This is a genomic window from Mucilaginibacter flavus (assembly GCF_030409315.1).
Lineage (GTDB): Bacteria > Bacteroidota > Bacteroidia > Sphingobacteriales > Sphingobacteriaceae > Mucilaginibacter > Mucilaginibacter flavus.
On the sequence record NZ_JAUFPS010000001.1, the window covers coordinates 1 to 57,671 of the forward strand.

Here is a 57,671-nt window from a genome sequence, read left to right on the forward strand (position 1 = left end):
AAGCTAATTCAGGACACAAATCAACCTGTAAACTCATTACAGGATTAATCTAAAAACTGTAAACTTTTTTTAGGACGAGACAGGCATAATGGTGCGAAGTCTCTGACTTCGCACAGCGTTGGGCTTTTCACGAGTTATACAAATCATACATCAGGCTTAAAAGAACTCAAAAAACTATATAGAATCTGTTTTCCGTAATATGCCTTCGTCTACACATTGGTCAATCAGTTTTTTGGCGTAGTTCCACAAGAATTGTGATCCCCTGCTGATGATGCTTTTTTTCTCAATAACTTTCTCATAAGGCACGTTAAACTCTTTCCATGTACCGCCTTTGTTTGATCTGTTTTGCAGCAGCGGTTCAAACCTATCCATAGCGCGGGCAAATTTTGATTCAGCGGTTTCGCCGGCTTCAAATTCTTCCCAAATGCTGATGAGTTCCTCGGCCTGCGCTTGTGGTAACAGGCCAAATATCCGTTTTGCTGCCGCTAATTCCGCATCTGTATTTTGGTGACTGGTAACGGTATCGTATAAAAAAATATCCCCGGCATCAATCTCCACCACATCATGTATCAGCAGCATTTTTATCACCTTTAAAAGGTCAATGTTCTCATTACTGTGTTCGGCCAATACCACAGCCATTAATGCAAGGTGCCAGCTATGTTCGGCATCATTTTCCGTACGGTTACTGTTAAAAAGGCGTGTTTTACGTTGGATGTATTTTACCTTATCAATTTCGTGAATGAAATCTACCTGTTTTTGGAGTTGCTCAAAGTTCATATGTTATGTTTAAGCATTGCAAATATGCCTCTTTATCGCCAAATAAAAAATCGGTTAAACACCAAACATCACAATAGGGCAGCACCTACATGAAAGCCGCCCACCGTTTTGCCCTGCCAAATCCCCAGTCTCCCAGTCCCATAATCCCAAAGTCCTACAGTCCCCCAAAATCACTTATTCAATTCATAGCCCGCTTTAATCACAGCCTGGTTAACCGCTTTTACCCGGTCGGTTTCCATTTTTTCAACGGCGCGGTCGTAGGTTAGTACGCCGTTAACTTCGTGTTCCACATCGGTAGTTTGGGTGTAAATGGCTACGCTGAGGCCCTTGTACTTCATGAGTTGTTCTACCTCATCTAACAAAAACACATACCTATCGGTAAGGCGTGCTTTGGTTGGTTCGTAATCATAGGCGTTGTTTTCTACGGGCCACATATGATCTCGCACAAAAAGGCCAACGCCGCCAAATTCACCTAAGGATGCCGCGCGATGCTCATCGGGCACCGAAGCGCCGTACGGACCTACGTAAATATGCGTATCCACATAATCGCCGTTACCAGGGTCGCCGTAAGCTTTTTGGTAGCCAGGGTTATTGTTAAAACCAGAGTTACCGTTAACCAGTCTTGAAGGATCATACTGCTTAACCCAATTGGTGATGTTTTTAACATCAAAGGCGCCCCAGTTTTCATTAAAAGGTACCCAGGTGATGATGGATGGCGAATTGTAGTGATCATCCATCACGGCTTTTAATTCCTTTCTGAATTCCTTACGGGTTTTAAGGGTGTCTTCATTTTGATACCAGATGGCCGGCATATCCTGCCAAACAAACAGGCCCATTTTATCGGCCCAGTAATAAAAACGCTGCGGTTCGGTTTTCATATGTTTGCGGATAAGATTATAACCCGCGTTTTTAGCAAAGCTGATATCAAACTTTAATGCTTCTTCGGTAGGCGCGGTTAATACACCATCGGGCCAGTAGCCCTGGTCCAGCAAACCAAGCTGCATGATAAACTTACCGTTAACCAGCGGCCGGGTAACACCATTCAGTTTGCCTAATTTAATATCCCGCATGCCAAAATAACTTTTTACTTCATCGGCTATGCTACCATCGGCATTTTTAAGGCTGATCTTTAAATCATACAAAAAAGGATCATCCGGCGACCAGAGTTTGGCGTCTTTAATAGGAAGATAAAAGTAGGTGCCATTGGCCGATTCTGCTTGCGATACCACTTTGCCGGCATCAAGCGCCACAGCGGTTACTTTGCCCGCGCCCTGGGTATTCACCAGCACTTTTAAACGGCTGTTGACCAAATCGGGCAGTAAACGGATGTTTTCGATATAGGTTTTATTAACCGGCTCCAGCCAAACACTTTGCCAAATGCCCGAGCAAAAAGTATAATCGCCCCGCGGGCCGCTTTTGCCCGATGGCACTCGCCCGTCATTCAAATCATATGCTGCTACCACCAAAGTATTTTTTCCCGCCTTTAAAAATGGGGTAATATTAAAGCTAAAGGCATCATAACTGCCGGCATGTGTACCCGCTTTATGCCCGTTTACAAATAAGCTGGTTTGATGCGCCACAGCATCGAAATGAATAATTACCTGTTTGTTTTTCCAGCCGGAAGGCACCTCGAAACCGCGACGATACCACATATTGATTTCCTGTTTACGCTGTATGCCGGATAGTACCGATTCGGGGCAGTAGGGTACCCTGATTTTATTTACTTCGCCGGTAAAAGCTGCCGGTTTTTGAGGATCGAGGGTGCTTTCTATGTTTTTGCCACCCTGGTAATCCCATTGGCCATTGAGGCAAAGCCAGTCGGTACGTTGCAATTGCGGGCGCGGATATTCGGGGAATGGGATGGGAGCTTCCATAGCCTCTTTGGTCCATTTGGTTGGTAATACAGCCACCTGGGCAAATAAAGCAGAACAACAATTAATGGTAAAAAACAAGGATAGCAAAAGCTGCTTAATCGATTTTTTAATCATGGTTTACAGGTTTACTTTGATGTTAAGCCAAACATAAAATAATTTATCTGATTAGCTGTCTTGATCTGTTATGGGTGTGGTTTTTCTCGCTGTTTCGTAAAGAGGCGTCGTCAGGATAGAAACGGCACATGGATTTTGCTCCTGATTGTTAGTTTTTATTGTTTGCTTTGACACTCTTAGTAAAGAAAATGGGTTAAGTATTTGAATTTTAGATTTTTAAATGCCTACATTTATAATCGTTAAACCCAACCTTAATCATGGCTAAAAAACTTAAACCAGAAGATTATTACAATCATCCGGATGTAACAGGTTCACTCAAAAAGTTGCAGGAAAAATTTGGCGCAAACTACAATAGCTTAATCGTATCAGATACCCTGGATGATGATGGGCATCAATATGTAAACCTTGTTCAAAAAGGCGGTGGTGTTCTCGGCATAGCCCTGGTGGGGTATACCTATATCCTTGAGATGGCCGGTATTCGTTTTCTCAGGCTTGCCGGTACCAGCGCGGGGGCTATTAATACCGCGCTTATGACGGTTATAGGCGATAAAAAAGCCATGAAATCAAACACCATACTTGATTATTTATGTAGTATGGATTTCTTTAGTTTTGTTGATGGGCATCCATTCGCGCGGTGGCTCATCAAAAACTTTATATCAAACAAATCATTCAAAACCACTATGATGGTTGGGTTTGGCGGCATATTTGGTTTCCTGGTATTGATAAGTATATTGGATATTTTGTTTCTTGGCTTTGGTAATAAATATCCCTGTTTGGCGGGGTTTGGGTTGTGGTCGTTTGTATTAACAGGTGCCGATTTGCTGCTTGTTTTGCTGATAGTATCCTATGCCGTTTATCTTTTTGACCGGCTCAAGGCATGCGGTTTTGGCATTAATCCCGGCATCACATTTTACGAATGGATAAAAGAGAAAATGGAGGCCAACGATGTACACAATGTAACCGATTTAAAACAGAAGGCCGAAACATTGCCCCCGCTGCATTTAAGACCCAGTAACAGCGGAACAGTAGATTCACTAACAGGCGACGTTACGTTTATTACGTCTGAACTGGTGACCGAGAACAAAATAGAATTACCCTTGATGTGCGATTTGTTCAGGGAGGATATCAACGAAATTCATCCGGCGGCTTTTGTTCGTTCCTCAATGTCAATTCCGGTGTTTTTTGAATCGTACATCATTAACCAGATTCCTGTAAACAGCAAAGCGGTACAGGATGCATGGAACACGCACCTCAAAATACCGGCAGAATCGATACCCGAAACTGTTCGTTTTGTTGATGGCGGCATGTTATCAAATTTCCCCATCAATATCTTTTATAACCCCAAAGTGATTGAACCACGGTTACCGGCTTTCGGTATTGATCTTGATGATGCCGATCCTAAGAAAAACGATGGGAACAACGCCGCGCAATGGGATTTAGGCAGCTATATATGGCGCCTGTTTAACACCGTGCGGTACTATTATGACAAGGATTTTCTTGAAAAAAATGCCGTGTTTCAAAAAGGGGTAGGGAGCATAAAGCTTTTTGGCATTAACTGGCTTAACTTTTTTTTGAAAGATGATGAAAAACTCGAAATGTTTAGAAAGGGCGCTTTGGCTGCAACAGCGTTCCTTATTGATTTTGACTGGCCCGAATACCAAAAAGAACGGATTGCCATGCAGGTAAAACTCAATGATAAAATGAAACCAGAAAATTAAATAGTTACCCTTAAAAATATTTGTTATGATACTGTTTATTGCCGACACCTGGTGTTACTTTTTAATTTGTTTGGCTGTACTGTTAAGTGCAACTATTGTGATGAGCATACAAAGTCGCGGCTTTGTAACTATGGGGCAGGGGAAGAAGAGCTTTTCTATATTCGACCTTGAATTTCCTGTATCCGGTAAAGCGCTCATCAACCTGATTACAGGCATCGATAAACTGCCCCCGGCAGAAAGTGCCCGATCAAAAAGAGCATTGAAAGGACAGTTATACGTAGATTTTATTTATATGCCCGGTGTTTACCTGGGCATTTTTTTGCTTTGCATGAAAACCGCTACAAAGATTCCAAACGTAGGAGGGTACATATTCGCGGTGCTGGCCTGGTTTCAGTTAATTGCCTGGCTGGGAGATATTATTGAGAACCTCTTTTTACTCGCAAAAATTCGTAACCCCGAGGAAATATCGCCGGGAACATTTAAGGCCTATCAGGTTTTGGAATTAATTAAATGGGGATCGGCCCTGAAAGGCTTTTTTTTCAGCTGCTTCGCGTTATTGTTTTTTTTCGTAACCGGGAAATATGCATCTAATCCATTAAGCTATTTTTATTGCCTGCTTGGCGAATTGTTTCTTTTCGGCTTAATTACTTATCTAACCAGGAAAGTAAAGTAATCGCGCAAGATGCTTATCTGTTTTGTGCAACCGTTTGAAACCGCCGACTTCGGGTAGCGAACTATTTTTATGTAATGTTGATATAAAATCGCCAAGAAACTTATCAATGCATTTTTAAATTATAGCTGCTAACAACAGGGGCAACCACACAAAACCTAAAGCATTTGCAACAAATTCAGAAATGCTTCCTACATAAATAGCTTAGTTTCCGGATACTCCCCGGTAAAATAGTATTATTGTAATAATCGTGTTACAATTAGTAGGGTGTGATATTAGCAACCGGGAGAGGAATTCCTTCGGGGAATTTAATCCCCTTATGCGGAGAGCTTTCCCTGCGAGAACGTTTTCTGATAACTATACCAACGGATTACCTCGGCAATACCGGGATTCTCGGGCGTATATTCGCCTACCATTTTAAAGGCAAGCTCTTTTCCCCGAATGTTTGCATAAGCCAACACATCACCCGTGTTTTGCGCGATATCGCCCTTTCGCGGATCGATTACATAAACCCCGCAATCCAGTTCGGGGATGATAATCATTTCAACACCTTCGTTTACAACAAGCTGGTAAGTTATATCCATGCTTAAACAGCGGCAAATTACATACCATTTATTTACCATGGTAAAGCATATATTCTTGCGCGTAAATAATTTGCTGTTAGCATTAATATATTAATATAACATTGCCGGGCATCCGGTAGTCAGAGACTACCGGCATATTAGTTCGAAGTTGGAGGCTTCGAACAGCGATCTTTTTTTGCACTAAACGAAAACGGCCGGCGAAATCATCCGCCGACCGTTAAGTCCTTTATCTTTTGTCCCAAAGTCCCACCGTCTCAAAGTCCAAAAGTCTGCCAGTCCAATAAGTCCTATAAACTTAGCTCCGCAAAATACTTGTGGAACAACGGGATAGTTTCAATGCCTTTGTAGTAATTGAAAATATCATATTTCTCATTTGGCGAGTGCAGGGCATCGCTATCTAAACCGAAACCCATCAACACGGTTTTAAGGCCTAATTCGGCTTCAAACAGGGCTACAATAGGTATGCTACCACCGCCGCGGGTTGGGATAGGATCTTTACCGAAAGATTCGGCAATGGCTTTTTGAGCCGCCTTGTAGGCAATGCTATCAGTTGGGGTTACAGCCGGTTCGCCGCCATGGTGCGGGGTTACTTTTACTTTAACATTGGCCGGGGCTATGCTCAGGAAATGTTTGGTGAATAGCTCGGTAATTTCTTCAAAGGTTTGGTTAGGCACCAGGCGCATCGAAATTTTGGCATGTGCTTTTGATGGTAGTACCGTTTTAGCGCCTTCGCCAATATAACCGCCCCAAATGCCGTTTACCTCCAGGGTAGGGCGTGTGCCGGTGCGCTCAAAGGTGGTATAACCTTTTTCGCCCCAAAGCTCATCAACTTCCAGGTCTTTTTTGTACTCGGCCTCATCATATGGGGCATTGTTAAGCGCTGTACGTTCTTCGGGTGTTAAATCAACCACCGCGCCGTAAAAACCGGGGATGGTGATGTGGTTATCCTCATCATGCAGCGAAGCTATCATTTTAGCCAGAATGGTGATAGGGTTAGCCACCGCGCCGCCGTAAACGCCAGAATGCAAATCGCGGTTAGGGCCGGTAATTTCAACTTCAACATATGATAAACCACGCAAGCCAGTTTCTAATGATGGGTGCTCCATGCTGATCATCGAGGTATCAGAGATCAAAACCACATCGGCTTTTAGCTTTTCCTTATTGTCTTTTACAAATATCGATAGGTTTGATGAGCCTACCTCTTCCTCGCCCTCAATCATAAATTTAATGTTGCAGGGCAGGGTGTTGGTTTGCATCATTAGCTCAAATGCTTTCACATGCATATAAAACTGACCTTTATCATCACAAGCGCCACGGGCATAAATTTTACCATCGCGCACAGTTGGCTCAAAAGGAGGGGTTTTCCATAACTCCAGCGGATCTGCAGGTTGGACATCGTAATGGCCATAAACCAGCACGGTTGGTTTGCTGCTGTCAATTATCTTTTCGCCATAAACAATAGGGTAGCCGGCCGTTTGGCAAATCTCTACATTATCGGCACCAGCATCGCGCAGGCTTTGTGCTACATAGTCGGCAGTATTTAAAACGTCGGCTTTATATTTAGGGTCGGCACTAACCGAAGGGAAACGCAAAAGGGCAAATAATTCGTCGAGCAAACGTTGCCTGTTATCATCTACATATTGTTTGATGTGCTGCATAATATCAAGTTTGGTGGCAAATATATTGATGTTTGTTGAAGTATGGCGGATTGGGCAGAAAGTTATCATAGCTACTGACGTAGTGCTGCAATTTTCGACGAGGTGCCAAACGGAAAACCTTGTTACGGAGAAAAATTAGGCGGCCTCCGATAGCGGAAATGACGCAGATCGTATGGCGTAGAAGACTCACCCGCCAGCCCGCCTTCGGCGGACGGCACCCTCTCTCCGGCTTCGCCGCATAGAGGGGTTTGAACGATTGACAGTATTTTTATTATATATTATTACACATCAGCCGCCTTCAAACCCCTCTTTCCGCGAAGCGAAGAGAGGGTGGCGGGCGAAGCCTCGTCGGGTGAGTCTTCGTCGGCGTTCAAAACGTTATGCTTTATTTAACCGGTTCATTCTTCTTCCCCACATATTTCTTCAATTCATCCCCAAATGCCGCCCCGCCCAAAAGCAACACCAGCAAAACAGATCCCGCCATGGAGATATCCTCACCCACATAATAAGATGCCGGGTGAAATATAAACTCTACTTTGTGGTTACCCGCAGGTATTGCGGCGGCCCGTAGCAGGTAGTTGGCACGGAAGTAAGGTTTCTCTGCACCGTCAATTAACATCTTCCAGCCCTTATCATAATAAATCTCGGAGAAAACTGCCACGCGCGGAGCAGTCGTAGCCGATTGGTAAACCATATGATCGGGGTTGTAATTAACCAGTTTGATGCTTGCAGTACTATCGGTACAGGCCTGCGTGGTACCTGCGGTGGCCTGGTATTGCTTATCAACCAGAGCTACATCTTTTGGCGAAAAGCCGTTGAGGGCCTGCATTTCTGCATCGGCATTATCAACGTATTTAATACTTTTTACAAACCAGGCGTTGCCGCATGCTTCGGGGTTGGCGTGCAGTACCTGGGCTTGTTGACTTGAGTCGGGCGTAATGATGTATTTAGCGTTCAGCATGTTTAATACCGCAGGGTTTACGTGCTGGCCAAACTGGTTGTCAATCAATTCATCATAACGCTTCATGCGCGCTGCCGAGTAACCGCCTAATGTTTTATGGAAAAATGGGTTTTGCACATCTACCTTAATGCCTGCCGTAGCATCGTAAACCCTAAAATCGGGGTCAGGGTCTTTGGCTATTTGCTGGTCTACCGGTCTTGGGGGTACAGCGGCTTCCTGTTTATCGGTAAAGTTGGCATCCTTTAAATAGCGTTTATCTACCTGCCAAAGATCAACCAATACCAGGGCTAATATTATCAGCGACATAGCTGTAGCTCCTAATTTTTGTTTTATAAACGCCCAGATAATTAAAAAGGTAAGCCCCACAAATACCAGCGACCGGATGGCATCGGCACGTTCAAAAGCCTCCCTGTCTTTTACCAGCGCGTTAACTATCTGGTTGGCCATAGCGCTATCTCCTTTTAAGGCCTGGGTTAAATAACCAACGCCGGTAAGCTGATTGCTTGGTTTAAAACTCAGGAAAATGCCGGGCAGTACAATTAAAACAACAGTTAAACCGCCGGTAATATATAGTGCCAATAACAGTTTTTTAATAAGTGCTTTTTTATCAGCTGTGTTAATAATTTCCTGTATGGCCAAAAATGCCAGTATAGGTACGCACAGGCAGGTAACGGCTAAAATAGACTCTACCACCCTGAATTTATTATAAAGCGGGAAGAATTTTAAAAACACATCTGACAGGTATGGCCAGTTGCCGCCGAATGACAGCAGCATGGTAAGTATTACCGTGCCCAGCAGCCACCACTTAATGCGGTCTTTAACGATGATGAGCCCTAAAACAAACAAAAAGCAGATGCCCGCGCCAAAGTAAAACGGACCGCTGGTGCCACGCAGTTTTTCGCCCCAATATGGCGACAGACCGGGCATAGATGCTATTTGCTGCACATTGCCCAGGGCTTGTTCTTCGGGGATGCCTTTATCTGTAAGTACTTTTATGGTTTCGGAGTTTTGATCTAACAATTCGGGGCCCGAGGCGCCGCCCGACGCGTTGGGCACTAAAAATGTTAAGCTTTCGGCAATGCCCTGGCTGTATTCGTAAATGTAATCTCTTGATAAGCCGTTTTGAGGCTCTTTGGCATTTTGGGTAAGGTTTGATTTACCACGATAGCTGTCTTTACCGTACTCGTAAGTACTCCACAAAACCGAGGCATTTACCGCGAAGGCCAACAGCGAGGCGGCCAACAAATAACCCAATGATTTCAGGTAGGTTGCAACAGCTTTGTTTTTAATGGCGTGGAAAAGCTCGACCCCTAACAGGATGAGTATGGCCATCATTAAATAATACGTCATTTGCAGGTGATTGGCCTTAATCTCCAAAGTAAGTGCCAGCGCCAGCAAAGCCGAGCCAGTTAAATACTTTCCCCGAAAAATTAAAATGATACCCGCCAAAATAGGAGCGAAGAAAGCGATGGCGAAAACCTGGTTGGTATGCCCCGCCGCCAGCAATATCATATTGTATGATGTAAATGTAAATGCTATGGCCCCCGCCGCGGCCAGCCATGGGTTAAGTTTTAATACGATGAACAGCATATACGTGCCCAACAGTAAAACCAACACCATCCCAACCGGACTTGGCAGCGTATAATTAATATAATAAACCAAGTGCGACGCGATATTGGCCGAATAAGGTGCCCAGATTTGGTAAGCGGGCATGCCGCCAAAGATCTGGTTGGTCCACAGGATAGTGGTATCCTTGGCGCGGTAATCCATAATTTCTTTTTGAGTTGATTGCGCGCCCAAAACATCGCCCTGCCCTAAAGTTTTACCCTGAAATGCCGGCGAGAAGTAAATAAAGCAGATTACCAAAAAAACACCTGCAACAGTAAAATGGGTTCCATTGCGCTTAAACCAATTGATCATAGATGGAGTAATTATATATTTTTTAAAAATACAATTATGAGTTAGATAATGGATTTTTGGATTAAAGATTTTTGGACAAAGGAGTAAGGACTTTTGGATTAAAGATTTCTGGATAAAGGAGCAAGGATTTTTTTGGGAGCGACATTTTAAGATAAGGGGATAAAAGCGTTTCAATGATAGGCTTGGGAGGCTCATTAATACCAATTAAAGGTTAGGGGTAACTTAAAAATCAAAAAATCAGAAATCCAACATCCGAAATTCAAATTGTTAACACAGTTGAAAACTTGTAGCGGTTAAAAAATCCGAAATCCAAACAAATTCCTTTAATTTCGCCATTTCAAGAAAAGAGGAAAAGATTTTGGATTATTTACAGGGTTTAAACCCCGAACAAAGGGCAGCAGTTGAACAAACAGACGGACCGGTAATGATTATTGCCGGTGCCGGATCGGGCAAAACAAGGGTGATCACCTATCGGGTGGCGCACTTGATCCGTAAAGGTGTTGATTCATTTAACATACTGGTTTTAACCTTTACCAATAAGGCTGCCCGCGAAATGCGCGAGCGTATTACACATGTTGTTGGCACCGAAGCCAAAAATATCTGGATGGGTACTTTTCACTCGGTATTTGCCAAAATTTTACGTGTGGAGGCCGAAAAAATTGGCTACCCAAGCAACTTTACCATTTACGATACCGACGACAGCAAAAGCGTTTTAAGGGCCATTATAAAAGAAATGAACCTTGATGATAAACTGTACAATGTAAACTTTGTACTTAACCGCATTTCGGCATCAAAAAATAACCTGATATCTTTCCAGGAATATAACAAAAACGAGCAGATCCAGGCCGACGATATGTCGAGCGGTCGCGGTCAGCTCGGCAAAATATACCAGCAATACGCAACACGCTGTTACCGCGCCGGTGCAATGGATTTTGACGATTTGCTGTACAAAACCAACGAGTTGCTCAAACTGCACCCCGATGTACTCAACAAATACCAGCACAAGTTTAAATACCTGATGGTGGATGAGTATCAGGATACTAACTTTTCGCAATACCTGATAGTGAAGAAATTAGCCGCTGTAAATGAAAATTTATGTGTGGTGGGCGATGATGCCCAAAGTATTTATGCTTTCCGCGGTGCCAATATTCAAAACATCCTCAATTTTGAAAAGGATTACCCCGATTTGAAGGTGTTTAAGCTGGAGCAAAATTATCGCTCAACCCAAAATATTGTGAATGTTGCCAACAGCATCATCAGCAATAATAAAGAGCAGTTAAAGAAAAACGTTTTCAGCGAGAAAGAGGCGGGCGATAAAATAAAGATCATGCGTGCCTTTAGTGATAACGAGGAAGGCAAGATGGTGGCCGAAGCCATTATGGAGGATCGCAGCCGCCTGGGTAAAAACTGGGCGCAGTTTGCTATTCTGTACCGTACCAATGCACAGTCGCGATCTATGGAGGAGGCCTTGCGCAAGTTGGGCATCCCATATAAAATTTATGGAGGCCTGTCCTTCTATCAACGTAAAGAGATTAAGGACCTGATAGCATACTTCCGTTTAACGTTTAACCCAAATGACGAGGAAGCGCTTAAACGTGTTATTAACTACCCTAAGCGCGGCATTGGCGATACCAGTGTTGACAAGATCATTGTAAGTGCCGATGCGCACCAGGTTACCCCCTGGGAGGTAATTACCGATCCCGGTAAGTATTTTGATGGTAAGGCCCCGGCTACCCTGGTTGCCTTTGCTACCATGATTCAAAGTTTCCAGGTGCTCGTAAAAAGTAAATCGGCCTATGAGTCGGCCTTGTATATCGCCCAGCATTCGGGCTTGTTGAAGGATTTGTACGAAGATAAATCTGTAGAAGGCTTAAACCGTTACGAAAACATACAGGAGCTTTTAAACGGTATTAAGGAGTTTAGCGAGCGCGAGGATATTGAAGAAAAAGGCCTGGATATTTTTATGCAGGATGTGGCGCTGTTAACCAACGATGATAAGGATAAAAACAAAGATGCGGATACAGTATCTTTGATGACCATACACTCGTCAAAAGGGCTGGAATTTTCGCAGGTAAACGTGGTAGGGCTCGAAGAAAATCTTTTCCCGTCCCAGATGTCGCTCAATTCCCGTAGCGACCTGGAAGAGGAGCGACGCCTGTTTTACGTAGCCGTTACCCGTGCCGAAAGCAAACTTACCATTAGCTACGCTACATCGCGCTTTAAGTTTGGTACGCTCATTAGCTGCGAACCCAGCCGTTTTTTGGATGAGATAGACGCTAAATATCTTGAGCTTGATTATAGTGCCAAGCCATCAAGCAGCAATAATCCGTTTTTTGGTGATGAACGCAAGGCCTGGACAGGCGGCGGCAAACAAGCCGACGCATTTTCAAAGCCTAAGCCGGCAACATCCGCTCCCGTTAAAACTACAGCCATGCTGGCCAAGGCTCACGTGCCTACGGCAGGTTTTACACCTTCAGATACATCAAACCTGCAGGTAGGCATGGAGGTAGAGCATGAGCGTTTTGGCTTTGGCAAGGTAATAAGCCTGGAGGGTGCCAAGCCGGATGTAAAAGCAACCATATTTTTTAAAGAAATAGGGCAAAAGCAGCTGCTGCTTAAATTTGCTAAACTGAGTATTGTTAACAATATAAACTAACAGTTAATCCCCGTTTTTTGTGGAATTGTTTCCCCGGTTTGCGTGTGATTGTGTTTGATTGACACGTGATTTAAAGGTAATTTAACGATGGCATAACGTTTGGATATGTTCTATTAATTAACTTACTATTGATATCCGAAATGAGCGATCACACAAAAAAGAAGACAAATAAGTTTGTCGGCAAAAACATCCGTACACTACGTCACCAGCATGGGTGGAGTCAGGAAGACGTAGCAAACCGTTTAGGTATTTCTATACCGGCGTTTTCGAAAATTGAAACAGGGGTAACCGATATCAATTTATCGAGGCTGGAGCAAATTGCAAATATATTTGAGCTTAATGTTGTGAATCTGCTTGCACTTGATGCCGAAGAGATAGACTTAACACCATCAAACCTAAGCGTAGCCCAGAAAAAACTGGTTGACCGCGAAGCCGAGATAGCTAACCTGCAGCGTAAGGTTATTTTACTGTACGAAGAATTACGTAACAAAGCCGCTGTAGCTGTATAGTTTTGCAAACGTGTGTTGTAAAACTTACATTTAATAGTTCATAATGCACTAAAAACTACACTTTTACGGTATCATAATAGCTTGTTTTATTAAATATTGATTAATAATATTTAACAGTAGGAAACTTTTGTAAAATTTTAATGCCCGTGTAAACATAATAGTTTTATACGGGCGTTTTGTTTTGGTTTTGGAGTAAAAATTGCACGGTGGGTGTATAACTGCAACACACCTATGTCTAACTACCTGATATCTATTTCAAAAAACGAGGCCGTAAAGGATGGAACTATTCATGATCCGCACAGTAAACTTAAGGTAAAAGCTTTTGATATGCTGCGATCAAGATTTACACCCCGTAAAGGCGAAGTACGTTTTTTTGTTACCGCAGGTGAAGAGACAATCGCCTTTGAAACCCAGGGCTACAAAAAGCACCGCCAGCTGCTTATACTACAAATGATATCCTGGTACTGCATTTACCTGGGCCTCATAGAAGCCCAGATACATAGTACACTGCCCTTTAATTAGATTTTTTTAGACAAAGGATTTTTGGACAAAGGACAAAAGACTTTAAGTAATACGGCTAAGAACGCAGGTTTGTAGCTGTATTACTTAAAGTCTTTTAATTTGATCCATATGTTATCTCACCACTCACCCTTTTTTAAATTTCAGCGCTAATTGCGCCAGCATATCGTCATTAACGGGCTGCGCTGGCTCCTCTTTCTTTTTAAAAGGTTTTGGCGGATATTGAGTTTTGGTATGATCGGGTTTGTGAAAATCTTTTTTAGGGTAATCTGCTTTAGGAGCGTCAGTACGTAGAGCCTGGTCTGCCGGTTTTGGCTGGGCAGCTGCTTTAGCATGGCGCTCAGCGGCTTTTTTTGCATTCCAACGGGCGTGAATCTCCTCCAGTTTACGCTTGGTATACAACGGAAAATCGCCCTGCATCATCCATGAATAATAACTTGGCTCGGCATTCAATACATCCTCTACGCGTTTGCCTTTGTGTTTGCCAAAGTTAATGGTTTCTTCGCCCTGCTCATTGTAAACCATGCGGCCTGCAAAATCAACTGGTTTGCTTAGGTTGGTAAACTGATGCAAAGCTTCAACATCGCCTACAACAGGCACGGTAATGTTTCCTTTTTTATCTTCCCATTGTACGTTTTCATAACGCTCAATCTGCGCCAGTAAAACTTCCATGGTAGCGCGGGTATCAGCCTCGGCCGAGTGGGCGTTTTCTATCTTCTTATCGCAATAAAACTGGTAAGCCGCTTTCAGTGTGCGCTGCTCCATTTGGTGGAAAATGTTTTGCACATCTACAAAGTGGCGGCTATCTAAACTAAAATCAATACCGGCGCGCAAAAACTCTTCCATCAGCATCGGGATATCAAACTTATTTGAGTTGTATCCGGCTAAATCACTATCAGCAATAAAATCGGCTACCGACTGGCCAAGGGCTTTAAATTGCGGCTGGTCTTTCACATCCTCGTCATAAATACCGTGTACCAATGATGATTCCAAAGGAATAGGCATACCAGGATTTACACGATAGGTTAAAGCCTCGTCGCTGCCATCGGGCCGCAGTTTTATAACAGATATTTCAACTATACGATCGGCCCCTATATTGGTACCCGTGGTTTCAAGATCAAAAAAGGCCAGCGGGCGTTTTAGTTTTAATTTCATTGTAACTGAATCTGTGATGCTGTAAAGGTCGCAAATGTCATAAAAAGAATCAGCAGAATAAATTTTTTAATTTAAATTAAGATTTAACTTTTATGTTTAAATTAATCCCTTCCTAATTATCGCAATTACAATATGCAAAAACTATTACTTGTTACTTTATTATTCATTGGCATACAACAACTTGCAAACGCTCAGGATTTTGAAAAAAGTGTAACCAGCGAAGACCTTAACCTAAAAAACTACGCGAAAGATACATCAGTACATGCTTTGTTTTTAAATGAATTTGGCAGCAGCCGTATTGACGTGGTTGGCGACGACAATGTACGCCTGATATTTAACTACCACGCACGGGTAAAAATATTTGATGCCAGGGGGCTAACCCAGGGTACAATTGAAATTCCGATACACCATAACGATGAGGTTACCGAGGAGGTTGACGATATTGTTGGCACCACGTACTATAAAGATGATGACGGCCTTATGCGCAGTGCCCCCCTGGATGTAAAAAAGGTTTATACCGTAAAAGATTATAAGTACCGCAGCACCGTTAAATTTGCTTTACCTGGTTTACGCCCCGGCTGCGTTATTGATTTTAGCTATAAAATTACCTCTCCGTACATATCAGAGTTCAGGAACTGGGATTTTCAGGATGAAATACCCAAACTGCACTCTAAATATGAAGTGCATATTCCCGCGTTTTGGGTTTTCAATGCATCAATGCGTGGGCCACTTAAACTATCAGATAGCAAATCTGAACTTGAGCGCGAGTGTTTTACCTCGCATGGTGCTAAATGCGATTGCTCGCACATTACCTACGAGATGAAGGATATCCCGGCTTTTGTATCGGAGGATTACATGACATCGCCCAAAAACTTTGTATCGGCCATTTATTTTGACGAGGTGGAGTGGACCAACCCCTACACCGGTGTAAAAACAGTGGTATCAAAAACATGGAAAGACATTGAATATCAACTTAAAAACGACGAATTTTTCGGCTCGCAATTTAAGCGCAAAGAGTTGATGAAAGACAGAATCACCACGGTGATAGCCGGCAAAACCGATTCGCTTGAAAAAGCCAAAGCAGTTTTCGTTTATTTACAAAAGTGGTTTAAGTGGAATGATATCACCACCATTTATAGTCCAGAGGGCATTAAAAAGGCCTATGAGGCTCATACTGGCACCATTGGCGACATCAACCTTGCACTGGCTGCAGCATTAAGGGCTGCCGATATTAATACCGAGTTGGTTGTACTATCAACCCGTAACAATGGTGCCATTAATATGCTTTATCCTGTAATAAATGATTTTGACTATGTGATAGTTAAGGTAAATATTGGCGGCAAAAGCTACCTGCTTGATGCCACCGACCCGCTATTATCATTCGGATTATTGCCGCTTAAATGTTTGAATGATAAAGGCAGGGTGATTAGCCTCGATAAACCATCTTACTGGATTGAGCTTAGCGGCCTGCAAAAAGAAGCTGTTACCCGTACCCTTGATTTAACGCTGCTTGAAAACGGTAAATTGAAAGGCAACATTGTTAATTATTATACGGGTTACGATGCTTACGAAAAACGCAAAGCCATCAAAAAATTCAATTCGGTTGATGAATATGTAGAAAATTTGGATGAGAAGTTGCCTAAGGTAAAAATCTTGAAATCGAACATCAGCAATGTGGATAGTCTGGACCTGCCTATTGGCGAAAGTTTTGAGGTAGAGGTTGACGCTTTTGATAACCTTAACCACAATAAACTTGTTTTCAACCCGTTTTTTTGGGGTAAGGTAACCACTAATCCTTTTAAACTTGCCGAACGTGATTACCCGGTTGACTGGGGCATGCCATCTGACGAACGACTTGTTTTAACCATGCACCTCCCTAATGGTTACGTTGTTGAAAATCCGCCGCAGGTAGCCGCGTTTAAAATGCCTAACGGAGGCGGTATGTATGCGGCCACGTTTGATAATGTTGAAAATACCTTTACCTTTTCAAACATCATAAGATTTGCCAAGCCCATTTATACTTCAGAAGAATATCCTTATCTTAAGGAGCTTTACAACAAAATTATACTTACCGAAAAAGCCGACATGGTTTTTGTGAAAAAATAAATGAAAGTACTTACTAATTTATTATTGTTGCTTGCGCTAAGTACCCGCGCTGTTGCACAGGAAAACTACGATACATCTTTAATACCTAAAGAACTTTTGCCCTACGCCAGCGCCGTTGTGCGCAATAATGAAATAAGCATTGAGGTAAAAGATTTGGATAACACCTATTACCGCATTAAAACCGCGGTAACTGTATTAAATAAAAATGGCGACGACGAAGCCGACGTGGTGGTTTTTCATGATAAGGCAAACCTGATTAAAAATATAAAAGGAGTGGTTTACAACCAGTTTGGCAAACCCATTGGCAAGTTTTCTGAAAGTGATTTTCAGGACGATGGCGCGGTAAGTCAGTCGTCGTTATTTGAAGATACCAAGGTTAAACATTACCAGCCGGCTGTAACAGATTATCCTTATACCGTGGTGTATGAATATGAGTTTAAATCAAAACAGACCTTAAGTTTTGCGGATTGGGAACCCAAGCCATCGCCCGATGTATCTGTTGAAAAAAGCTCCTATACCTTTAGCTGCAAGCCCGATTTTAAAATACGCTATAAAGAACTTAATATACTCACCCCGGTAGTAAAAGGTACTAATAAACAGGGCGAGGATACTTACACCTGGCAGGTTAGCAACATTAAAGCATCAAAATATGAACCTTATAGCCCGGTGTATGAAAAAATGAATGCCCGCGTCAAAGTTTCGCCACAGGCGGGGTTTAACTACCTGGGGGTATCGGGCTCTTTTAATGATTGGAACGGCATGGGCAAATGGATTTATGATAAGTTGCTGTCATCGCGCAAAGCATTGCCCCAAAGCACCATCAGCAAAATGCAGGAAATTACTGCCGGCATTGCCGATCCTAAAGAAAAAGCTAAAAAGATTTACGAATATATGCAGGGCAAAACCCATTACATTAGCGTACAGGTGGGTATAGGCGGATATCAGCCGTTTTTGGCCAGCGACGTAGATCAGCAAAATTATGGCGATTGCAAAGCGCTGGTAAACTACACGCAGTCGTTACTAAAAGCGGTTGATATTGATTCTTATTACTGCATTGTTAAATCGGGATCGTTAAAAAGTAGTCCGCTTGCTGATTTTGCGAGCATGAACCAGTTTGATCACGTAATCCTTTGCCTGCCTTTTAAAAGCGATACCACCTTTTTAGAGTGTACCAGTCAGCAAATTCCATTTGGCTTTTTAGGCGACTTTACCGACGATAGGGACGTATTGGCGTGCACGCCAAACGGCGGCCGGCTTATTCATACGCCTAAGTATACCGCCCAAAACAACCTGCAGCAATGCAAGGCCAGTTTTACCTTGGATGCTACCGGACAACTTACCGGCGATATGACTACCACATTTAGGGGTACACAATATGAAAACCGTGAAGGTATTATACACGAAGCCCCTAAAGAACAGGTTAAAAGCCTTCAGCGTGAGTATCCTATCAATAACCTTGATATTGAAAAATTCGGCTATAAACAGGATAAAAAGATTCAGCCGGTAACTACCGAAACCATTAAACTTATCGCACCGGACTATGGATCTGTGGCTAATGGCAAAATAGATTTTATAGCCAACGCCATAAATAGGGTTGGCAGCGTACCCAAGGAAGTACGCAACCGCCATACCGATCTTTATATAAACCGGGGTTATACCGACGAAGATGAGATTACCTATAAATTACCTAAAGGCTACCATGTAGATATCCGCCCGGCACCGCTCAACATCGAAAAACCATTTGGTAAATTTTCGGCGCAGATTACTGTAGTGGGTGACGAACTGGTGTACAAACGTAAAATACAAGTAAATGAAGGCACTTATAACAAAGATTTATACCAGGAATTTGTAGATTTTTACCAAGCCGCCACTGAAAGCGACAACAGCAACGTAACGCTGGTTAAAGATAACTGAAGATAATAATACCTAAAACGATACCAACAACCATGATCACGTAAAGAGCGATCTCGGTACCGGCAAACTTTTTATACTTTGTCCAAAAGGAGTATTGTTCTTTTTCTTTCGACATATTTTGGGAGCAAAGATAAAGGATTTTTGGATGAAGGACGGAAGGACAAAAGACTTTTGATTTAGAGTGTTCGATCTCCGTTTTTTTTCTGAACCGGAATTAAACAGATTTGTTGGGTTATCAGGGTTTTAATTGTTCCGGGCCGGAAGTTATTGAATTAAAGAATTTACCCCACAATCAAACTCACCGCGCCATACTGCCGGCTTCGGGGGCAGGGGCAGGTTTATTTGCCTTTTTGAGACTGCTGCATGCCGTAAGTATCATGGTGGCAACCAGTAAAAAAATCACCAACGCGTTTTTATAGCTGTCAAACGTACTCATTTTCAAAGCGATCATAATACTACTTCACTATTTGACATAAATTTAAAGAAAAAATAGATTCATGAATTGCGATAGTTTTAAAAAAATGACTCAATGATGCGCAGGCAATGACTCAATGACCTAATGACCAATGACGCGCAGCAAATGACTATCGACTATTGACCAACCTGCCCAATTGCATCATTAACAGAACCACCGCGGGAGAAGTATTTGTATAGTGATGGGTCGCGTAGTTTTACGATGATTACACCACGGCGGGAGCTGGCATGTACTACATAACCGTTTTGCAGGTAAATACCTACGTGGCTAAATTGTTTGCCGTCGAAATCGAAGAATACCAGATCGCCTTCTTTGAGGTCTTCCTCATATTTGCGTTTAATAACGGTGATCTGTTTGCTGGTCATGCGGGGAATGGTGATGCCGTACACCTGCTGCTCCAACAAAAAAGCCAGGCCAGAACAGTCAATGCCGTCTTTATCAAGTCCGCCAAATTTGTAGGGAGTGCCCATCCATTGCTCAATAAAGGCGTACAACCTGCCGTTTTCAATATCGCTTTTATTTACGCCCATGATATCTGAATATTTGGAAGCCAGGTCGCCATTGGGTTTCACTACTTCGCCCGGTTCGCCGCGCATAACAGCTTTACGGCTATGGCAGGAGGTTAATACTATCGGCACAAAAAACAAAACGAAGCAATATAAAAGGAGGCGATGTTTAGTCATACAGTAAAAGTAGGGGTTAACAAGATTTTGAAGGGAAGGATGTTTTTAACATATCCACATAGATGCGTAGATGTGTGGATTTCAGATGTGCAGATGATTTTTCTGAACCGGGATTAAGCAGATTATTGAGATTATACAAGATTTTTTATTTGCATGTTGTGGACAAAACAACACTCAAATAAAAAAAATCCAGTACAAGACGCAAGTCAAAATCCAAAAAATCCGATTAATCAGCTTAATTCCGGTTCAGAAATCCGCACATCTGAAATCTAAAATCTGCAGATCTACTACGATTTTATCACCCGCTGTATCTCATCCAGCTTCATCAGTGCTTCAACCGGGGTTAGGGTGTTTACATCGAGGTTGTTTAGCGTATCGCGGATTTTTACCAGTACCGGGTCATCTATCGAAAACATTTGCATTTGTACGGCTTGCTTCTGCACTTTGCGGATGCTCTCTTTAATATGCTCGCCACCGGTACGTTCGTTCTCTAACTTCTTCAGTATCTCGTTGGCCCTACTCAACACTTTCGGCGGCATACCAGCCAGTTTGGCCACGTGAATACCAAAGCTGTGTTCGCTGCCGCCAGGTACCAGCTTACGCAAAAAGATAATTTGCTGCCCTACCTCCTTAACCGATACGTTGAAGTTTTTAATACGGTTAAAGCTGTTGCTTAGCTCGTTCAATTCGTGATAGTGCGTTGCAAACAGCGTTTTGGCTTTCGCAGCCGGGTGGTTGTGCAGATACTCGGCTATAGACCATGCGATGGAGATACCATCGTAGGTTGATGTACCCCGGCCGATCTCGTCCAGCAGAATCAAACTCCTGTCAGATATGTTGTTGAGGATACTTGCCGTCTCGTTCATCTCCACCATAAAGGTTGATTCGCCCGACGAAAGGTTATCAGATGCCCCTACTCTTGTAAATATCTTATCTACCAAACCAATGGAAGCAGCTTTGGCGGGCACGTAACACCCCATTTGCGCCATCAATACAATTAAACCGGTTTGCCTTAACAAGGCCGATTTACCCGCCATGTTGGGGCCGGTAATGATGATGATCTGTTGCGTCTCTGAATCAAGATAAACATCATTGGTGATATAGCTTTCGCCCAGGGGCAAATTCTTTTCAATAACCGGGTGGCGGCCACCTTTAATATCCAACACCCTGCTATCGCTCATTTGCGGCTTCACGTAATAGTTTTTGATAGATATGGTTGCAAAGTTAAGCAGCACATCTAAACGGGCTATCAGTTGGGCGTTCAGTTGAATAGGTTTAATATACTCGGCAAGCGAGTACATCAAATCGTTATATAGGCGGGTTTCCAGCACAAAGATTTTCTCTTCGGCACCCAGTATCTGCTCTTCGTACTCTTTAAGTTCGGGGGTTATGTAGCGCTCGGCATTCACCAAGGTTTGCTTGCGTATCCACTCTGTGGGTACTTTATCACGGTGACTGTGTGTTACCTCCAGGTAGTAGCCAAACACGTTATTAAAAGATACTTTTAAGGATGGGATGCCGGTGGCTTCGGCCTCGCGTTTCTGAATTTCAAGCAGGTAACCTTTACCGCCGAAAGCGATTTTGCGCAGCCTATCCAGTTCCTCATTAATCCCTTCATTCATTACCGAGCCTTTGGCAACCATAACGGGAGGTTCGGCACTTAGTTCGCGCTCAATTCTTTCGCAAATGGTTACACAAGGATTTAGCTGTTCGCCAATGGCACGCAGCGGGGTACTTTCCGAAGCTTCAGCAACTTTTTTAATGGAGCCAATAGCCATCAACGCTTTTTTAAGCTGGCAAACCTCGCGTGGGTTGGCCTTTTGTAAACCAATTTTCGAGATTAACCGCTCAAGGTCGCCAATCTGGCGAATGCTGTTCTGTAATTCTTCGCGCAACTGCTCCTGGGCTATCATGTATTCTACAACGCCAAGCCGGTCGTTAATAGGTTTAATTTCCTTTAGCGGCATCACTATCCAGCGGCGCAGCAAACGCGCGCCCATTGGTGAGCAGGTTTGATCGAGCACGTTAACGAGGGTAAGAGCGTTCTCATTGGTTGATCCTACCAGCTCCAGGTTGCGCACACTAAACCTATCCAGCCATAAATAACGATCTTCTTCTATACGAGCGATCGAGCTGATGTGCTGCAGGTTACGGTGTTCGGTTTCATTTAAGTAATGAATAGCCACACCCGCGGCAATAATGCCCAGGTTAAGCTTATCAATACCAAAGCCTTTTAATGATTTTACGCCGAAGTGTTTTAACAGCGTTTCAGTGGCGTAGTCGCCGCTGTAGGGCCATTCGTCAAGCGCGTAGGTATAAAAGCGGTCGCCGTAATCATCTTTAAAATCGCGACTGCGGCTTTTGGGGTAAATCACCTCACTGGGCGAAAAACTTTGCAGCAGTTTATCTATATAATCACTGTTACCCTGCGCGGTTAAAAACTCGCCGGTTGATATATCGATCAAAGCAATACCAATGCTGTTTTTTTCAAAATGCAGCGATGCCAGGTAGTTGTTACTTTTTTGATTAAGGATATTATCATTAGTGGCCACCCCGGGGGTTACCAGTTCGGTAACGCCGCGCTTAACAATGGTTTTGGTAGTTTTAGGATCTTCCAGCTGATCGCAAATAGCAACGCGCTGCCCGGCCCTCACCAACTTGGGTAAATAGGTATCTAATGAATGGTGCGGAAACCCGGCAAGTTCGGTATGCGTACCCGGTCCGTTGCCACGGCGGGTAAGCACAATGCCCAATATACCGGCGGCCTTAACGGCATCCTCGCCAAACGTTTCATAAAAATCACCCACGCGAAAAAGCAGCAAAGCACCAGGGTACTTTGCCTTTATGGCGTTATATTGCTGCATTAAGGGGGTTTCTTTGGTAGTATCTTTAGCCAAGCGGTTTACTCCTTTTGTTAATCGGGTAAAGTTAATGCATTGGGTGCGCTTTTAAGGCATTGTGGAAAAGTTGGGCTTTTGTGGAATATGGGAGGTAGGGAGAGGTACCGCAATCCTACTTTGACCTTGATACTGTATCTTAATATTTACTAACTTAACAACATCGCAAAAAAGGCTATCCTCATGAAACCAAAGGAATATATTTATTAAAGGCGTAAAAACTACCCCATCAGTTGATTGCGTAAATAACCAACAATCGAATAATCTTCCTCGCCTAAGGCCTTCACCTTTAAATTAATTAAAAATTCTTCAACCAGGTTATAGTCTTTAAAATCGCGGTCGGTTAACAGTATCTTTTTTCCGTTTGTTAAATAGATAAAGATGCCGTACGAAGCACCGTTCTTCTGTTTAATAGTGGTTGTACTGTAAGCCTGCATACCAAAAAAGCCCAGGTTTTTTGATGATCGCATTAAATATTTTACTTCTAAAGTCTTCAACTCGTCGTCAATAAGTACCGCCGATGGTGTGAAAAAAAGATTAAGGAATAAAGAAACGCCAATAAACATAAATCCGCAAGGCGCAACCCAGGCAGTGGCGCGATTTCTGCCTAAGTAATGGCCGCTGTGATTAATAAGACCGTAAGCATAATATAAAGCTGCTAAAACCAAAGCAATCAGAATAACGATTCTTAAAACGAGAATACCTTTTGGAGGGCCTATTTGTGTTACCATTAATTTGAAAAGATTTGGTTAGCGAAAAATACAATTATTTAACGGCAATCGGCAACTTATGGCAGTATAGTAAATTTCCGATACTTAACTCAGCGTGCCTTTTGCAATCAGTATCAACATATTTTTGCATCTTCAACCCACGTAACAATAACTCCTCATTTGAGACTTTAAAAAACTACCATGAAAATAAAATGTAGCCTTATTTTATTACTAACACTTAGCTTAAAAAGCTTTGCCCAGGATCATAAAACCATAACAGCCACTTACCGCCAGCAATACATGGCCGATTTTTTATCAGATGCGCATTCGCCGTTAAAAAAGGACGACCTGCAATTTTTGCGCTTTTATGATGATGACAGCACTTACAGCGTTACAGCCACGGTGAAAATGCTGGGTAATGAGTCGCCATTTGTGATGCCAGTATTTAGTGGTACGGGCAGGGATTATGAGCGTTATGCCCAGCTAAGCTTTACGTTAAAGGGTAAACCGATGCAACTTACCTTATATAAAAGCCTTGCGCTGGCACAAAACCCGCTTTATGCCGATTATTTGTTTTTACCCTTTACCGACGATACCAATGGCCAAACCACCTACGGTGGTGGGCGATATATAGATATGCGTACCGGCGATATTAAGGATGGCAAACTGGTGATAGATTTCAACAAGGCTTATAACCCTTATTGCGCCTTCAGCGCAGGTTACTCTTGCCCCAAACCACCGGATGAAAACAGGTTAGCCACCGCGATTGAAGCCGGCGAAAAATTATTTGGTAAAGCGCATTAAGTACCAGGTAGTGTTAAATTTATTTCAACATTCCATAAGCTGACTCTATTCAATAACATAGACCTGTTGGTACCCTAAGAAAGTTGAGGATGATGCTTCGATAAGAAAGGGGGCTATAAAACCTATAGATGTTTTACTTAGCCTGTTACGTTGCAGCCGGGAAAAAACTGCAGAATCTTAAAGGCTTGCCCGGAGGGAAGGTTGAAACATTTATCCAACCTGCGGCGTGGATGAGATTTTAATTAGTCGGCAGTAGCAAGGTCTGATTTTGGACCATGCCCGGCCTGGGTGGAGAAAGAAGCCTTTTCTACTTTAACTTTCTCTGCAATAGCTTCGGTGTTCTTTTTGTTATTTAATGAATATGCGGTGATGCCTGATGCTAATACAATGGCGGCGGCAACGATAATCTTTTTCATGTTTTACCAGGTTAAAACATTGATAATTTATTGGATAACCACGATAAGGATTAAGCTATGAAATCAGCCTGACCTAAGTCTCTTTTTGGACCACCTTTTGCAAAATCAGCTTGACCAAGATCTCTTTTCGGACCGCCCATTGCAGCGTAATCAGCCTGACCTAAATCTCTTTTCGGACCACCTTTAGCAAAATCCGCTTGACCAAGATCTCTTTTCGGACCGCCCATTGCAGCGTAATCAGCCTGACCTAAATCTCTTTTTGGACCACCTTTTGCAAAATCAGCTTGACCAAGATCTCTTTTCGGACCACCCATTGCAGCGTAATCAGCCTGACCTAAATCTCTTTTTGGACCACCTTTTGCAAAATCAGCTTGACCAAGATCTCTTTTCGGACCACCCATTGCAGCGTAATCAGCCTGACCTAAATCTCTTTTTGGACCACCTTTAGCGAAATCAGCTTGACCAAGATCTCTTTTCGGACCACCCATTGCAGCGTAATCAGCCTGACCTAAATCTCTTTTTGGACCACCTTTAGCGAAATCAGCTTGACCAAGATCTCTTTTCGGGCCACCCATTGCTGCGTAATCTGCCTGACCTAAGTCTCTTTTCGGACCACCTTTAGCAAAATCAGCTTGACCAAGATCTCTTTTCGGGCCACCCATTGCTGCGTAATCTGCCTGACCTAAGTCTCTTTTCGGACCACCTTTAGCAAAATCTGCTTGACCAAGATCTCTTTTCGGGCCGCCCATTGCAGCGTAATCAGCCTGACCTAAATCTCTTTTCGGACCACCTTTTGCAAAATCAGCTTGACCAAGATCTCTTTTCGGGCCACCCATTGCTGCGTAATCTGCCTGACCTAAGTCTCTTTTCGGACCACCNTAATCTGCCTGACCTAAGTCTCTTTTCGGACCACCCATTGCAGCGTAATCAGCCTGGCCTAAATCTCTTTTCGGGCCACCCATTGCTGCGTAATCTGCCTGACCTAAGTCTCTTTTCGGACCGCCTATTGCTGCGCTTGAAGTGTTAGAAAATGAAGTTAAAAAAGTACCTAATGCTAATGCTGCTATGATTGATGATTTTTTCATGATTGTGTTGTGTAATGGGGGTATAAATATTTTTTGTTATGAATGATTGTTGTTATGGTATAATTAATCGGCTTGTCCTAAATCTTTTCTGAAATCAATAGTTGATGGTGCAATGGTTGCAGATTGAGGTGCCGCGCTTTGTTTAGCCGGGGTTTGTGATGATAATATGCCGGTAGCTGATGTTAAGCTTACAATGGTTATGATGATAATCTTTTTCATGTCTGTGTTGAATTTTTTGGATGTTTTTAACTGATCGTGTTATTTAATTAATCGGCCGTTCCAAGATCCCTGCGATCGTTGGTAGCAAAGGAATGCAGCGACGCGGTTTCAGTAACTACCTGCTCTTTTTTGCAGGAAGTAATGATACCAGAGAATAAAACTGCTAAGGAAATGGTGATTAACTTTTTCATGATCGTTATATAATATTTTGAAAATGGTACTGTAGTAATTTTTTATGGTTTCAAAAACTCAATCGGCAACTGCCAAATCTCTTTTAAAGCCATTGTTGCCTTTTATAAAAGTGGTAGCCAGGGGCTGCTCAACCTTTTTTGGCGATAATAAAACCGCTGATGATAAAACTCCGGTGCCCGATACAAGCAAGGCCAGAATGACGATTTTTTTCATATTTATCAATATTTTATATTAGTATTCTATATTATTAGTTAATAGTTAACTAAGTATTTACAATTATCCGTCTCGATATTTTTATCGATGTATAAAACAACCTGTAACTATTATCTATCCCTTTTTTTTGGATAAAACCGACTTAAATATTTCTTAATATCATGCCGTTTTATTCATTCATTTTTGTTTTTATTTAATAAATAAATTGTTAATTTTAAACACTATACCAAAAGTTTAGGAAAAAGAATTTCATAATTTTTAACTCTGTTTTCATTACCAGGTAGCGTATTTGTAAATATCATCCACTTAAGTATTTTTTCACTACATAATCAGTAGTTTGAAACAGCTATTTTATGCTTAAAAATATCATAAAATACGCTAAAATACTTAAATTAATCAACTGTATATCAATCAATTAACACCACAAATATAGATATGTTTTTTAATTACCAAGCAAATTTTAATTAAATAATTTTCAACAATCTTTTTCCGCATGTTTTTCGCTATATGAAGTATAATTTATAACTTTCCAATTCAATATCCGTAACAGTGCTTTAATGAAAAGAACCATTACCTTTCTTTTACTATTTTTTACTGGCTTCTCTGTATTAGCGAAAGATTTGGATAGTGCTATTGGAAACGATACAACAGAAGTTATCCGGATAAATAAGCAGGCATTAGATAACCGATTAACCGATCCGGAGCAATCGGCAGTGGATGCTGCACGGGCAATGGCAATGGCGCGTAAAATTGGTTACAACAATGGCATTGCAGAGGCTTACCGCGTTGCCGGTATTGCCAATTACTATCGAGACAATGCCGAAAAATCATTTGAAAATTACTTAAGCGCTGTAGTATACTTTACCAAAGCAGGCAACCTCAGCGGCGAAGCCGCGGTGTACAACAACATGGGCAACCTTTTCAGGGATCATGATGCCAGCCGCGCGCTCGAATACTTTTTTCAATCGCTGGCCATAGCTACCAAGATTAAAGATATTGGCTTAATTGCTAAACTTAAAATTAACTTAGGTAACGTTTACAATCGCAAAAACAGCCTTCACCAGGCGCTTAAATACTACGAAGAAAGCAAGGCCAGCTTTGTAACCTTAAAAGATTCCATCAACATTATTCAGTGTTTACAAAACTTAGGCGTTATACAATACAAGCTCAATAACTATGATACCGCGCTGTCTTTATTGTTAGAGGCCAATTCGGCCGCCAAACGCTATGATTTAAGCGAAACCATAGCCAGCGTTGATCTTACACTGGCCTCATTGTATATTAACCAGAAAAGATTTGATGAGGCCGAAAAAATTGTAAAAGAAGGGGTTATTTACACCGCGCTGGTGAAAGACCCCAAAATGGATTACGATTACAAGCACACCACTTACGAGCTGGAGTATAACCGCAAGGATTACGCTAAAGCTCTTTTTTATTTAAGAGAAATTTATAAAGTTGATAGTACCACTTATAAAACCAATACATCGGTACAAATGAAACTGATTGAGGCTACCCGTAAGCAGGAAGAACAACGTAAGGAAAGCGAACGCGCCGCCGAAAGACAAGCCTATGACCGCACCAAGTTTTGGGCAGTAACCATTGTTGCAGGCCTTTTATTAGTTGTAATTGGGTTACTTTTTGGCAATGTAAAACGCAAAGCCAAAACAAATGCTCAGCTTACTCTGCTTAACGGCGAAGTATCCCGACAGAAGGACAACCTTGACCGTATTAACCACCACCTGGAAGAGATCATTGACGAGCGCACCAAAGACCTCCAGATCAAGAACCGAAAACTCTCAGAGCATTCCTCCTACCTCTCGCACCAAATCCGGGGGCCTATCGCTACCCTTCGCGGCCTTATTAACCTTGAGCGGGAAGGCCTTGTTGACGAAAAAGAATGTATTGCCATGATGGATAAATGCGTATCCGAAATTGACGAGAAAATTATCGACATGAGCGACATGCTCCATAACCCTGCAAGGACAACGGCTACGTAATAGGACTTTGAGACTTATTGGACTGTAGGACGTTTGGACTTTGTGTGGGACGTTTGGACTGTAGGGCCTGTAGGCTATGGGATTTTTTCATAAACGGTCGCTTAGAAGATCTTTTTTTAACTTCAATATTTAAACACAAACATGGTCATCAAAAAGGATTACCACCAGAAGATTCATAATCGCGAAATCTAATAGTCGTCATATTATCCAAAAGTTTCAAAGTCTAATAGTTCCATTATCCAAAAAGTCCTAAAGTCCGCCAGTCCGATAGTCTTAAACTACTCACTACTTCAAAAAATCAATATTCCGCTTCAATCCGCTAAATTTAGTACGTTTTACGGCTGAGTTTTTGAATACTTTTTGGAAAACATCCTGGGTAATGTCCTGCCAGTCGGCAGCTTTTAGGTGCAACAGGTCGGGGTGGGGGATAAAGGATTGTTCGGTATTGAGTACCGAAAATCGGTTCCAGGGGCATACGTCCTGGCAAACGTCGCATCCAAACATCCAGTTATCCATTTTGCCTTTAAACTCGGCCGGGATTTCATTTTTAAGTTCGATGGTGAGGTAGGAGATGCACCTGCTGCCATCAACCACATAAGGGCCAACAATAGCATCAGTAGGGCAGGCATCTATACAATTGGTACAGGTACCGCAATGATCAATAGTAGGGGCAACGTCATATTCCAGCTCCAGGTCGATGATCAGTTCGGCCAAAAAAAAGAACGAGCCTGCTTTTTTATTGAGCAGGTTGGAGTTTTTACCTATCCAGCCCATGCCCGATTTTTTGGCCCAGGCCTTATCCAGCACCGGGGCCGAATCAACAAACACTCTGCCGCCAACTTCACCAATCTGCTCGTTTATGGTTTGTAATAACTGGCGCAACTTATCTTTTATAACCGTATGATAATCTATCCCGTAGGCATATTTTGATATTTTGGGAGCTGATGGATCGGCCTGCTGATTATCGGTATAATAATTAATACCCAGGGAGATCACCGATTTTGCACCATCAACCAGCAGGCGCGGGTCAAGGCGTTTATCAAAATGATTTTCCATGTACTGCATTTCGCCGTGCATGTTTTTTTTTAACCACAATTCAAGGCGGGGGGCTTCCTGTTCCAAAAACTCAGCTTTAGCTATACCGCAAAACAAAAAGCCAAGCTTTTGGGCTTCGGCTTTAATCAACTGGCTATATACCGTCCTGTTTTGCATATCAAATACAAAGATACTATTAATTGAAATCACAATTAATAAGCTTAAACGAGGGTAGTTAAGCTGTAGTAATTGTAAAAAACATGTTATATACTTCAAAAAGGAGTTAGAATTAATTGGTGGTGTGTTTTTTGTAACTATTGGTAAAATATTTAGGATAAATGCTGCAACACTTAACTTACCTGCCGAAATATATTTTAGGTGTACATGCCGTTGGTGAAATGACCAATGAAGAGTATGAGCAACAGCTTGAGCCCTTACTGGACGAACACATCAAAGAAAATGGAAAGATAAATTACCTGCTGATCCTGGAAGCCGACATCAAAAATTTTGATGCCGGCGCATGGTGCGGCAATATTGGTATAGGCTTAAAATACTTTACCAAATGGAATAAACTGGCCATTGTTACCGATAGGGAAGGGGTAAGGGAATTTAGCCACCTGTTTAAATACATATTGCCAGGCCAATACAAAGGCTATCGGTTAGAAGAATTGGATGAGGCGGTTAGGTGGATAACGGGAGCTTAAAACTCAAAACTACTTGGATTTCTCTTCGTATGAAAAATGGAAGTTACAAATACAACGCTTAATAATTCGTCGTACCAATAAACTATTACATACGGGAATTTTTCAACTGGAAGAAATCGCAAATCAGTTCCATATTTCTGTGGAAATAATTTTGGTCCAGATTCAATCGATTTCAGGGAGATTTTGATTTCTCGTCTTAATTTTGATGAAAGTCCTTTTTGCTGTTTTTCGTACCAATTACAGGCATCTATCAATTCAAATTCAGCCCGTTTTAATAGCTTAATTGTAGGCACGGTTCAAATCATCTTCTATATCTTTCCAATCACGCGCCGTCGTCTTTCCGTCAAGGAAATCTTGTTTGGTTTTTAAAAGGTCTTTTATTTCGGCTTCTGAAAAGCTATACTCTTTTGTTTTATCTACCCGATAGGTTAATCCAAACCGATTTAAAATTTCTTTTAAAACAGGCAGATCTTTTTCATTTTCGATATCTACGGTTAGCGTGGTCATAAACAAATTTACTAAAGATAATTGCCAAAATGAATGTATCAATCAATTTTATCTTTTACCCTTAAAACCCCAGCGTACCATCATCTTCAATATAGGCTTTGAGCATAATACGGCAACCGATAGGTTGGTTATTTACGGTTGCGGGTACAAATACTTTATCTTCTTCGGCTAAAAGATCAATGTTCATGTTGAAGGTTTTGGTGTAATTGCCGCTATATAAAGTAACTTTTAGGTAAGCCAACCGCCCGTATGGACTAACCAGCAATTCACAAACAGCCCAGGATACCGTCCGGTTAATATCCATAAGGTTAGCCGGGAGCTTAAACAATTTTAAATAAGGCAAATAACCATAATAACGGCCACCTACTTTAAATGGTTTGGTGGTTTTATCAGAGTCGGCTAATTGTTTATCAACAAAATAGCGTAGGTTTGATAAGGTATCTTCGGGGGCTTCGTAAGTAATCTCCTTGCTGTTGTAGTCATAATTTTGTACCAGGTGCCCGTCTGACGTAAAGAAATGCCATATCCCAACTCTCACGTCGTGATCATATTTGCCGTTGGCGATAGCGTATTTTTTATCATAAATAACCAAACAAGAACCCTGGCGTGTACTTTTATCGCTTTTTAAAACATGTAGTTTTTCTGTAATATGCTTGCTGGTTTGGCGGCTGCGCTCAATAGTTTCCTGTGTAAAGCCCTTTTTTGCAAAAAGGAGTATAATGATTAGCAGCGGAATGTTTTTCAAAGGTTATTATCGATATTTTGGTAAATATAATGCAGGTTGTGATCAATAACAACCGCCTCAATATATTAAAAAATAAAACTTTCGCGATGTTTTTACGCCATATAAATTTACTTAACGGGTAATTTAATTGGTTGTTTGCTGTGGCTGCGTTTATGTATACTACTGTTTTTGAAGTTGATAACAAAAGGGGGAAGTTTATGCTGCAATTGCCAGATTAATGACAGGTAAAAAGATGTAATAATGATGGATTATTTTACATCGATTTATAGCGTTTAGTTTAGTAATAACGAAATATTAACATAAAACCAGTGTTTTTTTGATGTGTAATTCTACTGTTGCAATAATTAGACGGTATGCTTAAACTTGTAACATAAATGTTATAGTATGACCGCCCTAACCGATCAAGCCGATTATAAAACAGTAAGCTTTTCTCAAACTACCATAACCGAACTGATGATACCATCGTATTCTAACTTTGGTGGTAAAATTCATGGAGGCATTTTGCTGTCTTTGATGGACAAGGTAGCTTACGTTTGCGCGGCCAAGCATGCGGGCAATTACTGCGTTACGGCATCAATTGATACGGTTGATTTTTTGCAGCCTGTTGAGGTTGGCGATCTGGTATCGTTAATGGCATCTGTAAATTATGTTGGTAAAACATCGTTGGTGGTTGGTATAAGGGTTGTATCAGAAAATATTAAAAATAATTCTGCCAAGCATACCAATACCAGTTATTTTACCATGGTGGCAAAAGATGAGCATAATAAGCCGGCCAGGGTGCCTGGATTAGTATTGGAACATCGCGAACACGTGAGGCGGTTTATTGAGGCGCGCCGCCGAAAAGAGATCAAGCAAAGCTATATGAAAGAGGTGGAGCAGATAAAAATGCCCGATAATTATGAGCACTGCATAGCAATGCTACAGGGCGAACGCTGCATTGTTGCCGGTTAGCGGCGCTTGCTTAGCTTATGGCTGCAACATGTTGCTTACAATGCCGTATAATATAACTGACTTAGTGATCCCAAATTCCCCCGTATAAATGAGGCGTATTTTTAGCCAGGTGCTGTTGTTGTTGATGATTTATAGCGCAAGCTACGCCCAAAAGAAGGTCGGGGGGGTAATTCCTACCGATACTAACGGCCTTAAAACATACATAGATAAGCTAAACCACGATGCTAATGAGCTGTATGTGAGCTGCCCGGATTCGGCCCGTAAATTGGCCGAGCAGGCTTTGCTTTTGTCAGAAAAAATAAAATATAACAAAGGCATTGGCGAAAGTTTTTTAAACCTGGGGCATGTATACTGGTCGCAGTCTTATTATCCTATCAGTTTGTTTTACCTTAAATCGGCATTAACGTATATTCCCAAAAATGAAGGTAAACTGCTGGCTAATTGTTACAATGCTACCGGCCGTACTTACATGGAGCTTAAAAATTTTGCCGATGCGGGTAAAAATATCGAACTATCGGCAAAGTACGCTAACGATGACATATTGTTACAAGGTAAAAATTACAGCGAAAAAGCCTTGTTGTACACCCGTATAAAAGACTATGATAAAGCGCTTGAAGCCAGTTTAAAAGCGCTCACATTTGATAGGGCAGCCAAAGATGATGGCGAAATAAATATCATTTACACACGGCTTGGTTCTATTTATCGTTTTAAAAATCAGATACCTAAAGCACTTGCGTATAATGATAGTGCTTACCGCATGAGTTTTAAAACAGGTAATAAACGTTTGCGCGCCAAAATGTATGTGGAGTATGCCGATGTTTATAACCAGCTTAAGCAATATGATAACGCCATAATTTGGGCTCAAAAAGGCGCGTCGCTGGCAGACAGTATTGGGTTGATGGACGGCATATCTGGCGCGTACCGAACCATGATGTTTGCCTACGAGCAAAAGAAGGACCTTGGGACTGCCCTTGCTTATCAAAAAAAGTACAGCGCGGCGCTCGATAAATTAAATACAACAGATAAACAACGGAATACCGAGCTTATCCAGAATTACTTTGCGCTTAATGCCCGTTTAAATGAAATTGCCATAATGCAGCAAATGGGACGCGAGGATAAAGCGCGGATAAGTTTTCAAAACGCCATTATTGTTACACTAAGCGTATCATTAGTAGTGGTGCTGCTGGCCCTGTATGTAACCTGGTATAATTACAAGCAAAAAAAACAATTGAATACTAAACTGGGTAGGCAGCACGAAGCCTTGCTGGTTCAAAAAGGTTTAATAGAAGACCAATCAGCCAATCTTGCGGCAGTAAATAAATTAAAAGATAAGCTGCTCGCGGTTATCGGGCATGACCTGCGCACGCCGTTTGCTAACCTGCGCAATATTATAAGCCTGTTTGAAAATGATAGCCTGGACCTGGAAGATATGCAGGGTCTGATGCGTAAAATGGGGCCGGTAATAAAAGGCGGAGAGCTTACGCTTAACAATTTATTGGAATGGGCCGGCAGCCAAATCAGGGGGATCAATGTTACACCCGCCGCTATCGACATTAATTTGATTGGCGATGAAATGGCACAAACCTATAATTATGCTTTACTTCAAAAAAATATCAGGTTTCAAAACGTGGCTATTACCGGTCATTGTGTTAAAGCTGATGAAAAACACGTAAAAGTGGTTATTGGCAACCTGATTAGTAACGCTATTAAATTTACTGACGATAATGGCATCATCACACTCAGCAGCGCTGTTACCAACACAGAACTGGTCATCAACGTAAATGATACCGGAAAAGGCATTGCCGAAGAGCAATTGCCCAAACTCTTCAATCTTAATTCGCACTTTACTCAAAATGGTACCATGGGTGAGGTTGGCACCGGTATTGGCTTATTTTTATGTAAAGAACTGGTGGAATTTAACGGTGGCCGGTTGTGGGTAACATCAACGCTAAACCAGGGCAGCACCTTTAGTTTTAGTCTGCCTTTGGCTGGCTAAGCAAAAATTATTCCTTTTTTCTGTTAAGCAATCAACAAATAATTGTATCTAAAACAATCTTTACAACGTATAACTACGTAAATATTTACTAACTGATAAGTAATTTAATTATTTAGTAAGCGTTTTAACTTTATTGGTGGATTTGACACATCCTACAATATCTAAATAAAACATTGTAGTAATTATATTTTACTATATTGTGACACTATTTGACTTCCTAACAATATAAACTAACCCCGATTATTTAATGGCTTTTTTAAACACAGTGCTCGAACCGCCTGCTTACGGTTGGACAGATAAGGATGGTAACCTTTCAAAACCAAGCAATGGTTTAATCCTTAAAGAGTTTTTCTCGAGACTGAATGTTTTTAAAGATAAAAAGAACTGGCTTTCATTTTTAAGCTGGATGCTGATTGTTTGTTTAACACCGTTTTTGTTCCTGTTCATTTTTAAATACTTTACCATAACAGGCCTGGTTGTAGCTTTTGTTTACAGCATGATAGTGATGGGCACACATGGTACCATATGGCATCATCGTTATTGCACGCATAACGCCTATACATTTAAAAATAACTTCTGGCGTTTTTTTACCCAAAATTTAACGCTTAAAATTATCCCCGAAGAAATTTACGCCGTATCGCACCATGTGCATCACGCGCTGTCTGATCAGCCCGGCGATCCTTATAATGCCCAGGGTGGATTTTTATATTGCTTTCTGGCCGATGTAAATCACCAGCCCATATCCCGTAACATGACCGAGGCCTGCTACAAAAAATGCATCAACCTAATGAAACACGTAGGCGTTACACCAAATACCTATGCTCAATATCAAAAATGGGGAACCATTGCCAATCCATACCGTACTGTTGCAGGCATTATTCTTAACTGGGGCTTTTGGTTTGCAGCCTTTTATTTATTAGGTGGCATGCCTTTGGCTTGCGCCATGTTTGGGGCAGCCGGTTTTTGGGGCGTAGGTGTACGTACCTTTAACTACGAAGGCCACGGCAAAGGCGAAGATAAACGCAGGGAAGGTATCGACCATAACCGCGAAGATATGTCGGTTAATCAGCTATGGCCGGGCTATGTAGCCGGCGAGTGGCATAATAACCACCACCTTTATCCTAAAAGTGCCCGTTCCGGGTTTAAAAAACACCAGTTTGATTTGGCCTGGTGCTATATTAAAATGATGAGCATGTTAGGGGCAGTAACCTCATACAAAGATTCAAAAAAAGAATTTTTGCTTAAATATTGCAGCGAGATAGAAGTGCCTGAAGTTATGGAACCCGTTTTGGTTTATGCCGAGGTAAAACCGGCGTTGGTGCGCGTAAAGTAAAAGATAATTAGCATAAATAAAAGAGAAGTGGCGGCAACGTTACTCCTCTTTTTGTTATACAGGGTTCGATAATAAATTTATTGTACTAACCCAAACAGTATGTTGGCCTTAGGCTTTGTGCATTTTGCTTTTAGCTTCAATATAATATAAAATAGCGTTGTTGTATTAATAATAGGCTATGCTTAAACTTGTAAAGTATTGTTAGTCATTTCTCTATAACCAATTATGAAAAAGCCTGCCCTTACCATATGTCTTATTGTACTTTTTTATTTTGCATCGGCGCAAGTACCGGGGATTAAAGGGCCGCATCTTGAAAAGCAGGGCACCGCTGTACGTTTGATGGTTAACAATCGGCCTTATTTGGTATTGGCAGGGCAGCTGCATAATTCAAGCGCTTCTGATGCCGCGTATTTGAAAACTATTTGGAAACAAATGGCTGCCGCGTACCTTAACACGGTAATTGCGCCAGTTTCATGGGAGTTGATAGAGGATCAAAAAGGGCGGTTTGATTTTTCGTTGCCGGATAGCATGATCATGGGAGCGCGCAAACAAGGCCTGCATTTAATATTGATATGGTTCGGCAGCTGGAAAAGTGGCGCATCTACGTATGTGCCGTCGTGGGTTAAAAAAAACTTTCATCAGTATCCGTATGTGAAGGATCAATCGGGAAAAACGCTCGAAATATTATCTGCATTTGGCGAAGCCACATGGCAGGATGAGGCGAATGCCTTTAGCCGGTTGATGGCTCATATTAAACAGGTAGACCAAAAGCAGCAAACGGTAGTTATGATGCAAGTGGAGAACGAGGCTGGTATACTCCATTCAAACCGAGATTATAGTGACATCGCCAATACCGCTTTTAATGGCGCGGTTCCTGCCGAATTGTTTAAATACCTTGAAAAACATAAAAAGAACCTGGTTCCCGAATTGTATAAGGTATGGAAGGATAATGGATTTAAAACCCAAGGCACCTGGGAACAGGTTTTTGGAAAAAGCACTGTTGATAAAAATGACGGACAGCATTTATCTTACTATACCGAAGAGCTGTTTATGGCTTATTACACTGCCCGGTATATAGGTATTGTTGCGGCCGCTGGTAAAGCTGCATATCAGATTCCCATGTATGTTAATGCCTGGCTAAAACAGCCTGCTGAGTCCTATCCCGGTAAATACCCAAGCGGTGGTCCGTTGCCGCAGGTATTAGATATGTATCGCTGCGCCGCGCCGGCAATTGATTTGATTGCACCTGATATTTATGTGCCGCGGTTTAAGGAGGTTACTGCCCAATTTAACGCTTGTGGTAACCCCTTGTTTATTCCCGAAGCGCAAGGGGATGTTGCTACTGGTCCCCGTGCCTTTTATGCTTTTGGCGAACATAATGCCATGGGCTTTTCGCCTTTTGGTATTGATGGGGATATTAAAACAAATAAAAATATTGCCCAGGCGTACATGGTGCTAAACCAGCTGAAGGAGTTGATCCTTAAAAATGAGGGATTGCAAACCATGAGAGGTATTTTGGTTGATACCGCGGAAGCTGAACAGCATTTTAATTTGGGAGGATATCGGCTTACAGCCAGGTTAATCGATAAAAGCACAGGCAAAGTAGCCGGTGGTATTATCATAAACATAGCACCCGATGAATTTATTGTAGCCGGCAAATCATTAGATGTTTTATTTGAACCGGAAGTTGCCGGTAATTTACCGCTTATCGCCATTGATGTGGCGGATGAGGGTGTATTTAAAAACGGGAAGTGGATAAAAGGAAAAAGACTAAACGGCGATGAAATAAACAACAGCATTTTTGCAGGCACGGGATTAAAATTCCCCTCAAAAAACTACAGCATTCAATATGTAAGGTTTTACAGGTATGAATAGTACAAAAAAAACACCTTAGCGGCGCCGTTAAGGTGTTTTTTGATAACAATGTTAAGTTACAGCTTGGCGTATACCGTTGTAAAATAGGAGTTTGTTGTAAATGAGGTAGCCGTAGGGTTGCTTGCCCATGAAGGATTTACCATATTAAGGCTGTTGCCATCGCCATTCCAGCACCAGGATAAAACTGTCCACCCTTTTGATTTTGCATAATCTACGCATCCCGACCAGTCGCAACTGCCAGATCCTGTACCAAACTCGCCAACAATAATGGGTTTGCCGGTGTTTGATAAATCGTCCAGGTCTGATTTTTGGTAAGTATGACCCCGGCCCTGATTGTAGTTACCCGGATAAATATGGGTTGACAGGATAATTTTACTATCGGTAATTTTAGGGCTGCTTGTTTTAATAGCATTGTAAGCAGTAAGCGTTTCCTGTCCCCAACCCGGGATATCGATAATGATATTGCCACTATAAACCTGGCGTACAACCGCTATAGCCTGGTTGTAATAATCGGCGTAGGTAGATGCGCTGATGTTGTGGCTACCCCATTCATTACATAAGTTAATGGTAAAGCCTCCGCCCAGGCTGTTGTAGTTGTTTTTCCACCAGTTGGCCGCGGTTAGCAGATCGCTTAAATTATCAGAGCCGCCAAACTCATGAAAAGTGCAGATAATAGAGGTGTAGCCATTGCTTTTTGCCTGGTCTATCCAGTTTTTAGCTGTACTTGTACTCACCCTGCTTGGGTCAATCTCAATCCTGAGCGTTTTTATTTTACTTTGTTGTTTCATAAGCGACCATCCAAAATTAGGATTGCCGTTATTGTAGTACGATGGCTGTAGGTTGGTACCGTTTCCAAATCCAGATGTAGATTCGACAGCTAAATGGCTGCCATCTGTGGGCGAGGTTTCGTCGTTATTTGATGGGTTGATACTGTCTTTTCGACAACTGCTTAAAGTTGCGACAAAAATTGCGCACAAATAGGCCGCAATACGGAAACTACGTTTCCGGCTAAGGGTTGATTTCATTTTTTTAAAATTTAAGTAAATTGGTAAATGGTAATTATTGCAGCCTCAACATCGTGCACTATGCCGACCGAATAATATATGTTTTATAACATATCAAATATAAAATTGTACCTGTGTATGAGCATAATACAATTTTGTCAATTCATAGTAGTTAAATATATTTATTAAAATTTCTTTTGTTGTAGATATTTACTGTATGAGTTAATAGTTTTTTAACCATCGATCAATAATTATATATAAAGGCATAGTATTTTTATGGCTATTTTGGATAATTACCCTGCTATATTGTTTTTTATGCCTTTTAAAGCTCATATCGCAGGTATCGGATAACATGATAATTGTTGTACTCATGATTAATTTATTTCAACGCTACATTAAATTGCCGGCACTACAGAATACTTATTGAGCGGGTTGCGTGTATAATAACTATCCGGGATGATAATGGTATATAAAAAGGAGTGACAGCTAAAACTGTCACTCCTTTTTTACTTTGCACCCGGCATTATGTTAAAAAAGTATTATTTTAATTACCGGCAGATTGTATACCTTAGTAACACCAATTAGTAGTGTAATTTAAACACCAACTTAAATTCTAAACCAATGCGTATTAAAGTGATCTGTTTTGCGGTTAGCCTGCTGTGCTTTGCTTTTTTTAACAGGAAAGCGCAAGCCCAGGGTATCGGCATCTTTGATAATCAAACTGACGTAGGTACAGTTAAACACGCCGGGAGTGCGCAATACGATGCCGGGCTACAGCAATATCACCTTACCGGATCGGGCCAAAACATTTGGGCTACGCATGATGATTTTCATTTTGTGTGGAAAAAAATGAAGGGCGATTTTATTCTGCGTACCAATGCCGCTTTCATAGGCAAAGGTGTGGAACTGCACCGCAAAGTGGGTTTGATGGTTCGCAGTACGCTGGAATCTGACTCAAAGCATATCAATGCCGTTGTGCATGGTGATGGCTTAACCTCACTGCAATACCGCAAAACCGTGGGCGGCGTTACCGAAGAGAAAAAAGCAGGCATCACCGCGGCTGATGTAATCCAGCTGGAACGCAAGGGAAATACTTATACAATGTCTGTTGCCCGCAAAGGCGATTTATTTGTGACCGAAGAAGTAAGTGATTTGGATTTGGGCGATGATGTTTATGTGGGTATTTTCATTTGCTCGCACAATGCCGATGTAAGTGAAAGCGCTACATTCAGTAATGTGCGGATAGTAGTACCAGCGCCTGCTGATTTAGTAGCTTACAAACAATATTTAAGTAGTAACATCGAAGTGCTTGACCTGGAAACGCAAAATAGTACCATCATATACCAGTCGCCAAAATCATTGCAGGCCCCTAACTGGACAAAGGATGGCAAAAGCCTCATTTACAACAGTGAAGGTTCGTTATATAAGTATGATCTTAAAACCAATACACCGTCGGTTTTAAACACCGGCGCGGCTAAAAACAATAATAATGATCACGTGCTTTCTTTTGATGGTAAAATGCTGGCTATTAGCAGTGGCGATGGTGGTCCGTCAATTGGTTACACCGTTTCTGCCAACGGCGGCGAAGCCAAAAGAGTGTCGATTTTAGGGAAAGGCGCAAGCTATATGCACGGTTGGTCGCCGGATGGCAAGTACATTGTGTTTTGTGGCGAACGTAATAAGGAGTTTGATGTATACCGCATCCCATCGACGGGTGGTCCCGAAGAACGGTTGACCAATACTCCCGGTTTGGATGATGGTCCGGAATATACGCCGGATGGCAAATACATCTACTTTAATTCGGTACGCAGCGGCCTGATGCAGGTTTGGCGCATGAAAGCCGATGGCACCGAACAAACGCAGATCACCAATGATGATTATAATAACTGGTTTCCACACGTTTCGCCCGATGGTAAATGGATAGTGTATATCACCTTCCTTAAAAATGAAGTAGCCCCCGGCGATCATCCTTTTTACAAACACGTATTTTTAAGGGTGATGCCCGTAGGAGGCGGCCCATCAAAAGTGGTAGCTTATTTATACGGAGGCCAGGGTACTATCAATACACCATCATGGGCACCAGATAGTAAACACCTTGCTTTTGTGAGTAACTCGAAATAGAAGAGTCAAGAGTTAAGAGTCAAGAATCAAGACAATGAAAAAAATAGCGACGGTTTTAAAAAAACAAGTTTTCATTTTGGTTCAAAATACTCATATCTTGACTAACAATTATAATTCCTGTCTTAATTCTTGATTCTTAACTCTTGATTCTAATTCCATGACTACACGCAGATCGTTTTTAAAAACCGGAGCCTTAGCTGTTGCAGGCGCGGCGCTTTTGCCCGATAGTTTATTTGCAGCAGAAAAAAAATTACAACGGGTAGGGGTGCAGCTTTATAGTGTACGCGATGCCATGAAGCTTGATCCGAAAGGAACGCTGACAAAAATTGCCGACGCGGGCTATCACCATGTGGAACATGCTAATTATATCGATCGCAAGTTTTACGGCTACCCGGCAAAGGAGTTTAAAAAAATATTGGACGATTTGGCCCTTAAAATGCCAAGCGGCCATACCGTTATGACCACCCAGCATTGGGACGAAGCTAAGAACGATTTTACCGATGCCTGGAAATATACCATTGAAGATGCCGCCACGATGGGCCAAAGATATGTTATCAGTCCGTGGTTGGACGAGAAAGTGCGCACCGATATGGATGCCCTTAAAAAAGCCATGGAACGTTTTAACAAATCCGGAGAGCTGTGTCAAAAATCGGGGATGAAGTTTGGTTATCATAATCACAATTTCGAGATCAGCACCAAGGTTGGCGATATCACCCTGTATGATTATATCATCCAAAACACCGATCCCGCTTTGGTTGCCCAGCAAATTGATATTGGCAATATGCTCAGCACTGGTGGGCACGCTATTGATTTTATCAATAAATATCCAGACCGCTTTGAATCGATGCACGTGAAGGACGAGATTAAAGTACCACCACATGATGGCGACGATACCGAAAGCTGCATTTTAGGGCAGGGCATTATGCCGGTAAAGGAGATTGTAAAAGCAGGCAGCAAAAAAGGGGGCACATCGCTGTTTATTATTGAGCAGGAAGCCTACCAGGGTAAAGACCCGGTTGATAGTGTAAAAATTGATTTACAAATCATGAAAAAATGGGGTTATTAAGCCAATTACGCTACCTTAACCGGGGCGTATATTTTATTTAAAAAGCGTTAGTTTTAAAAGGTAAAATTATTAAGTTTGAAAACCGTTTATAAACAAACAAGTTCATATTAAAATTATTTGCTAAACTTTTAAAAATGTTTAGCAATGCTACTAAAACAATTTAGCACAAATAATGCACAGACGTACTGCCATCAGAAATCTGGCCTTGATAATTGGAGGTGCCGCCTTATTGCCTGCCTGTATGCAGGAAAAAGGCAAGCCATCCATCGCACTCAAAAATGTTGATTTGAATGCCGACCAGGAGAAACTGGTGGGCGATATTGCAGAAACTATTATTCCTAAAACAAGTACGCCCGGTGCAAAGGACTTAGGTCTGCATTTATTTGTGTTAAAGATGCTGGATGATTGTTATAAAAAGGACGATCAACAGGCTTTCATTACAGGTGCCGGCCAGTTTACCGATGCCGTTAGCAAGAAATACGATAAACTATTTGCAGATTTGAGCGCAAAACAGCGCGAAGAAATGCTGCTAAGCATCGAGGCCGATAAAGATCCCAAAAGCACGACTTTCCCTAAAGAGTTAAAAACGTTTTATGGCATTATAAAAGGCCAAACTGTTAACGGCTATACCAATTCAAAATATTTTATGACCAGGCAGGTAGTTTATGAACTGGTACCGGGCAGGTACAATGCACGGTTTCCGTATAAACAAAAGCAATCAGCATAAACAATGGCCAATTTAAATATAGATAGCGTTAAGGACAGAACATTTGATGCCATTGTAATAGGATCGGGCATGAGTGGGGGATGGGCCGCTAAAGAGTTGACCGATAAGGGCCTTAAAACCTTGATTTTGGAACGTGGGCGCGATGTAAAGCACAACATTGATTACCCTACCACCAATATGTATCCCTGGGAGTTTGAGCATCGTGGTGAAATGCCAATGGCCATACAGGAAGCCAACCCCATTGTAAACCGTTGCTATGCTTTTCATGAAGATGCCGCTCATTTTTTTGTAAAAGATGCCGACCATCCTTACGTACAGGAAAAACCTTTCGATTGGATTCGTGGCTACCAGGTAGGCGGTAAATCGCTGTTATGGGCGCGTCAAACCCAGCGCTGGAGCGATTTTGATTTTGAAGGTCCCGCCCGCGATGGTTTCGCGGTCGACTGGCCTATCCGTTATAAAGATATAGCGCCATGGTATAGCTATGTGGAGAAATTTGCAGGCATATCCGGCAATAAAGACGGCCTGGCCGAACTACCCGATGGCGAATTTTTGCCTGCCTTCCCCTTAAATACCGTCGAAACTTATTTTAGCGAACACGTTAAAAGCAAATACAGTAATCGCCACGTGATCAGTGCCCGTTGCGCGCACTTATCAAAACCCAATCAAATTCATATTGACCAGGGCCGGGTACAATGCCAGCGCCGCAACCTTTGCCAGCGCGGTTGTCCGTTTGGTGGCTATTTTAGTGCCAACGCGTCTACTATTCCATGGGCCTTAAAATCAGGCCACGCAACGCTGCGCCCGTTCTCGGTTGTGCAGGAAATTATTTACGATGAGAAGTTGGGCAAGGCAACCGGCGTACGCGTTATTGACGCCAACACCAAAGAGGCAATTGAATATTTTGCGAAGATCATATTTGTAAACGCGGCAGCGTTAAACACCAACTTGGTTTTATTAAACTCTACATCAAACCGTTTCCCCAATGGTTTAGGTAACGATAGTGGTGTATTGGGTAAATATGTTGCTTTTCACAATTATTCGGCACATATTAGCGCCGAGTATGATGGTGCCAAAGATTGGACTACCGATGGCCGTAACCCGGCGGGTGGCGGCTACATTCCGCGGTTCCGCAACGTTTATAAACAGGAAACAGATTTTTTACGTGGTTACGCCTCGGGCTTTAGCGCCTACCGTTACCAGCAGCGTCCCTGGGATGGTGTTGGCAGCAGCCTGAAAGAAAACCTGGTAAAAGATGACCTGAGCGGTTGGAAAGTAGGATCGCACATGATGGGCGAAACCATACCTAAAGAACATAGTTATGTAGCCCTTGATAAAACGCTTAAAGATCAGTGGGGCATCCCGCAGTTAAAGATCTCGGTTGATTACGATGATAACGACGCGAAGATGAAGAAGGATTACATTGAGCAGTTGACAGAAATGTTTACCAGCGCCGGCTTTACCAATATTAAAGCCAGCAGTGATCAACGTGCTCCGGGTTTGGATATTCATGAAATGGGCGGTGCCCGCATGGGTAATGATCCTAAAACATCGGTACTAAATAAATGGAATCAGATGCACGACGTAAAAAACGTGTTTGTAACCGATGGCGCCAGCATGACATCAACCTCATGCCAAAACCCATCCCTTACCTACATGGCCTTCACAGCCCGCGCAGCTGATTACGCGGTAGGGGAGTTGAAGAAGGGGAATATATAGGGCCTCACCTAAACAGCGTAGCTATCATGAGTACAAATAGCAAAAAAATAAAAAAACGAATAATCCTCTCCAAAGGAGAGGACTTTTGATTGGCGGCTTTTTAGAACCCTCTCCTTTGGAGAGGGCAGGGTGAGGCTATTGTGTAAAAAAAACACAATGTAATATTTGTAAAATAATTTTTATTCATACATTTAACAAACCAAGTAGTAAACAAAATTTTAAAACCCTAATATAATTGTATGTCTGCAAACACTTATGACGCAATAGTCATTGGCTCAGGAATTTCAGGCGGGTGGGCTGCCAAAGAACTAACAGAAAAAGGTTTAAAAACCATTATGCTGGAGCGCGGTCGTAACATCGAGCACATTAAAGATTATGTAAACGCCAATAAAGATCCCTGGGAATTTCCGCACAGGGGTGGCCGTACCCAAAAAATGATTGATGATTACCCGGTTTTAAAGCGCGATTATCCGCTTAACGAGGTAAACCTTGATTACTGGGCCAGCGATAAAGAAAGCCCTTATACCGAAGTAAAAAGGTTTGATTGGTTTCGTGGTTACCACGTTGGGGGGCGCTCATTAATGTGGGGCAGGCAATCATACCGCTGGGCCGATGTTGATTTTGAAGCCAACCTTAAAGATGGTATCGCGGTTGACTGGCCTATCCGTTATAAAGACATCGCGCCATGGTATAGCTATGCCGAAAAGTTTGCAGGCATATCTGGTAACAAAGATGGTTTGGCTATTTTGCCCGATGGCGATTTTATGCCGCCAATGGCGATGAACGTGGTTGAAAAAGATGTTGCCAAACGCTTAAAAGATCATTATAAAGAAGCACGTGATATGATCATCGGTCGTACCGCTAATATCACTGTGCCGCATAATAACCGTACTAATTGCCAGTACCGTAACAAATGCTGGTTGGGCTGTCCGTTTGGTGCTTACTTCAGTACACAATCGGCTACATTACCGGCGGCCATGGCTACAGGTAACTTAACCGTTCGCCCATGGTCTATCGTAACTAAAATTCTGTACGATAAGGATACTAAAAAAGCTAAAGGTGTTGAAGTATTAGATGCCGAAACCAACCAAACGTACGAGTACTTTGCTAAAATCGTATTCGTAAACGCGTCAACCATCAACTCGGCCTGGATTCTGATGAACTCGGCAACTGATGTTTGGGAAGGCGGCTTGGGCAGCAGCAGCGGCGAACTTGGTCATAACCTGATGGATCACCACTTAGGTGTTGGCGCATCTGGCCGTTATGAAGGTTTTGAAGATAAATATTATTTCGGCCGCAGGGCTAATGGTTTCTATATCCCGCGTTTTGCCAACTTAGGGAACGATAAACGCGACTTTATCCGTGGTTTTGGTTACCAGGGTGGTGCAAGCCGCGAGGGTTGGAGCCGTGATATTGCCGAACTAAGTGTAGGAGGCGCGTTTAAAGACGCCCTTACAGAACCAGGTTCATGGCAGGTAGGTATGGGTGGCTTTGGCGAAACCCTGCCTTACCACGATAACAAGGTAACCATTGATAAAACAAAAAAAGATAAATGGGGACTACCGGTTGTAGCTATCGACGCGGAGTTGAAAGACAACGAGAAAAAAATGCGTATAGCCATGGAAAGCGAAGCGAAAGCGATGCTGGAAGCAGCAGGCGTTAAGGACGTAAAAACCCATAGCGAAAATCCGTTCCTTGGTCGTGGTATTCATGAGATGGGTACCGCACGTATGGGTCGCGATCCAAAAACATCTGTACTAAACGAGTGGAACCAGGTTTGGGATGCCAAAAACGTATTTGTTACCGATGGTTCGGCCATGACATCTGCAGCATGTCAAAACCCTTCACTTACTTATATGGCATTAACGGCACGGGCCGCTAACCATGCTGTTGAAGCTTTAAAGAAAAACGAAATCTAATTCCATAACAAACAAACTACCTATGTCTGAAGAAAAAGATAAAACTACTGCCGACACATCAAGGCGGGAGTTTCTTAAAACCACTACCGTAGCTGCTGCGGGTTTCATGATCGTTCCGCGCTTTGTATTGGGCGGTAAGGGCTACACGGCCCCAAGCGATATGCTGAATGTAGCAGGTATTGGTGCCGGCGGTAAAGGCGAAAGTGATATCGCCAATTTTGCTAAAAGCGGTAAAGCCAACATCGCGTTTTTATGTGATGTTGACGATAGGAGGGCAGCCAAATCAAGGGCGAGCTTCCCTAAAGCCAAATATTACAAAGATTGGCGCGAGATGTACGATAAAGAGCATAAAAACTTTGATGCCGTATCTGTATCAACGCCAGATCATAACCACGCTATCATTGCTTACAACGCCATGAAGATGGGCAAGCACGTTTACGTGCAAAAACCCATGACGCATGATATTTGGGAAGCACGTTTATTAACCGAGGCTGCCAAAAAATTCAAAGTAGTTACACAGATGGGCAACCAGGGATCATCAAATGATGGTACCCGTTTAATGTCTGAATGGTACGATGCTGATTTAATTGGTGATGTACATACCGTATACTGCTGGACAAACCGCCCGGTATGGCCGCAAGGTATTAAATGGCCGGCGCCAGATCCAAACATTCCGAAAGAACTGGATTGGGATCTGTGGCTAGGTACTGCGCCTAAAAAAGATTATGTAGATAAATTAGTGCCGTTTAACTGGCGCGGATGGTGGGATTACGGAACCGGCGCTTTAGGCGATATGGGCTGTCACCTTGTTGAAGCACCGTTTAGAGTATTGGGTATTCAATATGCTAAAGATGTACAAGCCAGTGTTGGCAGTGTGTATGTTGATGAGTTTAAAGAAGGTCACTTCCCTGAAAGCTGCCCTCCGTCAAGCCACATCACATTAACGTTCCCTAAAACCGATAAAACCAAAGGTGATATTACCCTGCACTGGATGGACGGTGGTATACAGCCCGAAAGACCGGCAGAATTATTAGCTAACGAAGAATTTGGCGGCGAAGAAGGTAACGGAACTTTATTTATTGGTACCAAAGGAAAAATGTATGCAAGCACTTATTCTGATGCGCCAACTTTATTGCCAAAAGCACTTACTAAAGATGCAAAAGCGCCTCAGAAATGGGCACGTGTACCAGGTGGTGCCAATGGCCACTACGCGCAATGGGTTGAAGGTTGTATTGCAGGTTACGGTAAAACAGAGTTAAGCTCGTCATTTGACAAGGCTGGTCCGCTTACCGAGGCATTGTTAATGGCAAACCTTGCAGTACGCGGTCATGAATTGAACGGTGGTCGCATTAAATTGGTTTGGGATAACAAACTGATGAAGGTTACCAACTTTGATGAAGTAAACAAATACATCAAACGCAACTACCGCGAAGGCTTTGAGCTGAAAGCGTAGTTTAATTATTGAATTATTGAGTTATTGAATTATTGATTGGGGAATACTGCATTCGCCAATCAATAATCTAAACTTCATAATTCGATTATATCGGAAAGTAAAAATTCAATAACTCATTAATTCAATAAATCAATAATTAAAAAATGAATAGAAGAGACGCGATAACCAGGGTTGGTTTGATACTGGGGGGCACGGTGATAGGAGCCGAGTTTTTCATGTCGGGCTGTAAATCATCAACATCTGCTTCGGGTGTGGCCGATTTAACCAAACCAGAAATTGTAGCCTTCCTTGATGAGGTAGGCGAAACCATTTTACCTGCTACTACCACACCGGGCGCGAAAGCTGCCGAAATTGGTAAGTTTATGGGTGTTATGGTAAGCGATTGCTATACTGAAGCCGATCAGAAGATATTTTTAAAAGGTATCTCTGATTTGGACGAGGCCAGCAACAAAAAGTTTGGTAAAAAATTCATGGATGCCGATGCAAAACAACGCACCGAGCTGTTAACCGATTTGGATGCAGAGCAAAAAGCTTACACTAAAACTAAAAAGCCCGAAGATCCTAACCATTACTTCCGGATGATGAAGGAATTAACCCTTTTAGGTTTCTTCACTTCAAAACCGGGTGCTACTCAGGCCTTACGCTACATTGCGGTACCGGGTAAATACGATGGTAACTTCCCATACAAAAAAGGCGACAAAGCCTGGGCGACCTAAATATTGGTTTGTGGTTGAGTAAGTTGGATTGAGTTGATTAGGTTGGACTGGGTTGATTAAGTTGTATTAGGTTGAAGCGGATTGAAGAAGTTAGATAGGTGGTTTGTTTGGTTGAAAAAATAATAAACAGCAATGTTTTGAAAAATCGACTCAAATCATCAAATTTACCTCACTCAATCGATTGTAATCTAATTTAACTAATCAACTCAATCCAACCTAATCAACTCAATCTAACTTACTCAACCCAATCCAACTCAACAAAACAACAACAATGAAATTAAGATTAGGAATGATCGGCGGCGGTCAGGGTGCTTTTATTGGCGCTGTACACAGGATTGCCGCACGTATTGATGGCGAATATGAATTGGTTTGCGGCGCCTTTAGCAGCAATGCCGAAAAATCAAAAGCAAGCGGTGTATTGTTGGGTTTACCTGCAGATAGGGTTTATACCTCGTACACCGAACTCATCGAAAAAGAAAAACAACTGCCCGAAGATCAGCGTGTGCAGGTTATCAGCATTGTAACACCAAACCACGTTCATTTTGATCCATCAAAGGCCGCTTTAGAAAACGGTTTCCACGTGATTTTAGATAAACCCATGACTTTCTCTTTGGCCGAGGCTAAAGAACTGGAAAAAGTAGTAGCGGCAAGTGGTAAGCTATTTTGCTTAACCCATACCTACACGGGTTACCCAATGGTTAAGGAAGCTAAACAGCTTATCAAAGCCGGTAAATTAGGTGCCATCCGTAAAGTTTATGTAGAGTATCCGCAAGGCTGGTTAAGCAGCTTTTTAGAGGGCGACGATAACAACAAGCAAGCCTCATGGCGCACAGATCCGGGTAAAAGCGGCATCGCAGGTGCTATGGGCGATATCGGCACCCACGCTTTTAACCTGGCCGAATATGTTACCGGTTTGGAAGTAACCCAAATTTGTGCCGATATCAATGTTGTTGTTCCGGGCCGCAAGCTGGACGACGACGGTGCTGCTTTGCTGAAATTCAATAACGGCGCAAGCGGCGTACTTACCGCCACCCAGATTGCTGCCGGCGAGGAAAATAATGTAAAAATTAGGGTATACGGTGAAAAAGGCGGATTGGAATGGCACCAGAGCGATGCCAACTCATTAACTCTAATGTATACCGATAAACCTACGGAAATATGGCGTGCAGGTGGTGGTTATACCAGCACTTTCGCGCAGCATAATACACGTACACCGGCCGGACATCCCGAAGGTTACCTGGAGGCTTTTGCCAACCTGTACCGCAATTTCGCTTTAACGGTTAAAGCCGGTTTGGAAGGCCGTGAAGCAACTGCCGAAGAGCAGGATTACCCGGGCATACAAGAAGGCGTACGTGGTATGGCCTTTATTGAAAACGTGATTGCATCTGGCAAATCAGATAAAAAGTGGACGGAGTTTACCATCTAACAAAAAACTATGAAAACCATTAAAGGACCTGCAATATTTATAGCCCAATTTATTGGCGATGCCGCCCCGTTTAATAGCCTGGATAACATTTGTAAATGGGCTGCTGATTTGGGCTACAAAGGCGTACAGCTGCCAACATTGGATGACCGTTTTATCGATCTGCAAAAAGCTGCCGAAAGCAAAACTTACGCCGATGAGGTAAAAGGCATTGTAAACAGCCATGGCCTGGAAATTACCGAACTATCCACACACCTGCAAGGTCAACTGGTAGCGGTAAACCCCGTTTATGACGAGCTTTTTGACGGCTTTGCGCCCGAGAAACTGCGTAAAAATCCTGCCGAGAGGCAAAAATGGGCTGTACAACAATTGAAGTATGCGGCACAGGCATCTAAAAATTTAGGTTTACAGGCGTCGGTAACTTTTAGCGGCGCGCTGCTTTGGCCAATGCTTTACCCATGGCCGCAACGCCCTGCCGGTATTGTTGACACTGCGTTTGATGAATTAGCTAAACGCTGGACACCAATTTTAGATGTTTACGAAGAAAACGGCATCGACCTTTGCTATGAAATACACGCCGGTGAAGATTTGCATGACGGTATTACTTTCGAAATGTTTTTAGATAAGGTGAATGGCCACAAACGTGCCAACCTGCTGTATGATCCATCGCACTTTATACTGCAATGCCTTGATTACTTGGAGTACATTGACATTTACCACGAGCGCATTAAAATGATGCACGTGAAAGATGCCGAATTTAACCCTACAGGCCGACAAGGTGTTTACGGCGGTTACCAAAACTGGGTTGATCGTGCCGGCCGTTTCCGTTCATTGGGCGACGGACAGGTTGATTTTAAACAGATATTTAGTAAGTTAACGCAATACGATTTCCCCGGATGGGCCGTGCTGGAATGGGAATGCGCGCTTAAACACCCTGAAGACGGTGCCCGCGAAGGTGCAGCGTTCATCAAGGATCACATCATCCGTGTAACCGAACGCGCGTTCGACGATTTTGCCGCATCTGGTGCCGATGATGTGCTGAACAGGAAAACGCTGGGGATATAAAAGATTTGAGACTTACGAAGTTTTCAAAACTTCGTAAGTCTGGATTTGCGTCATGATATTTGAATGTGATGATGATGCGGAAAAGCGAGGGCTTGTGCGAATCCCCTCTTGAGAGGGGCGGAGGGGTGTGTTATGCATGCGTATAGTACGCGGGCTAAACACACCCCTGCCATTGCTCATGCCGTCGCGCCCCCTCTCAAGAGGGGATTTTAAAAGCGACCGTTCCTCGCAATGACGTAATGTAATAAAGAAGTCATCCCGAACTTGTTTCGGGACCTCACGTGCTAATTGTACCACAAGCAGGATGGGCCTTGCTTATGGGTTGCTGAAACAAGTTCGGCATGACAACCGGTAAATTTTTTAAAACGCCAATTAACCAATTATTACCATAACCTAATTAAACTTAAATGCAAACCATTAATAGAGCGCAGCTCTTCAGGGCCAGTTGTTTATCACTGCTGGTAACCTCATTATCATTCGGCATCCGTGCCGGCATCCTTGGCGATCTTGGTGTTAAATTTCAATTGAACGCCAGTCAGTTAGGAACCATAACGGCAACCGCTTTCTGGGGATTTCCGCTGGCCGTAGTTATCGGTGGCATAATAGTAGATATTATAGGCATGAAACGCCTGCTGTTACTGGCATTTTTATTTCACCTGGTAGGCATTTTACTCACCGTATTTGCAACCGGGTATTGGACCTTATTTATCTCCACCCTAACCATAGGCATTGCCAACGGCACGGTCGAGGCAGCGTGTAACCCGCTGGTAACTTCTTTATATACCGAAAATAAAACCACCAAATTGAGTCACTTTCACTTATGGTTTCCGGGTGGTATTGTTATAGGCACGCTCATAGTAACTCTGTTTAAAATGATAGGTTTAAACTGGCAGGTACAGGTTGGTGTAATGCTTATCCCTACGGTTATTTACGGCTACCTGTTCTCAAAACTGGATTTCCCGGTTACCGAGCGTGTGGCATCAGGTGTGTCAACAGCGGGTATGTACAAAGCGGTGTTATCGCCACTATTTATCTTCATGTTCATTTGCATGTTCGGCACGGCAATTACCGAGTTGTTTACCGGCCAGTGGATTGATGTGTTATTGAAAAACGTTACCGATAACGCCCTGTTGCTATTAACCTTAGAAACCGGCGTAATGGTATTGGGCAGGGGATTTGCCAAACCAATTTTAAAGCTATTCTCGCCGCAGGTAGTAATTTTAATGTCTACCATCGTTGCGGCTTTAGGCTTATACATGCTGAGCACTTTACATGGCGATATTATCTTTTTAGCAGCCATTATATTTGGTATGGGCGTATGTTTCTTTTGGCCAACCATGCTGGGCTTTGTATCAGAAAACATCCCTAAATCCGGCGCTTTGGGCATCAACTTAATGGGCGGCGCCGGTATGTTCGCTGTTTCTGTGTGGACGGTGATCATGGGTAAATACTATGATAAAATTGTAGCGGCAAAAATGGCCGGCTTACCGGCGGGTACAGATCCGGCTAAAGCATTGGAGCAAGCCAAAAGCCTTGCCGGGCCGGATGTATTACATTTTACCCTAATGATACCATTGGGACTAATAGTAGCATTTACAGGTTTGGTGCTTTACATGCGCACTCAGAAAAAAACAGCCCCTTTAACCGCTGCGGTGGTATAAAAAGGCTGTTTTTTTTAGAATAAAATTGTATTTTTCGCCACAATTAACAAAACAACTAAAAAACAGTATCATCCATTAAAGCAGTAACCAAAACAGGCTGTGTTTTGATGGGTTTTATTGAAATCAACCAACATTAACCCGGTTAACCTCCGGAAAAAAGAAAAATTTATTACTATGAAAAAGGCATTTTTTATTCTTGGCATGTGTGCAGTATTATCAGCTTGCGGTGGTTCGGCAGGCAGCAAAGGTGGCAGCGATAGCACCGATGCGGCAAACCAAACCGCAAAAGCAACCAATTCTGATGCTGATACCAACGCTACCAAAACCGGTACCGAAGCAGCAGGTGGTTCTGCAGGATCAGCAGCAGGCGAGAAATTATTGGCAGCAAATGATTGCGGTACCTGCCACAAGGTAGATACTAAAGTTATTGGCCCTGCATTCCAGGACATCGCCAAAAAATATGATGCTTCTGAAGCCAACATTGATATGCTTGCTAAAAAAGTAATTGCAGGTGGCAGCGGCAACTGGGGTACTATGGCCATGACAGCTCACCCTGGCCTGGCCGAGGCTGATGCTAAAGAAATTGTAAAATACATCCTTTCTTTAAAGAAATAAGCGCAAATAAATTCATCTAATAAAACAAATATGACCGTTGGAATAAGGGCAAAGCTTTCTGTAATGATGTTCCTGGAATTTTTTATCTGGGGAGCGTGGTTTGTAACTATGGGTACTTACCTCACCGTAACATTAAAAGCTACAGGAACGCAAAATGCAGGGGCGTACGCAACACAATCATTTGGGGCTATAATTGCACCTTTCATTATTGGCCTTATTGCTGATAAATACTTTTCGGCTCAAAAAATATTAGGTGTACTGCATTTAATTGGGGCGGCTTCACTTTTTTACGCGACTACGATTGCCGATTTTGATAAATTTTATCCTAATATTTTGTTTTATATGATCATTTACATGCCAACGTTGGCTCTTGTAAATTCGGTATCATTTAAACAGATGAAAAATCCAAGTAAGGAGTTTCCGCCAATTCGCGTATTCGGTACTTTAGGATGGATAATTGCCGGTATAGTTATTGGCTTTCTTGGCTGGGAAAAATCGGGCTCATTGGTGTTAACGTTTAAAATGGCATCAGTAGCTTCACTTATTTTAGGATTGTTAAGCTTTACCTTGCCAGATACTCCTCCGGTAAAAAAAGGTCAGAAAACTACATTTGGCGAGATTATTGGGTTGGATTCAATTGGTCTGCTAAAAAACAGATCTTACCTTACCTTTTTCCTGGCATCGGTTGCCATTTGCGTACCGCTTGCATTTTACTACAATTTTACCAATCCTTTCCTGAATGAAGTAGGTGTAACAGCCGCCGCGGGTAAACAATCGATGGGGCAGATGTCCGAATTTTTATTCATGGCACTGATGCCTTTGTTTTTTGTACGCTTAGGCGTTAAAAAAATGCTTGCTGTTGGTATGTTGGCCTGGGTATTACGCTATATTCTTTTTGCCTTTGGCGATGTAGGCGGCAACTATTGGATGCTGATTGCAGGTATAGTAATGCACGGTATCTGTTACGATTTCTTCTTTGTTACCGGGCAAATTTACACCGATAATTTAGCGGGCGAACGCTTCAAGAGTGCTGCTCAGGGCTTTATCACTTTGGCAACTTATGGTGTGGGCATGCTTATTGGCTCTTATATTTCGGGCCCGATAGTGGATGCACATGTAGTAGGTACAGGTCACGATTGGAAAACCATTTGGTTAATACCAGCCGGTATTGCTGCTGTGGTGTTGATATTTTTCTTGTTATTTTTTAAAGATACAAACATGGCTACCAAGCCAGGTTTGGATATTGAAGAACCTTCTGCTCAAACAAAAATATAACCATGTCATCAAATCAAAACAGGCGTTCGGCTATTAAAAGCATGATCGCGGGTACGGCCGCCGTTGGCGCGTCGGGCGTATTATCTTCATTTACTGCTACCGAAAACAAAGAAAAAAACATGACAGCCGATTCGCTTAAAGGTAATATTAACCACGCCGTTTGCCGCTGGTGTTATGGCGATATTTCGGTTGAGCAGCTGTGTATTGCCGCGAAAGGTATCGGCATAAAAGGGATCGACCTGGTTGGCCCGGCTGATTGGCCTACGTTAAAAAAGTATGGCCTGTACTCATCCATGTGTAACGGTGCCGAAATTAATTTGACCGATGGTTTCGGTGATAAAGAATTTCATGCCCAGCTGCACAAAAACTATAGCGAGATGATCCCTAAAGTTGCTGCCGCGGGGTATAAAAATCTGATCTGCTTTAGCGGCAGCCGCCGTGGTAAGGATAATGAAACCGGTTGGAATAACTGTGTTGAAGGCCTTAAACCAATGGTTGAGCTTGCCGAAAAGCACGGTGTTGTACTGGTGATGGAATTACTCAACAGCAAAATAGATCATAAAGATTACCAATGCGATAGGGTAGAGTGGGGTGCTGAGCTTTGTAAAAGGTTAGGCTCCGAACATTTTAAACTGTTGTTTGATATTTACCACATGCAGATAGATGAAGGCGACGTGATCCGCAATATCCGCGCTTATAACCAATACATTAACCATTACCATACAGGTGGTGTGCCGGGCCGTAATGAGATTGATGACAGCCAGGAGCTTTACTATCCGGCTATTATGAAAGCAATTGTGGCAACCGGTCACAAAGGTTTTGTTGCGCAGGAGTTTATCCCGAAGCAACCAGATCACATCGCGTCGTTACGCAAAGCGGTACACATTTGTGATGTTTAAACCTTTGGGGGCAAACACCATCTAACACTACACTAACTAAACAGAAATACATGACAACCAGGAGAACATTTTTAGCACAGGCCGGTCTGCTTTCGGCAGGCGTTATGCTGGCACCACAATTACTATCGGCAAAAGAAAAAAACGGCGCGGGCTTACAATTGTATAGCTTACGCGATCAGTTACCTGCCGATGTAAAAGGTGTAATTGGCAAAGTTGCTAAAGCGGGGTACAAAGAGGTTGAAACCTTTGGCTACAGTAAAGAACACGGTTACTGGGGCCTGCAAAGTAAAGACTTTGGTAAGCTATTGAAAGATAACGGCCTGAACAGCCCGAGCGGCCATTACGGTATCGATTCTTTTTTAGGTGAAGGCAAAACCGAAGAGCTTAATATGTATATGGAAGTAGCCAACACCATTGGCCAAACCTATATTATTATCCCAAGCCTTAACCATAATCTCATTAAAACGGTCGACGATTGCAAACACGTTGCTGATAGAATGAACAAGGCAGCCGAAATTTGCAAAACAGCTGGTTTAAAATTAGGTTACCATAATCATAACTTTGAGTGGGCACCGGTGGGCGATACCTCTTTTTACGATGTGGTATTAGGCAACACCGATCCTAAATTGGTTAACATGGAAATGGACCTGTATTGGGTAGTACGTGCCGGCCAGGACCCGATTGCTATTTTTGAAAAGCATCCCGGTCGTTTCAAATTTGTGCATATTAAGGATAGGGATAAAACCAATCCTAACCTGAATACCGAAATAGGTACCGGCGATATTGACTTTGTTAAAATTTTAAGCAAAGCCAAGTTGGGTGGTGTTGAACATTTTATTGTTGAGCAGGAAAACTACACCAATATTGATCCTTATGTAAGCATTGCTAAAAGTGCTGCTTATTTAAAAAATACACTTCACATCTAACAAAACCAATTATAAGATGAAATATTCAATTATATTAACTACGCTATTGGTAGGCAGTTTTTTTGCAGCTAACGCGCAAAATGCCAAACCAGAGGATACCGAAATTTGGGACCCAATCCCCAAAGCAGTTGTACCAGGTAAAGTATTGGGCGATGCCCCATCTGATGCTATTATTCTATTTGATGGCAAAGGCCTTGACCAATGGGTAGATGTTGAAACCCAAACACCTGCTAAATGGCTGGTAAAAGGCGATATCCTTACCGTAAATAAAGCTACAGGCAACATTGAAACCAAACAAAAATTTACCAATTACCAGTTACACCTGGAGTGGCGCGTACCTGCATCTATTACCGGCAGTGGCCAGGCCCGTGGTAACAGTGGTGTATTTTTAGCATCGATAGGTAAAGGCGATGCTGGCTACGAATTACAGGTTTTAGATTCATACAATAACAAAACCTATGTAAACGGTATGGCTGGCAGCTTGTACAAACAAGTGATTCCGTTGGCAAACCCAGGCCGCAAACCAGGTGAGTGGAACGTATATGACGTAGTTTGGACTGCCCCGGTATTTAACCAGGATGGTACATTAAAATCAGCAGCCCGTGCTACAGTATTTTTTAACGGTGTATTGGTTGAGAATAACTTTGAGTTGCTTGGCCCAACCCAATACATTGGCAAACCATCTTACGAAGGTAAGGCACATGGTCCATCGCCAATTAAATTACAAGCCCACGGTGATAAAAGCGAACCGCTTAGCTTCCGTAACATTTGGGTAAGGGAGTTGTAATATAAGTTCTTTTTGATATTTGAAAGCGCCGTTGCAAACCAGTAACGGCGCTTTTTTATTGATGAAATTCCCTAAGGTTTTTAAATACGGTACAAAGTATCATGCCGCATCAATTCCAAAAAATCAATTAGTGGATTCGGCTAAAGCCATTTTTTGCTGTTGCTGTAATCCGTTGGCTGAAGCCAAACGGCAATGATCTGAATACCGATTTCACAAGAAATTCAAAATTCATTGCCGTCCCATTTATGGGGCGGAATCGAAATAATAGATGAGATGGCTTTAGCCAAAAACAACAAGCTAATTTTAAAATTGATTTCTCTGAT

At 42.5% G+C, this 57,671-nt stretch carries 48 protein-coding genes; 29 read left to right on the forward strand and 19 right to left on the reverse strand.

The features are described 5' to 3' along the window. Positions 1–174 precede the first annotated feature (174 nt). A complete protein-coding gene (locus QWZ17_RS00005; protein ID WP_290302745.1) occupies positions 175–777 on the reverse strand; it encodes an HD domain-containing protein in 603 nt (200 codons plus the stop codon). Positions 778–947: 170 nt separating this feature from the next. Further along, on the reverse strand, positions 948–2,765 hold the full coding sequence (locus tag QWZ17_RS00010; RefSeq protein ID WP_290302746.1) for a glycoside hydrolase family 2 protein: 1,818 nt from the start codon (positions 2,763–2,765) through the stop codon (positions 948–950). 257 nt (positions 2,766–3,022) lie between these two features. Here QWZ17_RS00010 and QWZ17_RS00015 point away from each other — a divergent pair, with 257 nt between their 5' ends. Further along, positions 3,023–4,483 (forward strand): patatin-like phospholipase family protein, encoded by a 1,461-nt coding sequence (locus QWZ17_RS00015; protein ID WP_290302747.1) that lies wholly within the window; start codon positions 3,023–3,025, stop codon positions 4,481–4,483. Positions 4,484–4,508: 25 nt separating this feature from the next. Beyond that, positions 4,509–5,156, forward strand: coding sequence for a hypothetical protein (locus QWZ17_RS00020; protein WP_290302748.1), 648 nt, complete (start codon positions 4,509–4,511; stop codon positions 5,154–5,156). 314 nt (positions 5,157–5,470) lie between these two features. On the opposite strand, the gene QWZ17_RS00025 is transcribed toward QWZ17_RS00020, so the two are convergent. From QWZ17_RS00025 to QWZ17_RS00035, 3 genes are all read right to left on the reverse strand, one after another. Beyond that, positions 5,471–5,737 (reverse strand): hypothetical protein, encoded by a 267-nt coding sequence (locus tag QWZ17_RS00025; RefSeq protein WP_290302749.1) that lies wholly within the window; start codon positions 5,735–5,737, stop codon positions 5,471–5,473. Positions 5,738–6,024: 287 nt separating this feature from the next. Continuing rightward, positions 6,025–7,395: a dipeptidase gene (locus tag QWZ17_RS00030; RefSeq protein ID WP_290302832.1), complete on the reverse strand. Its 1,371-nt coding sequence runs from the start codon at positions 7,393–7,395 to the stop codon at positions 6,025–6,027. Positions 7,396–7,780: 385 nt separating this feature from the next. After that, a complete protein-coding gene (locus QWZ17_RS00035; RefSeq protein ID WP_290302750.1) occupies positions 7,781–10,276 on the reverse strand; it encodes a YfhO family protein in 2,496 nt (831 codons plus the stop codon). A gap of 358 nt (positions 10,277–10,634) precedes the next feature. On the opposite strand from QWZ17_RS00035, the gene QWZ17_RS00040 reads away from it, so the two are divergent. From QWZ17_RS00040 to QWZ17_RS00050, 3 genes are all read left to right on the forward strand, one after another. Continuing rightward, complete coding sequence (locus tag QWZ17_RS00040; RefSeq protein WP_290302751.1) at positions 10,635–12,932, forward strand: ATP-dependent helicase; 2,298 nt, start codon at positions 10,635–10,637, stop codon at positions 12,930–12,932. Between the two features lie 140 nt (positions 12,933–13,072). After that, positions 13,073–13,441 carry a helix-turn-helix domain-containing protein gene (locus QWZ17_RS00045; protein WP_290302752.1) on the forward strand — a complete coding sequence of 123 codons (369 nt, stop codon included), beginning with the start codon at positions 13,073–13,075 and terminating at the stop codon, positions 13,439–13,441. A 231-nt stretch (positions 13,442–13,672) separates the two neighbouring features. Continuing rightward, entirely contained in the window at positions 13,673–13,963 is a 291-nt protein-coding gene (locus QWZ17_RS00050; RefSeq protein WP_290302753.1) for a hypothetical protein, read from the forward strand. Between the two features lie 123 nt (positions 13,964–14,086). On the opposite strand, the gene QWZ17_RS00055 is transcribed toward QWZ17_RS00050, so the two are convergent. Beyond that, positions 14,087–15,115 carry a 3'-5' exonuclease gene (locus QWZ17_RS00055; protein WP_290302754.1) on the reverse strand — a complete coding sequence of 343 codons (1,029 nt, stop codon included), beginning with the start codon at positions 15,113–15,115 and terminating at the stop codon, positions 14,087–14,089. Between the two features lie 132 nt (positions 15,116–15,247). Between QWZ17_RS00055 and QWZ17_RS00060 the strand changes: the two genes are divergently transcribed. Beyond that, entirely contained in the window at positions 15,248–17,221 is a 1,974-nt protein-coding gene (locus QWZ17_RS00060) for a DUF3858 domain-containing protein (protein WP_290302755.1), read from the forward strand. After that, positions 17,222–19,135, forward strand: coding sequence for a DUF3857 domain-containing protein (locus QWZ17_RS00065; protein ID WP_290302756.1), 1,914 nt, complete (start codon positions 17,222–17,224; stop codon positions 19,133–19,135). Here QWZ17_RS00065 and QWZ17_RS00070 read toward each other — a convergent pair. From QWZ17_RS00070 to QWZ17_RS00090, 5 genes are all read right to left on the reverse strand, one after another. Beyond that, positions 19,122–19,250 (reverse strand): hypothetical protein, encoded by a 129-nt coding sequence (locus tag QWZ17_RS00070; protein WP_290302757.1) that lies wholly within the window; start codon positions 19,248–19,250, stop codon positions 19,122–19,124. The genes QWZ17_RS00065 and QWZ17_RS00070 overlap by 14 nt on opposite strands. Before the next feature lie 183 nt (positions 19,251–19,433). Continuing rightward, the gene (locus tag QWZ17_RS00075) at positions 19,434–19,586 is read right to left on the reverse strand and encodes a hypothetical protein (protein ID WP_290302758.1); all 153 of its coding nucleotides are present in this window, start codon (positions 19,584–19,586) and stop codon (positions 19,434–19,436) included. A gap of 140 nt (positions 19,587–19,726) precedes the next feature. Beyond that, the gene (locus QWZ17_RS00080; protein WP_290302759.1) at positions 19,727–20,293 is read right to left on the reverse strand and encodes a C40 family peptidase; all 567 of its coding nucleotides are present in this window, start codon (positions 20,291–20,293) and stop codon (positions 19,727–19,729) included. Positions 20,294–20,580: 287 nt separating this feature from the next. Further along, entirely contained in the window at positions 20,581–23,190 is a 2,610-nt protein-coding gene (gene mutS / locus QWZ17_RS00085) for a DNA mismatch repair protein MutS (protein WP_290302760.1), read from the reverse strand. 221 nt (positions 23,191–23,411) lie between these two features. Further along, positions 23,412–23,921 (reverse strand): hypothetical protein, encoded by a 510-nt coding sequence (locus tag QWZ17_RS00090; RefSeq protein ID WP_290302761.1) that lies wholly within the window; start codon positions 23,919–23,921, stop codon positions 23,412–23,414. Positions 23,922–24,101: 180 nt separating this feature from the next. Between QWZ17_RS00090 and QWZ17_RS00095 the strand changes: the two genes are divergently transcribed. Then, positions 24,102–24,704, forward strand: coding sequence for a DUF1684 domain-containing protein (locus tag QWZ17_RS00095; RefSeq protein WP_290302762.1), 603 nt, complete (start codon positions 24,102–24,104; stop codon positions 24,702–24,704). A 242-nt stretch (positions 24,705–24,946) separates the two neighbouring features. Here QWZ17_RS00095 and QWZ17_RS00100 read toward each other — a convergent pair whose 3' ends face one another. From QWZ17_RS00100 to QWZ17_RS00115, 4 genes are all read right to left on the reverse strand, one after another. Further along, positions 24,947–25,120: a hypothetical protein gene (locus tag QWZ17_RS00100; protein WP_290302763.1), complete on the reverse strand. Its 174-nt coding sequence runs from the start codon at positions 25,118–25,120 to the stop codon at positions 24,947–24,949. Between the two features lie 1,148 nt (positions 25,121–26,268). After that, positions 26,269–26,424, reverse strand: coding sequence for a hypothetical protein (locus QWZ17_RS00105; protein ID WP_290302764.1), 156 nt, complete (start codon positions 26,422–26,424; stop codon positions 26,269–26,271). A 47-nt stretch (positions 26,425–26,471) separates the two neighbouring features. After that, the gene (locus tag QWZ17_RS00110; protein WP_290302765.1) at positions 26,472–26,615 is read right to left on the reverse strand and encodes a hypothetical protein; all 144 of its coding nucleotides are present in this window, start codon (positions 26,613–26,615) and stop codon (positions 26,472–26,474) included. A 58-nt stretch (positions 26,616–26,673) separates the two neighbouring features. After that, positions 26,674–26,829 carry a hypothetical protein gene (locus QWZ17_RS00115; protein WP_290302766.1) on the reverse strand — a complete coding sequence of 52 codons (156 nt, stop codon included), beginning with the start codon at positions 26,827–26,829 and terminating at the stop codon, positions 26,674–26,676. A gap of 557 nt (positions 26,830–27,386) precedes the next feature. Here QWZ17_RS00115 and QWZ17_RS00120 point away from each other — a divergent pair. Beyond that, complete coding sequence (locus tag QWZ17_RS00120; protein ID WP_290302767.1) at positions 27,387–28,826, forward strand: tetratricopeptide repeat protein; 1,440 nt, start codon at positions 27,387–27,389, stop codon at positions 28,824–28,826. Positions 28,827–29,111: 285 nt separating this feature from the next. Here QWZ17_RS00120 and queG read toward each other — a convergent pair whose 3' ends face one another. After that, positions 29,112–30,038: a tRNA epoxyqueuosine(34) reductase QueG gene (gene queG, locus QWZ17_RS00125; protein ID WP_290302768.1), complete on the reverse strand. Its 927-nt coding sequence runs from the start codon at positions 30,036–30,038 to the stop codon at positions 29,112–29,114. Positions 30,039–30,199: 161 nt separating this feature from the next. Here queG and QWZ17_RS00130 point away from each other — a divergent pair, with 161 nt between their 5' ends. Next, positions 30,200–30,565, forward strand: a complete 366-nt coding sequence (locus QWZ17_RS00130) for a SpoIIAA family protein (protein WP_290302769.1) — start codon at positions 30,200–30,202, stop codon at positions 30,563–30,565. Positions 30,566–30,844: 279 nt separating this feature from the next. Here QWZ17_RS00130 and QWZ17_RS00135 read toward each other — a convergent pair whose 3' ends face one another. Both QWZ17_RS00135 and QWZ17_RS00140 read right to left on the reverse strand, forming a co-directional pair. Continuing rightward, positions 30,845–31,072, reverse strand: coding sequence for a hypothetical protein (locus QWZ17_RS00135; RefSeq protein ID WP_290302770.1), 228 nt, complete (start codon positions 31,070–31,072; stop codon positions 30,845–30,847). A 61-nt stretch (positions 31,073–31,133) separates the two neighbouring features. Beyond that, the gene (locus QWZ17_RS00140) at positions 31,134–31,817 is read right to left on the reverse strand and encodes a hypothetical protein (protein WP_290302771.1); all 684 of its coding nucleotides are present in this window, start codon (positions 31,815–31,817) and stop codon (positions 31,134–31,136) included. Between the two features lie 384 nt (positions 31,818–32,201). On the opposite strand from QWZ17_RS00140, the gene QWZ17_RS00145 reads away from it, so the two are divergent. From QWZ17_RS00145 to QWZ17_RS00160, 4 genes are all read left to right on the forward strand, one after another. After that, positions 32,202–32,768, forward strand: a complete 567-nt coding sequence (locus QWZ17_RS00145; RefSeq protein WP_290302772.1) for an acyl-CoA thioesterase — start codon at positions 32,202–32,204, stop codon at positions 32,766–32,768. Between the two features lie 88 nt (positions 32,769–32,856). Further along, positions 32,857–34,764, forward strand: a complete 1,908-nt coding sequence (locus QWZ17_RS00150; RefSeq protein WP_290302773.1) for a tetratricopeptide repeat-containing sensor histidine kinase — start codon at positions 32,857–32,859, stop codon at positions 34,762–34,764. Positions 34,765–35,011: 247 nt separating this feature from the next. Continuing rightward, positions 35,012–36,097 carry a fatty acid desaturase gene (locus QWZ17_RS00155; RefSeq protein WP_290302774.1) on the forward strand — a complete coding sequence of 362 codons (1,086 nt, stop codon included), beginning with the start codon at positions 35,012–35,014 and terminating at the stop codon, positions 36,095–36,097. A 225-nt stretch (positions 36,098–36,322) separates the two neighbouring features. Further along, the gene (locus QWZ17_RS00160) at positions 36,323–37,972 is read left to right on the forward strand and encodes a GH35 family beta-galactosidase (RefSeq protein WP_290302775.1); all 1,650 of its coding nucleotides are present in this window, start codon (positions 36,323–36,325) and stop codon (positions 37,970–37,972) included. Between the two features lie 56 nt (positions 37,973–38,028). On the opposite strand, the gene QWZ17_RS00165 is transcribed toward QWZ17_RS00160, so the two are convergent. Then, positions 38,029–38,997, reverse strand: a complete 969-nt coding sequence (locus QWZ17_RS00165) for a cellulase family glycosylhydrolase (RefSeq protein ID WP_290302777.1) — start codon at positions 38,995–38,997, stop codon at positions 38,029–38,031. Positions 38,998–39,597: 600 nt separating this feature from the next. Between QWZ17_RS00165 and QWZ17_RS00170 the strand changes: the two genes are divergently transcribed. The 15 genes from QWZ17_RS00170 (at position 39,598) to QWZ17_RS00240 (ending at position 57,348) form a co-directional block, all read left to right on the forward strand. Next, complete coding sequence (locus tag QWZ17_RS00170; protein WP_290302778.1) at positions 39,598–41,097, forward strand: TolB family protein; 1,500 nt, start codon at positions 39,598–39,600, stop codon at positions 41,095–41,097. A gap of 157 nt (positions 41,098–41,254) precedes the next feature. Then, the gene (locus tag QWZ17_RS00175) at positions 41,255–42,163 is read left to right on the forward strand and encodes a sugar phosphate isomerase/epimerase family protein (protein ID WP_290302779.1); all 909 of its coding nucleotides are present in this window, start codon (positions 41,255–41,257) and stop codon (positions 42,161–42,163) included. A gap of 172 nt (positions 42,164–42,335) precedes the next feature. Beyond that, a complete protein-coding gene (locus QWZ17_RS00180; RefSeq protein ID WP_290302780.1) occupies positions 42,336–42,890 on the forward strand; it encodes a gluconate 2-dehydrogenase subunit 3 family protein in 555 nt (184 codons plus the stop codon). 3 nt (positions 42,891–42,893) lie between these two features. Further along, positions 42,894–44,609 (forward strand): GMC oxidoreductase, encoded by a 1,716-nt coding sequence (locus tag QWZ17_RS00185; protein WP_290302781.1) that lies wholly within the window; start codon positions 42,894–42,896, stop codon positions 44,607–44,609. Positions 44,610–44,848: 239 nt separating this feature from the next. After that, positions 44,849–46,528: a GMC oxidoreductase gene (locus QWZ17_RS00190; RefSeq protein ID WP_290302782.1), complete on the forward strand. Its 1,680-nt coding sequence runs from the start codon at positions 44,849–44,851 to the stop codon at positions 46,526–46,528. Positions 46,529–46,550: 22 nt separating this feature from the next. After that, entirely contained in the window at positions 46,551–47,981 is a 1,431-nt protein-coding gene (locus QWZ17_RS00195) for a Gfo/Idh/MocA family protein (protein ID WP_290302783.1), read from the forward strand. A gap of 143 nt (positions 47,982–48,124) precedes the next feature. Next, the gene (locus QWZ17_RS00200; RefSeq protein ID WP_290302784.1) at positions 48,125–48,697 is read left to right on the forward strand and encodes a gluconate 2-dehydrogenase subunit 3 family protein; all 573 of its coding nucleotides are present in this window, start codon (positions 48,125–48,127) and stop codon (positions 48,695–48,697) included. A 271-nt stretch (positions 48,698–48,968) separates the two neighbouring features. Then, on the forward strand, positions 48,969–50,123 hold the full coding sequence (locus QWZ17_RS00205; RefSeq protein WP_290302785.1) for a Gfo/Idh/MocA family protein: 1,155 nt from the start codon (positions 48,969–48,971) through the stop codon (positions 50,121–50,123). Between the two features lie 9 nt (positions 50,124–50,132). Further along, complete coding sequence (locus tag QWZ17_RS00210) at positions 50,133–51,185, forward strand: sugar phosphate isomerase/epimerase family protein (RefSeq protein WP_290302786.1); 1,053 nt, start codon at positions 50,133–50,135, stop codon at positions 51,183–51,185. Between the two features lie 407 nt (positions 51,186–51,592). After that, a complete protein-coding gene (locus tag QWZ17_RS00215; protein ID WP_290302787.1) occupies positions 51,593–52,846 on the forward strand; it encodes an MFS transporter in 1,254 nt (417 codons plus the stop codon). 174 nt (positions 52,847–53,020) lie between these two features. Further along, entirely contained in the window at positions 53,021–53,461 is a 441-nt protein-coding gene (locus QWZ17_RS00220) for a c-type cytochrome (protein ID WP_290302788.1), read from the forward strand. Positions 53,462–53,491: 30 nt separating this feature from the next. Beyond that, positions 53,492–54,736, forward strand: a complete 1,245-nt coding sequence (locus tag QWZ17_RS00225; protein WP_290302789.1) for a nucleoside permease — start codon at positions 53,492–53,494, stop codon at positions 54,734–54,736. Between the two features lie 2 nt (positions 54,737–54,738). Beyond that, the gene (locus QWZ17_RS00230; protein ID WP_290302790.1) at positions 54,739–55,635 is read left to right on the forward strand and encodes a hydroxypyruvate isomerase family protein; all 897 of its coding nucleotides are present in this window, start codon (positions 54,739–54,741) and stop codon (positions 55,633–55,635) included. Positions 55,636–55,685: 50 nt separating this feature from the next. After that, complete coding sequence (locus QWZ17_RS00235; RefSeq protein WP_290302791.1) at positions 55,686–56,561, forward strand: sugar phosphate isomerase/epimerase family protein; 876 nt, start codon at positions 55,686–55,688, stop codon at positions 56,559–56,561. A 16-nt stretch (positions 56,562–56,577) separates the two neighbouring features. Continuing rightward, positions 56,578–57,348, forward strand: coding sequence for a 3-keto-disaccharide hydrolase (locus QWZ17_RS00240; protein WP_290302793.1), 771 nt, complete (start codon positions 56,578–56,580; stop codon positions 57,346–57,348). Positions 57,349–57,671: the final 323 nt, after the last annotated feature.

Excerpts from the sequence above, each read along its gene's own strand:
- QWZ17_RS00145 (WP_290302772.1), top strand. The coding sequence starts at position 32,202 with ATGACCGCCCTAACCGATCAAGCCGATTATAAAACAGTAAGCTTTTCT.
- QWZ17_RS00115 (WP_290302766.1), bottom strand. The coding sequence starts at position 26,829 with ATGAAAAAAATCGTCATTCTGGCCTTGCTTGTATCGGGCACCGGAGTT.
- queG (WP_290302768.1), bottom strand. The coding sequence starts at position 30,038 with ATGCAAAACAGGACGGTATATAGCCAGTTGATTAAAGCCGAAGCCCAA.
- QWZ17_RS00120 (WP_290302767.1), top strand. The coding sequence starts at position 27,387 with ATGAAAAGAACCATTACCTTTCTTTTACTATTTTTTACTGGCTTCTCT.
- QWZ17_RS00100 (WP_290302763.1), bottom strand. The coding sequence starts at position 25,120 with ATGAAAAAGATTATCGTTGCCGCCGCCATTGTATTAGCATCAGGCATC.
- QWZ17_RS00080 (WP_290302759.1), bottom strand. The coding sequence starts at position 20,293 with ATGACTAAACATCGCCTCCTTTTATATTGCTTCGTTTTGTTTTTTGTG.
- QWZ17_RS00215 (WP_290302787.1), top strand. The coding sequence starts at position 51,593 with ATGCAAACCATTAATAGAGCGCAGCTCTTCAGGGCCAGTTGTTTATCA.
- QWZ17_RS00220 (WP_290302788.1), top strand. The coding sequence starts at position 53,021 with ATGAAAAAGGCATTTTTTATTCTTGGCATGTGTGCAGTATTATCAGCT.
- QWZ17_RS00075 (WP_290302758.1), bottom strand. The coding sequence starts at position 19,586 with ATGATCGCTTTGAAAATGAGTACGTTTGACAGCTATAAAAACGCGTTG.
- QWZ17_RS00170 (WP_290302778.1), top strand. The coding sequence starts at position 39,598 with ATGCGTATTAAAGTGATCTGTTTTGCGGTTAGCCTGCTGTGCTTTGCT.
- QWZ17_RS00065 (WP_290302756.1), top strand. The coding sequence starts at position 17,222 with ATGAAAGTACTTACTAATTTATTATTGTTGCTTGCGCTAAGTACCCGC.
- QWZ17_RS00200 (WP_290302784.1), top strand. The coding sequence starts at position 48,125 with ATGAATAGAAGAGACGCGATAACCAGGGTTGGTTTGATACTGGGGGGC.
- QWZ17_RS00050 (WP_290302753.1), top strand. The coding sequence starts at position 13,673 with ATGTCTAACTACCTGATATCTATTTCAAAAAACGAGGCCGTAAAGGAT.
- QWZ17_RS00240 (WP_290302793.1), top strand. The coding sequence starts at position 56,578 with ATGAAATATTCAATTATATTAACTACGCTATTGGTAGGCAGTTTTTTT.
- QWZ17_RS00180 (WP_290302780.1), top strand. The coding sequence starts at position 42,336 with ATGCACAGACGTACTGCCATCAGAAATCTGGCCTTGATAATTGGAGGT.
- QWZ17_RS00070 (WP_290302757.1), bottom strand. The coding sequence starts at position 19,250 with ATGTCGAAAGAAAAAGAACAATACTCCTTTTGGACAAAGTATAAAAAG.
- QWZ17_RS00025 (WP_290302749.1), bottom strand. The coding sequence starts at position 5,737 with ATGGATATAACTTACCAGCTTGTTGTAAACGAAGGTGTTGAAATGATT.
- QWZ17_RS00205 (WP_290302785.1), top strand. The coding sequence starts at position 48,969 with ATGAAATTAAGATTAGGAATGATCGGCGGCGGTCAGGGTGCTTTTATT.
- QWZ17_RS00165 (WP_290302777.1), bottom strand. The coding sequence starts at position 38,997 with ATGAAATCAACCCTTAGCCGGAAACGTAGTTTCCGTATTGCGGCCTAT.
- QWZ17_RS00235 (WP_290302791.1), top strand. The coding sequence starts at position 55,686 with ATGACAACCAGGAGAACATTTTTAGCACAGGCCGGTCTGCTTTCGGCA.
- QWZ17_RS00150 (WP_290302773.1), top strand. The coding sequence starts at position 32,857 with ATGAGGCGTATTTTTAGCCAGGTGCTGTTGTTGTTGATGATTTATAGC.
- QWZ17_RS00005 (WP_290302745.1), bottom strand. The coding sequence starts at position 777 with ATGAACTTTGAGCAACTCCAAAAACAGGTAGATTTCATTCACGAAATT.
- QWZ17_RS00190 (WP_290302782.1), top strand. The coding sequence starts at position 44,849 with ATGTCTGCAAACACTTATGACGCAATAGTCATTGGCTCAGGAATTTCA.
- QWZ17_RS00155 (WP_290302774.1), top strand. The coding sequence starts at position 35,012 with ATGGCTTTTTTAAACACAGTGCTCGAACCGCCTGCTTACGGTTGGACA.
- QWZ17_RS00230 (WP_290302790.1), top strand. The coding sequence starts at position 54,739 with ATGTCATCAAATCAAAACAGGCGTTCGGCTATTAAAAGCATGATCGCG.
- QWZ17_RS00030 (WP_290302832.1), bottom strand. The coding sequence starts at position 7,395 with ATGCAGCACATCAAACAATATGTAGATGATAACAGGCAACGTTTGCTC.
- QWZ17_RS00175 (WP_290302779.1), top strand. The coding sequence starts at position 41,255 with ATGACTACACGCAGATCGTTTTTAAAAACCGGAGCCTTAGCTGTTGCA.
- QWZ17_RS00105 (WP_290302764.1), bottom strand. The coding sequence starts at position 26,424 with ATGAAAAAGATTATCATCATAACCATTGTAAGCTTAACATCAGCTACC.
- QWZ17_RS00055 (WP_290302754.1), bottom strand. The coding sequence starts at position 15,115 with ATGAAATTAAAACTAAAACGCCCGCTGGCCTTTTTTGATCTTGAAACC.
- QWZ17_RS00095 (WP_290302762.1), top strand. The coding sequence starts at position 24,102 with ATGAAAATAAAATGTAGCCTTATTTTATTACTAACACTTAGCTTAAAA.
- QWZ17_RS00195 (WP_290302783.1), top strand. The coding sequence starts at position 46,551 with ATGTCTGAAGAAAAAGATAAAACTACTGCCGACACATCAAGGCGGGAG.
- QWZ17_RS00020 (WP_290302748.1), top strand. The coding sequence starts at position 4,509 with ATGATACTGTTTATTGCCGACACCTGGTGTTACTTTTTAATTTGTTTG.
- QWZ17_RS00130 (WP_290302769.1), top strand. The coding sequence starts at position 30,200 with ATGCTGCAACACTTAACTTACCTGCCGAAATATATTTTAGGTGTACAT.
- QWZ17_RS00210 (WP_290302786.1), top strand. The coding sequence starts at position 50,133 with ATGAAAACCATTAAAGGACCTGCAATATTTATAGCCCAATTTATTGGC.
- QWZ17_RS00185 (WP_290302781.1), top strand. The coding sequence starts at position 42,894 with ATGGCCAATTTAAATATAGATAGCGTTAAGGACAGAACATTTGATGCC.
- QWZ17_RS00045 (WP_290302752.1), top strand. The coding sequence starts at position 13,073 with ATGAGCGATCACACAAAAAAGAAGACAAATAAGTTTGTCGGCAAAAAC.
- QWZ17_RS00035 (WP_290302750.1), bottom strand. The coding sequence starts at position 10,276 with ATGATCAATTGGTTTAAGCGCAATGGAACCCATTTTACTGTTGCAGGT.
- QWZ17_RS00135 (WP_290302770.1), bottom strand. The coding sequence starts at position 31,072 with ATGACCACGCTAACCGTAGATATCGAAAATGAAAAAGATCTGCCTGTT.
- QWZ17_RS00010 (WP_290302746.1), bottom strand. The coding sequence starts at position 2,765 with ATGATTAAAAAATCGATTAAGCAGCTTTTGCTATCCTTGTTTTTTACC.
- QWZ17_RS00015 (WP_290302747.1), top strand. The coding sequence starts at position 3,023 with ATGGCTAAAAAACTTAAACCAGAAGATTATTACAATCATCCGGATGTA.
- QWZ17_RS00090 (WP_290302761.1), bottom strand. The coding sequence starts at position 23,921 with ATGGTAACACAAATAGGCCCTCCAAAAGGTATTCTCGTTTTAAGAATC.
- QWZ17_RS00060 (WP_290302755.1), top strand. The coding sequence starts at position 15,248 with ATGCAAAAACTATTACTTGTTACTTTATTATTCATTGGCATACAACAA.
- QWZ17_RS00160 (WP_290302775.1), top strand. The coding sequence starts at position 36,323 with ATGAAAAAGCCTGCCCTTACCATATGTCTTATTGTACTTTTTTATTTT.
- QWZ17_RS00110 (WP_290302765.1), bottom strand. The coding sequence starts at position 26,615 with ATGAAAAAGTTAATCACCATTTCCTTAGCAGTTTTATTCTCTGGTATC.
- QWZ17_RS00225 (WP_290302789.1), top strand. The coding sequence starts at position 53,492 with ATGACCGTTGGAATAAGGGCAAAGCTTTCTGTAATGATGTTCCTGGAA.